The organism is Streptosporangium sp. NPDC005286 (assembly GCF_040607515.1).
Classification (GTDB): Bacteria; Actinomycetota; Actinomycetes; order Streptosporangiales; family Streptosporangiaceae; genus Streptosporangium.
Genome location: NZ_JBEXGU010000059.1, coordinates 1 through 50125 on the forward strand (window position 1 = coordinate 1; position 50125 = coordinate 50125).

The window sequence follows — 50125 nt, forward strand, 5'->3', positions numbered from 1 at the left end:
AGACCAACCCCGATCATGCGGCGGACCGCCTTCCAGGCCGCCGACTTGGCGCCAGGGATCTTCGCCGCGGCCTCGGCGGCCGCTTCGATCGCCTTGCCCCACCCCGCCCAGGTGTCCACCGTCCGCTGGAAACGCCGCCCGACGAAGAACACGATGGTGACCACCACGATAAGGGTCAGGGTCCGGGCGTTCGGGCTGTCCACGTCGCTCTCCTACCGGGGGAAGCAGGATCCTCGTCACTGCCGGGATGTCGGGAACCGTCAGAGCTGTGAGACGGCGAACACGATCATTGCGATCACGATGAGCGCCATGATCCGGCCGTCGGCACTTTCCATCAGATACCTCCAGCGTGGATACCCCCGCCTTCAGGCGGGGGAGGAAACGCGGCACGGTGCCGCGCTTCCGGATGGGTGGTGTAGCCGTAGCCGTCGGCTCGTTGGAGCAGGCGGACGTGGCGGTGGCCGATTCCCTGCACGGTGCCGTGCCGGGTGGTGATGTTGAAGCTTCCGGTGGTGCGGACCGCGACCCGTCCGGTGTGGACTCCGGCCTTCTTGCCGGTCGGGACGGTCGCGCGGACCAGGTCGCCGGTGGCGAACCCCTTGACCTGCTTGATCCGGGGCAGCCGCAGACGGGGGAAGCCGTAGCGGTCGGTGCGGGTACGGCAGTAAGTGCCGCGCCCGGTCGCCTTGACCACCAGGACCGTGGACGGCCAGGCGGTCACGGTGTCGAGCGAGCCGACGTGCAACGCGTCCAACGTGTGCGATTTGGCGGCGCCGGTACGGGAGCGGTTCCACTTCGTACGACCGCCGGAGGCGGCTGCCACAGGTAGGCCGGTGGCCTTCAGTGCCTGCCACAGTGCCCAGCGGGTGGTGTTGACGGCGGCGGCGTCGCGCAGCGGAGCCTTCGCCTGCTTGAGGATCTTCGTCAGGAGGGCGGGCTTGCCCTTGAGGAAATCCTCGATCGGAGTGGCGTTCTTGGCCTGGTTACACCGGATGCAGGCCAGGGCGAGGTTGCTGACGCGCTCGGAGCCGCTCCGGCTGCGGGGGTGGATGTGGTCGAGGTTGAGCGGCACACCGCTCACGCCGCAGTAGGCGCAGGTGCGCCTCCACTTGGCCAGCAGGTATTCGCGGACCTCGTACCCGGCCAGGGTGCCCTGCTGGTATTCCACCCCTTCGAGAGGCTTGCCCGCCGAGAGGGCGTGGGTGTCGAAGGAGACCTTCTCCACGTGGACGGCCGTGACGGGCGCCCACCGGGTCAGCCGCGCCACCTGCGACAGGGTGGTGTCGACGCAGTGTCGCAGGGACGGCGCGAGCCATCCCTTCGGTTTCGTGCGGTTGAGGAACCGGGGGGCGCGGTAGCGCAGGTTCCGGGAACGGCGGCCCCGGCGCAACGCGGCACGGGCGGTGAGCCTGTCGCGGATCCGCCCGCCCCGATGGTCAAGCTGAATGCTGTACAGGCCGGTGCGGCTCCCGCCATGGTCGGCGAACACGGCGAGGCCGGTGTGCTTGGAACCGGGGTCGATACCGACCTGCACGCCGTGGACGGTGGAGTCGGCGGCCACGCGGTCGCGCAGCCGGATGACGAACGGGGTGTGGCGGACCACCACCGCCCTACCGGCCGCCAGCAGACGACGGGCGCGGGCAGGGTGACAGGGGTCGAGCGGGTGGCCGCGGGCGTCCAGGACGAACACGACCGGGTGAACCTCACGGTTCGCTCTCTCGGACACCGCAGTGTCTTCAGGGTGACGCCGCGGCAGACGGGTGCCGTCTGCCGGGGTCTCCCCTCGCCCAGGTTCCACGCCGGTTACCGCGCTGAAGCGGTGTCCGCGTCCCGTTTCGTGCCCACCCTCGGGCGTGTCTGCTGACGCGGATTCCAGAGCAGCCCGCTGAGGAAGCACGGACTGGTGGGTCTGCTGACCTACGTGAAACGTAGTCAATCGAATGCACCTCCTTCAAGACGATCGACTTGGGCTGGTCAACGCGGGGCTATCAGTGCGCGGTGTGGCACCTCAAGCCCTGGCCTTTGGGCCAGGGTCGTTGACCGATGTACCCCTACCTGGAGAGAAGCGGGATTTCGTCACCAAGAGTAAGCTAATGACTACCAAAATTCCAGGCACCCTCTCCGATCTCCTAACTGGAACGATCCAGAGCTCCGGCCGGAGCGGTCGCCTGCCCCGGCGGCAGGTGGTCACGGGGCCTTGGCGCAGGTGGGGTGACAGAGGCGGCGGGCCAGGGCGGACAGGAAGACGTCGATGATCTCTTCTGGGCGCTGGGCGACGTGCAGGGAGCCGTTGGTGACCGAGGTGATCTGGGTGAGGGCGGCACGGTCGAGGTCGGTGCCGAAGGCGAGGACGACGATCTGGACGGGTCGCTCGGGGTTCCACTCACCGCGGAGCCTCTCCACCAGCTTGGCGCCGGAGATGCCCTTGCCGTCGTCCTTGCCCGCCGTGATGACGAGCAGGGTGTTGTTCATGGTCTCGTCGTAGGACTCGGTCAGCGCGCGGAACCCGGCGATGATCGAGTCGTACAGGGCGCTGGGCTCCTTCGGGTCGGCGCGCAGGGTCCGGGTCAGCTCCTCCAGGCGGCTGCGCCGGATGACCTGGCCGCCGTCGGGCTCGGTGATCGGGCCGAGGCGCACCCGCTCGCGCTGGTCCTCACCCTTGGCCGAGGAGAACTCCCACATGCCCATGTGCGTGGAGCCGGGAAAGAGCTGCAGGCCGAGCCTGGCGGCGTCAAGGGCGACGGTCAGCCGGGTCTTCCCCCGCTGCCCGTTGATCGGCCCGGCCATGTGCTTGCCGCTGTCCGCCAGGACCAGGATGTTGGTCGGCGGGGCGAGCCTGCTCCACGCCGCCAGCGCCTCGTCGATCATGCTGGGCAGGATGGTCGGGCGGGTGCGGGGCGCCTCGGTGGGAATCTCGGGACCGGGCGAGTACGGCCCCAGGGAGCCGTCGGGCGAGCGGAAGCCCGCCCTGCGGGCCGCCTCCTGGGTCTCGGGGGAGCGCAGCCAGGCGGCGAAGGCCCTCGACCCGCTCGCCTTCGCCTCGTCGGAGGAGGTGACCACGTACGGGTAGTCGAGGTTGATGGTCCCCTCACGGGGGTGCAGGGCGGTCACCGGGTCGTCCGACGGCCGGCGGTTGTGCTCCCAGACCGACTGCTCGGGAACGATCACCACGGGGCGCTGCCAGAAGGAGCGGTCGTCGACGGCGGCGAGCATGGTCCGGTAGTCGGGCGCCGCCCCCGCCTGCGCCCAGCGGACGAACGCGGTGAGCGCGCGGTCGGCCTCGGCGCCGCTGCCGACCACGTCCCTGGCCGCTGCCACGGTGGCGATTCCGGCACCCGCGAGCGACGGGTCGGGGACGCGGACCACGTCGGGCTCGTTCTCGGTCGGCTGGATCCGGCCACGGGTGGTCGCGGGGAAGACCATCCGCCAGTTCATGTCGGTCTTACCGACCGCGAAACGCCGGGCCAGGGACTTGCGGGTGGCGAAGACCAGGGGCGAGGTCGCCATGACGGTCTCGGTGCCGGCCAGGTTCGCGGCCCCCTGCTTGCGGGCGAGCCGGATCCAGGCCGAGGAGTCGGAGATCCAGCCGTCCGGGCGCTCGCTGAGCACCCCCGCGGTGCCGCCGAGCAGGGTGCGCAGCACCGTGGCGGGCGGCTGCTCGGTCACCTGCACCAGCACGCACCGGCCGTCGACGCCCGCCCTGCTCCGGTTGAACCGCCCCGCCGCCTCCATGACGGTCGGGGCGATGTCGACGGCGGCGGCGACCCCGACCAGCACCGGGTCGCGGGCCGAGCACGAACCCCCCGCCCGGTCGAGCACCAGGACGGCGCTCCCCACCAGGGCGACCGCTATCGCGACCGCCGCCAGCGACAGGCGCAGCAGAACCTGACGCCGACGCCGCTCAGCGCCGACGGCCACACGGTGTCGACCGGAGGAGGGCACACGGAGACCTCTCGCTAGAGGAGAAAGACGATTGTGTCAATGAACCCCTCACGGAGGGCAAGCAAATATAGAACTTGTTATAACTTTGTCGACGCCTCCAGCGGGAGCAGTGGAAGGGCGTTGGGGCGGACGCTCCGGCAGACCCCGTCGCTCACCCTGGCCGCGGCCAGCCGCTCGGCGTCGGGCACGCCGTAGGAGGTGGTCCGCTGCCGGATCGGCCGCCCGGTCGGGGCGACCATGGCCTCGATCTCGCTGATCGTCTTGAAGGAGCCGTTCTCCGACCCGGCCATCCTGCTGATCGTCTCCTCCATCAGCGTGCCGCCGAGGTCGTTGACCCCGCCCATGAGCACCTCGCGGCAGAGCCCGTCCTGGAGCTTCACCCAGGAGCACTGGATGTTGGCGATCGCGCCGTGCAGCAGGACGCGGGCCAGCGCGTGCACCGCCCGGTTCTCCCGCGCCGTCGGCCCCGGGCGGGCGATCCCCGCCAGGTAGATGGGCGCGCTGTGGTGGACGAACGGCAGCAGCACGAACTCGGAGAACCCACCGGTCTCCTCCTGCATGCGGCGGATCAGCCGGATGTGCTGCACCCAGTGCGCGTGGTTGTCGACGTGGCCGTACATCATCGTGGAGGTCGTCGGAATGCCGACCCGGTGCGCGGTGGAGATGACCTCGACCCACTCGGCGGTGGGCAGCTTGCCCTTGGTCAGCACCCAGCGGACGTCGTCGTCGAGGATCTCCGCCGCGGTACCCGGCAGCGAGTCGACGCCCGCCTCCCTGGCGGCGACCAGCCAGTCCTCGATGGACAGGTTGGTGCGGCTGGCCCCGTTGATGACCTCCATCGGCGAGAACGCGTGGACGTGCATCTGGGGCACCCTGGCCTTGACCGCCTTGGCGATGTCGAAGTACGCGGTGCCGGGCAGGTCGGGGTGGATGCCCCCCTGCATGCACACCTCGGTCGCCCCTGCCTGCCATCCTTCCCAGGCGCGGTCGGCGACCTGCTCCAGCGAGAGGGTGTAGGCGTCGGCATCGGTGCGGCGCTGCGCGAAGGCGCAGAAGCGGCAGCCCGTGTAGCAGACGTTCGTGAAGTTGATGTTCCTGTTCACCACGTAGGTGACGTCGTCGCCGACCGCCTCCCTGCGCAGGCCGTCGGCGATCCGGCAGAGCTCGTCCAGCGCGGCGTCGTCGGCGCCGGCGCCCGACGGGTCTCCGGCGAGGTCGAGGAGGACGAGCGCCTGGGCGTCGCTCAGCCCCGCCGGGTCTCGTTCGGCCTGCCGCAGCGCCTCCCGCACATCGCCCCTGACGGCGCCGCCGCTCCCGGCGGTGCCCTCCGCGACGGGCAGGCGCTCCCGCAGAGCCTCCCAGTCTCCGTAGACGTGGTCGAAGTCGTCACGACGGTCGGCGGTACGGCCCTCGGTGTCGACCGCCGTATGCAGGTCGACGCGGCCCAGGGAGACGAAGCCCCCGTCGGGCTCCTGCCAGGGGCGGCCGGTCACGACCGCGTCCTCGCGGGCGAGGCCGGTGCCGGGGTCCGCCAGGGCGGCCACGTGCGCGTTGAGCCTCGGGTCCAGCCAGGGCTCCCCCGCCAGCACGAACTCGGGATAGATGGTCAGCCGCTCGCGCAGCGTGAACCCGGCGGCGGCGGTGCGGGCGGCGAGGTCGTCGATCTGCGGCCAGGGGCGCTCGGGGTTGACATGGTCGGGCGTCAACGGCGAGACGCCGCCCCAGTCGTCGATGCCCGCCCTGATCATCAGCTCGTACTCGGAGTCGACCAGGTTCGGCGGGGCCTGCACCCTCATCTTCGGCCCCAGCAGCAGCCGGGTCACCGCGATGGTGGCGGCCAGTTCCTGCAGGTCCGCGTCGGGCATGCCGCGCATCGCGGTGTCCGGCTTGGCGCGGAAGTTCTGGACGATGATCTCCTGGATGCCGCCGTACTCGCGCGCCACCTTGCGCAGCGCGAACAGCGACTCGGCGCGCTCGGCGACCGTCTCCCCGATGCCGATGAGGATGCCGCTGGTGAACGGCACGTTCGTCCGCCCGGCGTCCTCCAGCACGCGCAGCCGCACGGCGGGGTCCTTGTCGGGTGAGCCGTAGTGCGGCTGCCCCTTCTCCTCGAAGAGCCGCCGCGAGGTCGTCTCCAGCATCATGCCCATGGAGGGCGCGACCGGCTTGAGGCGCTGCAGGTCCCGCCAGGTCATGACGCCCGGGTTCAGGTGCGGCAGCAGCCCGGTCTCCTCAAGCACCCGCACGGCCATCGCGCGGACGTAGGAGAGCGTGTCGTCGTAGCCGTGCGCGTCCAGCCACTCACGGGCCTGGTGCCAGCGGTCCTCCGGCCGGTCCCCCAGGGTGAACAACGCTTCCTTGCATCCCATGGCCGCGCCCTGCGCGGCGATCTCCAGCACCTCGTCCGGGCTCAGGAACAGGCTCTCCAGCTTGTGCGGGGCGGTGGCGAACGTGCAGTATCCGCAGCGGTCCCGGCAGAGCCTCGTCAGGGGGATGAAGACCTTGCGGCTGTAGGTGATGATCCCCTGTCGTCCGACCGCCTCCAGACCCGCGTCCCTGACCCTCCCGGCGTGATCAAGGAGGGTCTCCAGATGTGCGTCCCGGGCGTGCAACAGGGCTGTGGCCTCGGCGATATCAAGAGTTTTGCCATCGCGTGCCCTGGCCAGAGCCCGGCGCATCGCGTTGTCGGTGGGGTTGGGACTCATGACGTCACAGTACGGCGCGACGCCCACCTGCCCGGCGGCGGGTACCGGACCTCGATCCGACACTTCAGATTCACTAAAGACTCACTACAAGCAGGTCTCGATAGACATAAATGCTTGCATATACATAAATTAGACATGTCGGCCGGAACCTTCGCAGCCACGAAGATCCCCTGCCCTCCGCCGAGGCACCCACCTCGGACCCCACCCCCAGGAGCCGAAAATGTTCTGGTTTCTCCTCGCCCTTGTCGCCGTCGCCGTCCTCGCCCCGCTGGTGGGCGCCGACACCCGTGACAGCCTCGACTGGCATCACCGGGAACCCTCCCCCGACGAGGGGGCGCTCAGCACGACCACCGGTCACGCGCGGGCGGCCGCGGCCCGCGAGCGGATGGCCGCGCACCGCCCGACCCCGGCGGCCGGCTGACCCTGCGCCTGGAAAGCCCCACCGGACGCGGCCCGTGCCGGACCGCGACCGATCCACCACGATCTCCCGCACACCGTACGGCGGGGCCGGTCAGATGTCGCTGGAGAAGCGGATCGCGGACTCGGGGAGCACCACACCGGGCCAGACCCGGCTGCCCGCGAGCAGTTCGTTCCCGGGACCGACCACGGCGCCGTCGCCGACGACCACATCCCGCAGGACCGCTCCACAGTCGACACGCGCGCCGATGCCGATCACCGAGTCGACCACGACCGCGCCCGAGTGCACGATGCAGTCGTCTCCGAGCACGCTGCCACCGACCTGCGCCCCCGACTCCACGATCGCGCGGGCACCGATCACGGAACCGCCGGAGACCTTGGCCTCGGGCGAGATCATGGCGCCGGGCAGGGCGAGGAAGTCACCGGTGGGACCTGGCAGCGCGGGCGAGGCGAGCCGGCCGAGGACCAGGTCGCGGGAGCCCTGCACGAAGGCGGCGGGCGTGCCCACGTCGAGCCAGTAGGACGCGTCGGCGTAGCCGAGCACCAGGGCGCCGTCCTCGATCAGGCCGGGGAAGGTCTCGCGCTCGACCGAGACGACCTGCCCCTCCGGGATCGCGTCGATCACCGAGCGGGTGAAGACGTAACATCCGGCGTTGATCCGGTTGGTGACCGGGTTCGGGGTCTTCTCCAGGAAGGCGGTCACCCTCCCGTCGTCGTCGGTCGGCACGCAGCCGAAGCGCGAGGGGTCGTCCACCTCGGTCAGGTGCAGGGTGAGGGCGGCCCCCCGCGCGACATGCGTCGCGATCTGGTCGCCGATGTCGTGACCGGACAGGATGTCGCCGTTCAGCACCAGCACCGGATCGCCGGGGCCGCAGGTCAGCGCCTTGGCGGCATTGCGGATGGCCCCGCCGGTGCCGAGCGGCTCCTCCTCCGTCATGTACTCGAGTTCGAGGCCGAACGCCTCGCCGTTCCCGAACGCCTCGGAGAACATCTCCGCCCGGTAGGAGGTGGCGAACACGATGCGTCGCACGCCGAAGGCCCTGGCGCGGGCGAGCTGGTGGGACAGGAAGGGAACTCCCGCCGTGGGCAACAGGGGTTTCGGGGTGTCCAGTGTCAACGGACGCAGGCGCGTCCCTCGTCCACCGACAAGGAGAATCGCCTCTAGGTCCGGCAAAGGGGTCTCCATCATTCCGCGAGGTTAACTCACTACTCGGCCGCGCGCTGGTAAGAGAGCAGGTGTGCCTCGGCCGAGGCGTCCCAGGTGAACTCCTTGGCACGGGCGATACCCGCCGCGGACAGCACGTCCCTGCGCTCGGGTGAGGAGAGCAGCGTGCGCAGCGCCGCGGCGATGCTCTCGGCGTCCGGCTCGGTGTAGGCGACCGCGTCGCCCCCCACCTCCGGCAGCGAGGTACGGTGCGTGGTGAGCACCGGTGCGCCGCAGGCCATGGCCTCCAGCACCGGCAGCCCGAAGCCCTCACCCCGCGAGGGGAAGGCCGCGATCACCGCCCCACCGAGGAAACCGCACAGGTCGGCGAAGGACAGGAAGCCGGGACGGAGCACCCGCACCGTCGAGGGGACCTGCTCCACCGCGGCGTCCACCTCGACGTCGCGGACGCCCCCGGCGAGCACCAGGGCGGGCGGGTGGGCGATGTCCTCGACGGCGCGCACGAAGCCGCGGATCAGGTTCGGCACGTTCTTGCGGGGCTCCAGCGGGCCGAGGAAGGCCACGTAGGGGGTGCCGTGCAGGCCGAGCCGGTCGGAGGCGTGCTTGACCTCGCGCTCGGACGGCGGATGGAACAGCGCCGGATCGACACCGTGGTAGGCGACGTCGATGCGGGTCGGGTCGGCCGAGAGCAGCCTGATCAGCTCGTCCCTGGTCGCCTTGGAGGGCACGATCACCCGGGTGGCGTGCCGGACCGCCGTGCGGGTCGCCGCGCGGAAGAACGCCGCCTTGACCGCGTCGTGCTGCAGGGGCTCGGTGAAGCAGGTGAGATCGTGCACCGTCGCCACGGTCGGCAGGCCCGAGCTCAGCGGAATCGAGTAGTAGGGGGCGTGAATGACCTGGGCGGCGACCTGCCGGGCGAGGAAGGGCAGCCCCGTCTGCTCCCAGGTCAGGCGGGCGGCCCTGTTGGTGATCCCGTGAGGCCCCGGCACGATCCGCGCGGAGGGCGCCAGTCCGGCATATCGGGCGGCGTCGGCGCGCTGGCAGACGACCACGAGATCAGCGCCCGCCCTGTCCAGCGCGGCGACGAGTCCATCGACGTACCTGATCAGCGCACCGCGATCGGCCGGAACCGCGGCCGCGTCGACGAGCACTCTAGGCGTCAAGAAGGATCGCTCCCCTCATGATTCACGTGGGACGGCCGTCCCCCTCCTCCGTTCACTCTATTGCCAGAGTCTCCGAAATCATGGGGGAAATCACACGGCTTTTCCCGAAGCGTGGTCCTTACTGGAAGCCGTGGCGCGGCGCGCGGCCAGACCCGCGAAACCCGCGCAGACGAGATCGCCAAGAATGATCACGATCCGGGAGCAGAGCGCCGCCGCTATGGCCGACCCCCCGTCCAGGACAGGCGCCAGGACGGCCACCATGGCCACCTCCCGCACGCCCGCCCCCGCTGGGACGACGAACGTCATGATCCCCAGGCACCACGACAGGGCGAACGCGCCGATGGAGAACAGGACCGCGGAGAACCCGGAGGGTCCGAGGTCGTGCACGATCGCCGCCAGGTGCAGCCCGTACGCGATCCAGCCGCCCAATGCCCAGCCCAGCGCGGTGAGCATGCCCCTGCGGGTGAGGGGACGCTCCAGCGGCTCGCGCCTCAGCTTGCGCAGCCCGAACCCGAGGACCGCGTTGACCACCCTCGGCTCGAAGGCCACCGCGAGCACGGGGATCAGCAGAAACGCCCAGGCGTACGGCGCGGCCGCCCCCGGCTGGGCCGCCAGCAGCGTCACCCCCGAGACCACCAGACCGCTGCCGAGCTGCACCGGCAGCGTCAGGAAGAACGCCGCGGCACTGCGCGACCGGGGAACGCCCAGTTCCCGCCCCATCTCCATCTGAGCGATCACCGGCCAGAGCGAGCCGGGGATGTACTTGCCGAGCTGGCCCACGAAGAAGACCCTCGCCCCCGCGCGCAGCGGCAGCGGCGAGCCCAGGTCGGCCAGCAGCGCCCGCCATGTCATCATCCCGCCGCACAGCGCGGCGAGCACCGCCACCAGCGACAACACGAGCGACAGCACGGACAGCCGGGCGAACCCCGCACGGATGTCGTCCCACTGGCTCAGCACCACCCAGGTGCCGAACCCGAGCGCGAGGAGCAGGAAGGCGACGCGGGCCAGCCGTCTCAGGGTGGACGCGCCGGACCGGACGGCTCCTTCGTCCTCGCTCACCGCAGGCTCACAGGGGCCGTACCGGCTCGGGCGGCTGCGGCAGCGACCGCCCGGCCGGGCGGCGCTCACCCCTGGTCGCCACCCACAGGTAGGTGGGCACCACGGGCAGCAGGGCACGCAGCACCGGGCGGGGCAGCCGCGACAGCACGCCACCGGCCACTCGCCCCGCCACACCGCCGAAGAGCTCGTCGCCCGCGAACGCCGCCGGGGTGGCGAGCACGGGGAAGGTGTAGTCCCACACCCGCAGGCCGCGCACCATCTTGCGCAGGCCGCGCCGGGTGCGATAACGCTCGTAGTAGCTGTCGGCCCGGCCGAAGAGCCGCACGTAGCGGTCGGCCGGCGCGGGCGGCAGGTACGACAGGAACGGCAGCTTGTAGTGCGGCTCCATCACGCCGAGCCGGTTGCCCAGGCCGAGATAGAGGACACCGTCCGCGGAGAGCACCCGGCGCATCTCGGCCATGATCGCGTCCGGGTCGACCACGTGCTCGTAGATGTGGTTGAAGACCAGTACGTCGATCGAACCGTCGGGGAAGGGCAGCGCGGTGCCGTCGGCGCAGACGAACTCGACCCGCTCGCCGAACCGCTGGGCCGCCTTGCGCAGGCCCGGCACGTCGATGTCGACGCCGAACGTCCGGCTCGCGCCCGCCGCGGCCAGCTCGTCGGCGATGAACCCCGCCGAGCAGCCGATGTCGGCGACGGTCAGACCGGCGAGGACGTCCTCTTCCCTGCCGAGAAAGTGCCCGAGCACCGCGACGATCTTCGCGGCCTTCCTGCGGCGCTTCTCCTCGTCCAGCATCGCCGCCTGGAACTCGGAGTACTCAAGCTGCGCGACCCGCTCGGTGCTCATCACTCGCTTACCGCTCCTCTTCCCCTTCGCGCGATGCCGGTTCGCGTGATGCCGGGACTTCCCCTCCGGATGGCGCCGGACCGCGCACGACGCCCGCGGGCGCTCCACCACGCCGCCCAAGAGTACCGGTGACCGGTGACCCTACCGCCGAGTAAGGAGAGCGTCGTACCCTTGGCGGATGCTCAGCCGACTGCGGTCAAGCCGCCTGCTCCGGGTGCTGCTCGCGCTGGTCGCGGTGGGTTTCCTCGGCTACGGCCTGGCCAGGAACCGCGACGAGACCGTGGCCGCGATCTCGCAGCTCTCCTGGTGGTCGCTCGCCGGGTCCTACCTGTCGGTGATGGCCGGGATCGGTCTCATGGTGCTGGCCTGGCGGGCGCTGCTGGCCGGAATGGGCTCCCCGCTGCCCCTCGGGATCACCGCGAGGATCTTCTTCATCGGCCAGCTCGGCAAGTACGTACCGGGCAGCGTCTGGGCGTACGCCGCGATGATCGAGCTCGGCCGCGACCACCGCGTCCCGCCCCGGCGCATGTTCGGTTCCATCACCCTGTCGGTGCTGGTCTCCCTCGGCTGTGCCCTCGTCGTGGCGGCGGTGACCCTGCGCGAGACCATGACCCAGGCGTGGTACCTGCTGGCGCTGATCCCCGTCATCGCCGTCTGCCTGCACCCCGGAGTGCTCACCTTCGGCCTCAACCTGGCCATGCGGATCGCCCGCCAGGAACCGCTCGGACAGGGCCGGCTGCTCAGCGGCCGTGCCGTGCTCACCGCGGTGGCCCTCACCGTGGCCGGCTGGCTGACCTACGGCCCCCACCTGCTGCTCCCCATGGCGGACCTGGGCGCCTCCGGCGATTCCCTATACCTGGTGGCGACCGGCGCGTACGCGCTGGCCTGGGCGACGGGCATCCTCACCGTGGTCGTCCCCGCCGGGATCGGCGTCCGCGAGGGGGCGATGGTGCTCGCCCTGGCTCCGGTGCTCGACTCCCCCAGGGCGCTGGTGGCCGCGGTGGTGTCCAGGGTGATGTTCACCCTCGCCGACGTGAGCTGGGCCGGGATCGGCTTCCTGTGGGGCAGGGCCTTTGGCCCCGCCGGGGAGCCCGGCCGGCAGGCAGGCCCCGAGCCCGTGGCGACACGGGAGGGCACCGCCTGAGACCCGGCCCGGCTCAGCGCGAGACCAGTGCCTCGATGTAGGAGGTCCAGTACGGCTCGGGGTCGACCGCCTTGACCCCGGCGCGGAGCCGCTCGGGCTCGCCGGGGCGGTAGAACGCGGCCAGCGCGGCGCGCAGCTCCTCCACCGAACCCGGCTCGACCAGCAGCCCGTCCACCCCGTCGGTGACGTGGTCGCCGAGCGTGCCCGCCCGGCTGGCGATCACCGGCACCCCGTGCTCGTGGCCGAACCACACCTGCTGGCTGGCCGTCCCGCTCCGGTAGGGCAGCACCAGCGCGTCCACGTCCGCGAACAGCTCGGGCACGTCCGCCGCCGGCACGTAGCCCGGCCGCAGCTCCACCCGTCCGGTCAGCCCGAGCTCGGCGACCAGCGCCCTCGTCGCCTCCTCCTGGCCACCCCAGAACTCCCCGGCCACCCGCAGCGACACGCCCTCGGGCAGCGCTCGGACGAGCAGGTCAAGCCCCTTGTACGGCCGGACGAGGCCGAAGAACAGCAGCCGGTCGTGCACGCCCTCCGCGGGGCCGCGCCCCGCGTTTCCCGATGGCAGATGCGGGGCCATCTCGGCCACCCGCACGGGCGCGGCGGTCAGCTCGCGGGCCTGCGCGGCCTGCCGCTCGGAGTGCACGAGCACCGCGTCCACCCTGCGCAGCAGCGCCTTCATCAGCGGTGTGTCGTACGGCTTGCGCTCGTGCGGCAGGACGTTGTGGCAGAGTGCCACGACCCGGGTCCTGCGCCCCAGGCCGGAAAGGATGCCCAGGTAGGGCGGGACCTGCACCGGGCTGAGGACGGCGAGGACGACCAGGTCGACGCTCCGCAGCCGTCGTCCGGCGCGGATCCAGCCGTCCGGTCGGCGCCAGTCGAGGTCGCGCCGGACGTGCGGGAACGGCTCGCCGTCGGGGATGTCGACGGTCTGCTGTCCCGGATACAGGAAGGAGGGGTACTGCGCCCGCCACGACTCGATCACCACGTCGTGCCCGGCCGCTCTCAGCCGGTGGGCCAGCTCCGTGGTGTGCGCGGCGCCGCCGCCCTTGTAGGGGTACGTCGGCCCGACGACGGCGATCCGCATCTACTCGCTCCTGGAACGCACGATGAGGTCGGCCAGCAGCGCCAGCGAGCCGATGAGCAGGCCGGAGATGAAGATCACAATGGTGTTACTGGTCAGGTAGAACCCGTAGCGGACGATGTCGACGACGCCCTTGACCAGGCCGATGCCGACCAGCCAGAGCGCGGGCGGCATGAGGACCTTGAGCGGGTTGAAGTACATGACCATCCGCAGCACCTGCAGGATGTAGCGGTAGGCGTCGGAGACGAAGCTGAACTTCGACTTGCCGGCCCGCTTGCTGTAGCCGATCGGCAGGTAGTAGACGTCGTGCTGGTTCGACAGGAACGACAGCGTGATCGTGGTGACGCAGGAGAAGCCGGGCGGCAGCAGCCGCAGGTAGGGCTTGGCGACCGACTTGCGGAACGCCCGCAGCCCGCTGTTGAGGTCGGGGATCTTCTGCCCGGCCAGCCGCTCGGCCACCTTGCGGATGAACCACTTGGCCGGGACCCGGAGGAACTTGTGGGAGCCCTCCTCGCTGGTCCGCGCCCCCACGACCTGGTCGATCGTCGCGTCCTTCTCCAGGATCTGGACGAGCTCGGGGATGCGCTCGTTCGGGTAGGTCATGTCGGCGTCGGTCCACACGACGATCTCGCCGCGCGCCTCCTGGGTGCCGATCCTGCGCACCGTGCCGGAGCCACCGTTGCGGTGGAAGGCCCTGATCCGCATGTTCGGAAACCTCGGCGCGGCCTCTTCGAGCCTGGCCAGGGTCTCGTCCGTGGAGAAGTCGTCGACCGCCACGAGCTCGTAGGTGTATCCGCTGTGGTCCATCGCCTCGCAGATGCGCTCGACCTCGGCGATGACGTGGTCCTGCTCGTTGTAACAGGGCAGGACGATGGTCACGTACGGTGTTGCGTCCACAGCTGATCCACTCTCAGGCTCTCGGGCATGCTCTCCGACGGGCGAGGATACTCTGCCCAGCCACGAGCCGAGCGCACATCACGTTCTCAGGACAGCTCCCCTGAGCATTCCTGGGTGATTCCCAGCCAGGAACAGCCTTCGTCCACACGCCTGGCGGGTCCGACGCCCGCCATCCCCTCGACCGCGTCGATGACCGCAGGCACACCCGCCGGATCCGCGACCTTGACGTGGTAACTCTCGGGAAGAGGAGCGTCGCTGGACTTCTGCCCCCACCTGTACGCGAACACCCGGCGGGCGTGGGCGACGTTCTCGAAGTAGACACTCTCGCTCTCCCGCAGGGCGACGAGCCTGGCCCCGACGGCCTTCCGCTCCCGCGCCGTGGCCGGTCCCCGCCCCTTACAGGCAAAGATCGTCCCCTTGCGCCCGCACAACGAGATAGTGACGTCAGCCCTGCCCTGCCAGAAGAACTCTCCGAAGGTCAGGACGTTGGCGACGCCCGGCACCTTGCCCATGGCGGATCCGAACGGCGCCAGGTCGCGCCATCGATGGAGCCTGCCATTGAACGACTCCGGCATGTCCTCCAGCTGGATGGCGGAGAGCAGAACCTTGTTGTCGGCGTTCTGCTCCCTGAAGTTCGCGTACGCCTCCTCCCGGGACTCGAACTCCACCTCCGCCACCTCGGGCATCGCCCGCAGCCTCGCCTCAAGCGCGCGTCGCTGCTTCGCCGTGATCGCCCGCTTGCGGCACTGCTTGAAGGGGTCCCAGTCCTTGCACAGGAAGACGGAGAACGTACCGCCCTCGGGCCAGTCGTCCGGCGGTGGGGACACCTTCTTGTTCCCGGGCCACGGTCCGTCAGGAGACGCGGCTCCCCTGGCGGTGCCCTCCAGGAGGGGCGAGCCGACGCTCCCCACCGCCCCGAGCACCACGGCGGCGACCACCGCACCGGTCAGCAGGGCACGACGAACCCCGGCCCACCTCCGGGCACGAGACCCCCACCCCGGACTCCCGAGGGACGGCTCCTCGGCCTCGAAGGCCGCCATGTCGGCGGGCACAGGGCCGAGGCCCCGCGCACCGCGGGTCCCGGCGTCTCCGTCATCCGAGCCGGCCGTCAGATCCGTCACGTTCAATGCGCCACCCAGCCTTAAACGGATATTTCCACCAATATCACGACACGGATCCTTGCACTCTGATCATCAATGATCAGGCCACCCGTCAGCAAACCAATGCACATACCGACTGGACCGAACATCCGATCAGGAGAGGTGGGGGTCCATCGGACAGGACCCAGCTCCGTCAGTCGACAGGTACCTATTCGACGCGGCCGACGCCCGACATGCCCTTGACCGCGTCGACGACCGCCTGCGCGACAGCCGGATCCGCAAGCTTGACGTGGTAATTCTCCGAGATGAGGACAATACGGAGAGTGCTGGAGGTGAGCTTGCCCATCAGGAAATGCTCGAAGACCCGGCGAGCATGGGCGGCGTCCTCAAAGTAGACACGCTCGACCCCTTCAAGCTCGGTGAGCCTGGTCTCGATGGCCTTCTTCTCTTCCTCCGTGGCCGCGCCTCGGCCCGCGCAGGGATCGGAAGCCTCTTCCGTCTCCTCGGTTTCTGAGTTCTCGGCTTCACACAACCCGATGGAGAGGTCCGCCTTATCCTCCCAGAAGTTATGGCCGAGGACATATCCGTAGGAGACACCCTGCGCGTTCTCCACGATGGTTGCGAACAGCTGGAAGTCGGCCCGGCGGTGGAGTCTGCCGTTGAACGATGTCGGCAGGTCCTCAGGCTGAATGGCAGAGGTCAGAACCCAGTTGTCGGCATTCTCGTCCACGAAGTTCGCCCACGCCGTCTCCTGAGATCTGAATGTCACCTCTGCGACCTCAGGCGTCGCACGCAGCCTCTCCTCAAGTACCCGCTTCTGCTCTGGAGTGATCGCCCGCTTGTGGCACCTCCCGGAGGGGTCGTCGTCCTTGCAGAGAGAGATGGTGAACGTCGCCCCCTCGGGCCAGGGGCCGTCCGGTGGTGGGAGCACCCGGACGGAGTTCTCGTACCCATCCATGCTTCCAGCAGCCCCGAGCACCAGGGCGACGACCGCCACACCGGCCAGCAGGGCACGACCGACTCCGGCCCGTTTCCAGGCGCGAGCCCTCCGCTCCGGATCCCCGAAGGACAGCTCTTCGACGTCGGATCCATCGTTCCGGTCATCCGAGCCGATCACCGGATCCGTCGCATTCAACGCGTCACCCACCGCAATAATCCGGTATTTAGCCCAATATCCTGGCACAGGAACCTGGGCTTTGATCACTAGCAATAAAGCGGGTTCGCTCGGACTATCTGGGCACCTACGTCGGCGGGTGCTCCAGCGGACGGGAAACGGCGGCTGCCCGGATGTCACCCGGGTCCGAGATGAGGATGCTCGCTGTGCCTCGGATCGTCATGACCCCGGGTGGGCATCGGGACGGGCACGAGTTCTCAGGTTCTCGGATCATCACGAGGAACCGTCATCCAGACGTCGGCGGCCAGGGACCAGGTGCCGTTGGGGGGGTCGACGAGGGAGCGCTCGTCCTGGCGGGTGCGGAGGTTCATGATGTGGACGGGGGTGCCGTACCCGGAGACCTGGCGGGCCTCGGCGGCCAGCAGGACCGGGACGCGACCGGCCGCGCGGATCCGGGTGACCAGCCGTCTGACGTCGCTCGTCCGAGGAACGTCGGTGCGGTAGAGAGTGACCCGGGCGGCGGGCAGGCCGCAGCTGCTCCGGACGAGCTGGGTGAAGCGGGCGGCGGTGACGCGCTCGACGACGAGCACCGAGGCGCGCGCGGGCAGGGCCGCGCACAGCGCCTCGACCGCGGCGCGCTCGCCGCGCTCGATCGGGTTGAAGGCGGTCCCCGCCGAGACGAACGCCACGGGGACGAGGAGGAGGACCGCGCCGGCGGTGGCGAGACCCCTTCGGACAGGCGGGCGGTACCCGGACCCGCGCGCCCGGTCCCGCACCCAGCCGAGGCCCCAGACGGCCAGCAGGATCAGGCCGGGGATGACGACGGGGACCAGCCGCCGGGCGGCCCACGGCTGGTCGGGAGTGATCCCGGGGCGGTAGAGCGTGGTGACCGTGGTCCAGGCGATGACGGCCAGTGGCAGCAGCCACTCCGGAGCCGTCCCCCGCACCAGCCTGCGCGCGAGCAGCGCCGCGGCGAGGGTGGCCAGGAGCGCCGCGGGAAGCCCGACGTACCAGATCACCCAGTACGCCGAGTTCTCGTAGTAGAGCCGGGAGCCGTCGATCGGCAGGCCGTTGACCCGCTGGACCCCGACGATGAAGTCGGCGGTCAGCCGGTCCTCGGTGGTGGCCGGTGGCCGGATCACGGTCTGCAGCCAGGGCCGGGCCGCGAAGGCCGCCCCGACCAGCACGACCAGGCCGCCGGCGATCTCGGGCAGCCTCGGCATCCGGGCGGCACGCCGCAGCGGCGCCGCGAGCCGGGGGGCGAGCGCCGCCATCGCGACGGTGAGCACCACGACCGCGCCGCAGATGGCCAGCAGCGGGATGAGCGAGCCCGACAGGTATTTCAGGTAGGGGCGGGAGAGCAGGTAGGCGGCGGCGAAGCCCAGCCCGGCCCCCACCGCCAGCCCGCCGAGCAGCGGCACGCCCAGCCGTCCTCCGTCGCGGTTCCCGGCCCGGCGGACGGCGATGAGCAGCCCGGCGTAGGCGAGCACGGGAAGCACGTCGCGCAGCCCGTCGATCCTGACCATGACGGCCAGCCCGAACACCAGCCCCGCCAGGGCGGCCCCGGTCCACGCGGCGCGGATCGCCGCCGGGCCGGTGCCTGAGGAATCGGGCGGCTGATGGCCGGCACCGGAGGCGCCGGAACCGCCCGGCGGCTCGGGTGGCGGGGAGGCGGTGACACCGGGGCGGAGCCTGGCCTCGGCGTCGTACAGCAGGGCGAGGCCGCCGAAGAGCAGGATCAGGGACGGGATCTCGCTGAAGGTGGTCCGCGAGGTGTAGAGAATCGGCAGGCTGATGGCGAAGACCAGGGCGGCGAGAGGCGCCCAGCGGGCCCCGACGAGCCGGGCGACGACCCCTGCGAGCACCAGCACCGCCGCCGCCCCCAGCACCGGCGGCACCAGCAGCAGCCCGGCGACGTCGCCGAGCCAGGCGCCCACCGCGTGGAGCATCGGCGCCCCCGGCATGAACTGCGGCACGACCGCGCCGCCGAAGCCGTAGAAGCCCACGCTGTCGAAGTGGAGCGCCGGGTCGAGGCCGCCGAAGGCCTGCTCCTGGAAGGGCACGGGCAGCGAGCCGTGCCTGGCCAGCCAGATGCCGTACTGCGCGTAGGTGGCGGGGTCGCGTCGGACGATCAGCTGCTCGCTGCGGAACAGGCCGTTGAAGACTCCCGAGGCCAGTGCGACCGCGATCACCCCGGTGACCTGCCACGCTGTCGCCGGGATGGTCTCCGGCAGGCGCCGCAGACCGTACCGGCAGAGCAGCGCGGCGGCCAGCAGGCCCAGCGGGACCGCGGCGAGCGGCCGGAACCAGCCGAGCAGCAGCAGCGGCAGCCCGGCCAGCAGCCAGCCCGCCAGGACGAGCGCGGGCACGACCGAGACCACGGCGAGCACCTTGCCCGCCGAGGGGCCCGCCGAGGGCCTGCGCGTACGATCCAGCCAGCCGGTGGTCATGACACGACCCGAGCGTACTGGCAACCGAGGCCCGCGCCGGGCACGGGCGCGCGGGACGGCGGTGCCGTGCCGCCCGGCGTCCCACCTGGCGCGGAAGCCGGTAGCGTACGCGCAGCGCGTCAGAAGGGGGAAGAGTGGTCGGGTGGGCGGGGCTGCGGCATCACCGGTCCCTGGGGACGGTGACCACGCGTGTCAGCCGGATTCGGCGACCCGCGATCTCGCGCGGCGGCCCCGGCGGGGCCGCGACCGGAACCCGGCCGGGATTCGTGACCACCGCATGAGCGACGGCGGCTCCCCCGCCCCTCGCGGGTTCCCGAAACGTCGCCGGCTCCCCGGCAGGCGGCGGTTCCCAGACCGCCGCCGGTTCTCCGAGCACCGCTGGTTCCTGCTCGTGCTGGGTGTGGGGGCCGCGCTGCGGGTGATCGCCATGCTCGGCTACCGGCCCGCGCTCTGGTTCCCCGACTCCTACACCTACGTCGTCACCGCGTTGAAGCCTCGGCCCGACCTGGTCCGCCCGGCCGGATACCCGATGTTCCTGCGACTGCTCGAACCTTTCCACGACTTCGCCTTCGTCGCGCTGGCCCAGCACCTGCTGGGGCTGGGTGCCGGCGTGCTGGTCTACCTCACCGCGCGGCGGCTGGGAGCGCCCACCTGGGCCGCGACGCTCGCGTCCGTCCCCTCCCTGCTGGACGCCTACCAGATCGAGCTGGAACATCTGCTGGTCTCCGACACCCTGTTCACGGTCCTGGTCCTCTCGGCGGTCTGCCTGGCCGTGCGCCGATCCGTCGGATGGCGTACCGCGTGCGGGATCGGGCTGTTGCTCGCGGCGGCCACGCTGACCAGAACCGTCGGGCTGCCGCTGGTCGCGCTCTTCGCGGGCTGGCTGATCTTCAAGCAGCGGGGCCGGGTGGCCACGGCGGGGGTGATGATCGCCGCCGCCACGGTGCCGATCCTCGGGTACGGGGCCTGGTTCTACGCGACGTACCAGCGGATCGGCATCGTGGGCGCGAACGGGGTCTTCCTCTACGCCAAGACGATGACCTTCGCCGACTGCGACGTGATGCGCCCGCCACCGGACCTGGCGGTGCTCTGCGACCCCCGCCCGCCCGCCCTGCGCCCGCCCGCGCAGGAGTACGTCTGGGCGCAGGACTCACCGCTGGTCAAGCTGCCCGGCATCACCTTCAGCCGCGGGAACGACGCGCTGGCCGGGCGGTTCGCGTCGCTGGCGATCCGGAGCCAGCCGCTGGACTACCTGGGCTCGGTCGCCTCGGAGCTGGCCCGCTCGTTCACGGTGGACCGCCCGGTCTACCCGGATCAGGAGATCTACGACTACTACCTGTTCCCCGCGTCGCCGCCCGCACCGCCCGGACGCTACCCGGCGACCGTGGGCGCCCAGGCCGCGGAGCGCTACCAGCGTGGTCCGATCACCACCCGGATCGTCGAACCGTACGCGGGCTGGATCCGCTCCTACCAGGGCGTCGCCGGACTGCCCGGCGCGGCGGTGCTGGTGATCCTGCTGCTGCCGCCCGCGGCGGCGTGCGTCCGGCGGTTCCGCCCGGACACCACGGCGTGGGTGCTGCCCTGGTCGGTGGCGGTGGTGTTGCTCGCGATGCCGCCCGCGGTGGCGGAGTTCGACTACCGGTACGTCCTGCCGGCCGTACCCGCCGCCTGCCTCGCGGCGGCACTGGCCGTGCGTAAACCTAATTTCAGTAACATTCCACTAAATGTCCGCATTTGAGTATGCTGGCCGCCGGATCATCACGGCGCTGGCAGGGGGCGGTCTTGGCCAAGTTCGCATCATCACGTCTCCTGGCGCGCCCCTCGTGATCTACTCTCTGGGCGCGATGAGCGAGCTGCGCGAGAACCGGACGATGCCGCCAAGCAGGGGAATCGGATGAGCGACCACCGGCAGGCTTCCGTGAGAGACCAGCGGACGGCACCCGCCTCCCACGGCCGCAGAGGGGCCCGGCGCGCGGGCGGGGAGGGTCCTCCCCCTGAGCGGCTTCCGGCAGCACCTCCACCGCAGCCGAAGGAGGGTCCGCCGAAGGGCAGGGGCCGCAAGCGGAAGCGGCTCGGCATCGGCGCCTGGTCCGGCATCGCGGCGACCGGCCTGCTGGTGCTCAGCACCCTGGGCGGCTACAAGGTCTACCGGGACACGCTCGGCGAGGTCGAGACGCTCAGCCTCGAAGGCAAGCTGGGCAACAACCGGCCGGCCGCTGTCAAAGGCGCGCTCAACGTGCTGATCGTGGGCTCCGACACCCGTGAGGGCGACAACCTGAAGTACGGCCAGAAGATGGCCCACGACGGCAAGCGCACCGACACGATCATCCTCATGCACATCGCGCCCGACCGCGACAAGGCGACGTTCGTCAGCTTCCCCCGCGACTCGGTGGTCGCCATGCCCGCCTGTACGTCGGAAACAGGCGCGCCGGTGGCGGCCCGCACCGAGATGATCAATGCCGCCTACAACGAGGGCGGCATCACCTGCACGATCTCCACCATCGAGTCGCTCACCGACATCCGGATCGACCACTTCGTCGAGGTCGACTTCACCGGTTTCAAGAACATCGTGAACGCCCTCGGCGGTGTCCGGATCTGCCTGACCAAGCCGGTCGACGACAAGAAGTCCAAGCTCACCCTCCCGGCCGGCTGGCACCTGCTGGCGGGTGAGAAGGCACTGGGCTACGTCCGGCTGCGCAACTACGGCGACGGCAGCGACATCGGCCGGATCAAGCGCCAGCAGGTCTTCCTCAGCCAGGTGGTGAAGAAGGCCACCAGCAGCGAGCTGCTGACCGACCCCTTCAAACTGCAGAACTTCATCAAGGTCGCGGCCGGTTCCGTCCGGATGGACGAGGACCTGGCGAAGGACACCGGCACCCTGCTGGAGATCGGGCAGAGCGCCCAGAAGCTGACCGCGAGCGGCGTCAAGCTGATCACCGTCCCGTGGGGCCCGCACCCGGACGACAAGAACCGGGTCGCCTGGGTGCAGCCGTACGCGGACCAGCTCTTCGCCGCGATCAAGAACGACACCGAGGTCACCCCGCCCCCCGACACCAAGGTCAAGACCGTCAACCGCGAGCAGGTCAGGCTCCAGGTGTTCAACGGCACGGACACGCCGAACCGGGCCAGGGAGGTCGCCGCCGAGCTGGCGGAACAGGGCTTCGTGGTCACCCACGTCGGCAACGCCCGCCCGGCGACCGGCAACGTGCCCACCACCACGGTGCGCTACGCCAAGAAGGACACCGAGGACGGCCCCGCCTACGGCGACGCGGTGGCCGCCAGGCTCTCCGGCGACAAGCGCACCCCGGTCGCGGGCAAGGTCAAGCCGGTCACCACCGACAAGTACACGCCGCCCACGGCCTCCAAACCCACCCCCGACGCCAAGGCCCCGACCGGACCGGTCATCCAGCTGATCATCGGTGCCGACTGGCCGGGGGTCCGGGTCCTTCCCAAGATCCCGGACGCCCTCACGGACAAGGTCGTCGACAGCAAGACCGACCCCTGCACCTGACATCCTCGCCCGGCACACGGCCGGGCGAGGGCGTCCGGGCGGAGCACCGTGCCCGGACGCCACGGCCGGATCTCGTGACCGGATCTCGTGGCCGGGCATCGTGGCCGGGCCGAGCGGCGAGGCCACGGCGTCCGGACATCCAACACCGGGCAACGGAGCGCCACCGCCCGGGAAAACGGCGAGCACCCGCCGTTCCCGGATTTTGGACAGTCACGATTACCCGAGAACCTCCGTAATCAGAGTGCGCCTGTGCGACAGCGGGCTCACAGTCGGTTTAGGGTGGTCGGGGCGGCGAGGCAAACGATCACCCGGCCCGCCCCGGGCGCCCCCGCCAGTCTGCCCGACTACTCCCCGGTCTCCGACAGATAGCTGAGCCTTCCCCTCGTGAGCGACATCCGATCCTTCCAGGTGCCGGCCCCCCAGGACGACGGCGGTTCCGACGGCGGACAGGGCCGGAAGCCCGCCCCGTGGCCGACGCCCGGCCAGGCGCAGCCGCCCGGCGGGCACCAGCCCACGTGGCCGGAGCCGCCGGGCGGTGGCCCGGCCGCCGGCCGTCCGTCCCGGCACGAAACCCGGAACGCCCGGGAGGAGGAGAGCCCCGGCGAGGTCACCGAGTGGGGCGGTTACCCGGCATATCGGGAGCCCTACCCCGGCGACCCGCTCGACCTGTCCAAGCCCCTGGAGCCCGAACCGGTGCCCCAGGAGTCCACCTGGGCCCGCGAGACGCCCCAGCCGTGGACTCAGGACGGCCCGTCCTGGACGCAGGAGAGCACCACCTGGGCTCAGGAGAGCACCGGGTGGGCCCAGGAGAGCGCGGTGTGGGCCCAGGAGCCGTCCTGGGTGAGGGAAGCCCCCTCCCCACAGGGCGCCCCCCAGGTGCCCCTCCCCCGGCCTGACTGGGCCCCGCCGCCCGTGTCGCAGCCGCAGACGGGCACGCACCCCTACGTCGCCCCCCAGCCCCAGGCACCCGGCCAGGCGCCCGGCCCGGGATCGCCCCAGGCTCCCGGGCAGCCCGCGAGTCCCGGGATGTTCCCGGGCGCCGGGCACCCGCAGACCGCCACGCCCCCCCGGCAGGCGCCGCCCGCGGGCAGCGAGCGCCCCTTCTCCTACTGGGAGAACAACCACCGGGAGAGCGAATCCTCGTTCTGGAACCAGGGCCCGCAGGCCGAGCAGGAGCTGCGGGCGGAGCGGGAGCGCGAGTCGCAGGTCGAGGAGGAGCCCGCGGCTCCCCCTGCCAAGAAGAAGCGCGAGCCGTATCTCGACAATGTGAAGTTCGTCCTGATCGCCCTGGTGGTGATGGGCCACTCGCTGGTTCCCACCCTGAAGGCGGACTCGGCGAGCGCGGCGTACCTGTTCATCTACATGTTCCACATGCCGGCGTTCGTGCTGATCAGCGGCTACCTGGGCCGCAACTTCTGGCACTCCAACGCGAAGATCAACAAGCTGGTCGACACACTGCTGATCCCGTACGTGGTCGTGGAGATCGGCTACGCGGTGCTCCGCTACGGGCTTGGCCAGAAGTGGACGCTGACGATAATTGATCCGGCCTGGCTGAACTGGTACCTGGTGGCCCTGGTCCTCTGGCGGATCTCCACACCCATCTGGACCCGGATGCGGCAACCGCTGCTGGTCGCGGTGGTCATCTACATGGCGGCGGGCTTCTCCGAGATCTCCGGTGACTTCAGCATCGACCGCTTCTTCGGCCTGCTGCCGTTCTACGTGCTCGGCCTGCTGCTCAAGCCCGAGCACTTCGACCTGCTCAAGCCCACCTGGGTCAAGATCACCTCCGCGGTCGTCCTGGTCGGGGCCGCCGGGGTGGCGATCCTCATCGCGCCGCACGTCCCGCGCGCCCCGATCTACTTCCGCTACAGCTTCAAGGCCATGGACATGTCCTGGTGGATGGGCTTCGGCGTGCGCGCCGCCGTGCTGGTCGCGGCGCTGATCATGACGGCCGCGGTGCTCGCGCTGGTGCCCCGCCGCGAGACCTGGTTCTCCGACCTCGGCACCCGCACCCTGTACGCCTACCTGCTCCACGGCGTCGTGGTGGTCATCGCCAAGGACCAGGGCTGGCTGAGCTTCCCCTGGCTGTACGGCCCGCTGGGCGTGGCGGCGATCGCGTCGAGTTCACTGGCCCTGGCCATCGTGCTCTGCCTGCCGGAGACCCGCAAACTCTTCAAGTGGCTGCTCGAACCCAGGCTGGTATGGCTCTACCGGCGACCGTCCTCGGCCCCCGCCGCCAAGGCCGCGCCCACCACCGAGGCCGCGCCCGCCGCCAAGGAGAGTTCAGCGGCAGTTCCCCGGTAATTAACTCAACACATCCGGTGCTGACGGAACAGCCACCCAGCATCGGCATATGCGGGTATGCGTCGCGACAATCGTTCATCATCCAGAAGACGCCCGGATCGCGCATCGGCAGATCCGGGCGCTTCTCGACGCCGGGCACGACATCACCTACGTCGCCCCCTTCACCGACTGCAACGTCACTCCGGATCCGCGGATCCGGGCGATCGACGTGCCCCGGGCGATCGGCAACCACCGCAGGCGCGCGCTGAAAGCCGCCAGGGGAGCTCTCAGCCGCGGGGTCGAGGGCGCCGACCTGCTGATCGTGTACGACCCGGAGCTGCTCTCCCGCCTGCCCAGGCGCCGCCCCACCACCGTCTGGGACGTACGCGGTGAGGCCGGCGCCACACCCGGGCACTGGGCCCTGCCCTCGCTGGTACGCCGGATCGAGGCCCGAGCGGAACACCGGCTGCGCCTGATCCTGGCCGACGACTCCTACCGGGACCGCTTCTCCCTGCCCCACCCGGTCGTCCCCAACACCGCCTGCGTACCCGAGAACCCGCCTGCGCGGCCCGGCCGCGACCGGGTGGTCCACATCGGTCACCTCTCCGAGGCCGGAGGCGTGGCCGAGCTGATCGAGACGGCCAGGCGGCTGCTCCCCCACGGGATCAGGCTCGACCTGATCGGCGCCGCCGACGCCGGGGTCAGGCCGCTGCTCCGGGACGCGCAGCGGGAGGGCCTGCTCGACTGGTACGGCTATGTGCCCAACCGGCACGCGCTGCGGATGGCCGAGGGGGCGATCGCCGGGCTGTCGCTCCCGCACGACGCGCCCGGTCACCGGCCCGTACCGGCCAAGATCATCGACTACATGTCCCGGGGCGTCCCCGTGGTCACCACGCCGCTGCCCGCCGTCGCCGCCCTGGTCGAGCGGACCGGCTGCGGGGTCGTCGTACCCTTCGGCGACGTCGGGGCGGCGGTGCGCGCGGTGCTGACGCTGCGGGACGATCCCACCGGGGCCGCGGAGATGAGCGGGCGCGGCCACGCCGAGGCCCTGGCCCACCACAACTGGCCGGACCACGCGGGCGCGTTCGTCGGGCGGTTGGAGGAATGGGCGGGCAGACCGGTGACGTCCGGCCTGGAGATTGGTCTACTGGAGGCATGGCACGCCATCTGATTCAGGGGCGCGAGATCGCCATGCCGGTCCGCGTCCGAGACGCCATGGTCTGCAGCGCCTCCTACCTGGTCCGGGCGGACGCCGCACGGGCCGTGATCGCCTACTCCCACCTCGACGTCGCCGAGGTGCTGCCCCGCAAGGCCCTGTGCACGCTGATGTTCGCCGACTACCGCGACGGCGACCTGGGCCCCTACCACGAGTTCGGCATCGCCTTCCTGGCCAGGCCACCCGGCGCGGACCACGCCCCCGGCGGCGGGCTGCGCGCGAACCTGTCCGAGCTACGCAGGACCGGCGCCGGGGCGTTCGTCCACTGGCTCCCGGTCGACCAGGGCTTCACCCTGGAGGCGGGCCGCACGATCTGGGGTTTTCCCAAGGAACTGGCCGACATCGACCTGCGCACGTCCTCCCCCTACAAGCGGTGCATCCTGCGTAAGGACGGCCGCCTGGTGCTGGACCTGCTGATCAAACCCGGCGTCCCGGTGCCGGGCACCGGCATGATGACCGCCCTCGACGCCTACAGCCACTCAGATGGCGTCACCCGCCGCATCCCGTGGTCGATGTCCCCCCGCGGCATCCGCACCCGCCCCGGCGGCGCCCTGATCCGCCTGGGCAACCACCCGATCGCCAAGGAACTGAGCGAACTCGGCCTGCCCAAACGAGCCCTGGCCACGACCACGGTCTCCCACATGGCCATGACCTTCAACGAGGCCAAGGAGCCTTAGCGGGGGCCGGCCGGTCACCGCGATCGCGGCGGCCCGCCGCGACCACGAGAGCCCGTGGTTCGACTACCGCACCCATGCCGGAGGCCGGAGCGGGCGCCTGGCGGAGCCGTACCGCCTTTGGCCGCCGGTCACCGAATATGCCCCGGGCCGCTATCGCTGACCTGGGACAGAGCCTCCCTGGTCAGCATCAACGCCCGACGAACGGGCAGGCGGCGTTCACACCCGTCTGCGGGGCGGGACCGGGACGCGGGCGAGGTCGTGGGCGATGACGACGTCGCCACGGAACACGGCGGCCGCCTGGTCGGCGAAGCGGTGCTCGTCCTCGGCGCGGTACCGCTCGGAGAAATGGGTGAGGACCAGCCGCCGGACGCCGGCCTCGGAGGCGACCTTGGCGGCCTGGCCGGCGGTGAGATGGCCGTAGTCACGGGCCAGCGCGGCGTCCTCGTCCAGGAAGGTCGACTCGATGACCAGCAGATCCGCCCCGTCGGCCAACTCGAAGACCGGGTCGCAGAGGCGGGTGTCCATGATGAAGGCGAACCGTTGCCCGGGACGATGCACGCTGCACTCACCCAGGGTCACCACCGTGCCGTCCGGAGCGGTGACCTGGCCGTCCTCCCGCAGCCGACGGATGGCGAGACCGTGCACGCCCCGGGCGGCGAGTTCGTCAGGCAGCATGGTGATGCCGTCGGGCTCGACCAGGCGATAGCCGTACGCCTCCACCGGATGGTCGAGCCGGCGGGCCGTCAGGGTGAACGGCGCGTCGGCGGTGTCGAGTTCCACCACGGAGCCGCCGAGCGGCTGCTCACGGATCCGGATGGTGTCGTGGAAGATCGTCGCATGCCGCAGCCGCTCCCAGTAGAGCGCACCGCTGGCGGGGAAGGCCGCGTTCGCCTCGGCCACCCCGTCACGTGACATCCGCTGGACGATTCCCGGCACTCCGAGGCAGTGGTCGCCGTGGAAGTGGGTCAGGCAGATCCAGTTGACGTCGTGCACGCTGAACCCGGCGTGAATCATCTGCCGCTGCGTCCCCTCTCCCGGGTCGAACAGCAGGCCGTGTCCGTCCCAGTGCAGCAGATAGCCGTTGTGATTACGGGTACGGGTGGGAACCGCACTGGCGGAACCGAGCACAACAATCTCACGTGCGGACATACGTCAATGATCACTTAACCGGGGGCGGCGAGCGACCGGATAACGGGGAGTCCCGTACCCCGGCCCCACCGGCGGGTCTCGACGGCCCCGGTACGGAGTCAGCCGTCGAGTTCCAGCAGGGGCAGCTCGGCTCTGGTCGGGAGGCCCTGCCAGTCGCTGGGGCCGGACGAGGCGAAGGCGGCGAGCAGGAACCCGCGGCGCAGCCGGTCGGTCGGGTGCAATCCCTCCAGCGCCGCGCTGAGATAGCCCGAGACGAAGGCGTCCCCCGAGCCGTTGGGATCGACCACCGGCGCGGAGATGCCGGCGGCGTCGTGGCGGACGCCGTCGACCCGGACGCTCGCCCCCCGGGCGCCGCGTATCACGATGACCTCGCGGTCTCCGGTGAGCGCGGGCTTGACCAGGTCGAGCTCGCTCTGCCGGACGAACAGCACGTCCGCCGAGCAGGCCAGCACGCTGAGGATCTCCTCGGCCTCCCGCAGGTCGGGCCAGAGCTGGTCGTGGTAGTCGATCGCCACCGAGACGGGGACCCTCGCGGTCCGCGCGGCCCGTACCGCGGCGTGCATGGCGTCGCGCGCGCTCAGCGCGGCGGTGATCCCGCTGACGTGCAGGACGCGCGAGGCCGCGACCCGGTCGACGGGAACGTTCCCCTGGGCGAGCCTGGCGCCCGTGCGGTAGTAGGTGACCCTGGCGGCCTGACCGAGCCTCGACTCCTTCAGGAGCATCCCGGTCGGCGATCCCTCGTCCACCCGGACGTCGGAGACGTCCACCCCCTCGCCGCGCAGCACGGTGAGGATCCTGGACCCCAGCTCGTCACCGCCGACCTTGCCCAGCCAGCTCACCCGGTGGCCGAGCCTGGACAGCCCGATCGCGACGTTGAACTCGGCGCCGGCGACGTCCAGCCTGGCCTCGTGCTCGTGGCGGATCCGGCCGCTGGTGACCACGCCGAAGGCCTCGCCGAGAGTGTAGACGTCCATGCCGGAGCGGGACTCAGACGATCGGTGGGCGGCCGAGGCGCAGCATGCGCCAGGCGGTCTTCCAGCCCATCGGGCGACGCTCCCCCGCGGGTTCTCTGAGCCCCTCGCCGAAGCCCTTGAACCAGGCGCGCAGGGCGGGCCCCGAGCGCTCGCGGACCAGGGTCAGCACGCTCCAGTTGAGCAGGTAGAGCGTCGCGAGCACCCAGGGAAGGTTGCGGCGGGCCAGCCAGACCCGGTTGCGGGCGTTGAGCCGGTAGAAGTCCGTGTGCCTGGTCGGGGGGACCTGTGGGTGGTACATGACCGTCTTGGCGTCGTACTCGATGCGGTAGCCCTCACCGAGGAGCCGCCAGGCCAGGTCGGTCTCCTCATGGGCGTAGAAGAAGCGCTCGGGAAGCCCGCCGACCTGGAGGAACGCCGACCGGCGGATGGCGCACGCGCCGCCCAGGAAGGTGGTGACCGGGGAGGACCGCTCGGGGTCGCCCGCCCGCAGGCGGGGAACGTGGCGGCGCTGGCCGATGCCGCCGTCGGGGTCCTTCACCCGGAAGGAGACGACCGCGAGGTCGTGCTCGGTGGAGAAGCGCTCCCGCAGGTGGGAGACGAGCCCCTGGTCGGCGTACCAGCCGTCGTCGTCGAGGAAGAGGACGACGTCGCCCGTGCACTCCTCGACGCCACGGTTGCGGCCCGCGGGAATGCCCGCGTTGTGGCTCAGCCGCACGCTTCTGATCGAGGCCGAGGACCCCTCGGGCACGGTGGCCGACAGCTCGGGAACATCGGTGCCGTTGCCGACGATGACCACCTCGACGTCGCCGTCGACCTGGTTCAGCGCGGACTCGACCGCCCGGTCCAGCTCTGGGATCCGGTTACCCATGGTGAGGATGACGCACGAGATCTTCAACGGGTCATCGCCTTGACGCGTCGAAAGCACGTACGGAGCATACGTTCATGATCACCGAGTCTGCTGGATCGGGCAATTATGGCAGGGTCAATGCTTCCTTGTTTACCGGGAAACAAGCGTATCGGAACCGTCGGCGAACACCTGCCAAACAGTAAGGTGTTCGCACCTACGACGCGCCCGGACGCCATCCGGTTCCTCATGAAAGCCGCCTGGACGCCAGAATGCTGATCAGATGCAGGATCATCTGCAGCACCGCGACGACCACGCAGGCCACCACGAGCACCCTCGTCGCGGCCAGCCCTCCGTTGATCGCGTCCCAGATCGCCGCGACCACGACGAGGAGGGACAGCTCGACCGCCTGCACGATCCGGTGGAACCTCAGCGCCGCCGCGGCCTTACGCGCCAGGCCCAGCCCGCGCGACTGGAAGTGCTCGGCCGAGGCCTCACTCGCCGCGACCAGCCCGGAGCGGGCGCGGGCCACGTCGACCAGGTCGGTCTCCGCCTTGATCAGGATGGCGCCGAGCGCGGCGGCGAAGCCCGTCACGGTGTACCAGTCGGGCAGGATCTCCGACGCCCGGAACCCCAGCCCGATGAGCAGGGCGGCCTCGGCGAAGTAGTGGCCGACCCGGTCGAGGTAGACGCCGGTGATGGAGGTGCGCCGGGTCCAGCGGGCCAACTCGCCGTCGGAGCAGTCGAGCAGCAGGTAGAGCTGGACCAGCAGTGCCGCCAGCACCGCCGCCCAGAGGCCGGGCAGCGCGAGCACCACTCCGGCCAGCAACCCGGTGAGGATCATCAGCCAGGTGGTCTGGTTGGGCGTGATCGGCGTCTTGGCGAGGAACCAGGTGACGTAGATCGACAGTTTGCGCATGTAGAGCACGCCGGCCCAGTGCTCGCCGCTGTTGCGTTCCATGGTCGAGTGCGGCTGGGCCACCGCACGGAGCTCAGCGACCGACGGCCCGGACATAATCCTCCACCCGATCACGAATCTCCGGCTCCGACAGGCGCAGGTGCTCAAGGATCGTGTAGCGACCGGGGCGGGTGGCCGGCGCCAGTATGACCGCCTCGGTGAACTGGGCCGCGGACAGTCCCACGTCGGTGGGGCTGACCGGCAGCTCATGCCCGCGCAGGCAGTCGACGACCTGGTTGAGCCTCCGTGAGTCCTCGCGGAGGAAGAAGCAGAACGCGGCACCTATCCCGGCGAGCTCGCCGTGGTTGGAGGTGCCGGGAAAAAGCTGATCCACGGCATGCAGGATCTCATGGTCTCCGCCACTCGAAGGACGGGAAGACCCGGCGACCACCATCGACATGCCCGACAGGATGAGCGCCTCGGCCAGCACGGTCAGGAACGCGTCGGCCTCGATCGAGTCGGCCCTGCCGATCACCGCCTCCGCCGCGGTGCGGGCCATCGCGCAGGCCAGGCCGTCGATCGGCTCGCCGCGCTCGCTCGCGCCGAGCTGCCAGTCCTCGATCGCCGAGAGGTTGCTGACCACGTCACCGACCCCGGAACGGACCAGCGAGGCGGGCGCGTCGTGGACGAAATCGAGATCCACCATGATGGCCAGCGGCATGGGCACGCCGAAGGAGCCCTTGCCGCCGTCGTGCGTCAGCGAGGCCACCGGCGAGCAGATCCCGTCGTGCGACAGGTTGGTGGCCACCGCCACCATCGGGATCCCGGCCAGCGACGCGGCGTACTTGGTCACGTCGATGGTCTTGCCACCGCCGATGCCCACGACCGCCTCGTACGCGCCCTTGCGCAGCTCGGCGCCGAGCGAGACCGCCTCGTCCACCGAGCCGTCCGGGACCCGGAAGAACCTGGCCTCGTCGAGCGAGGAAGCGATCACCGAGGTGATCCTGTCTCCCTGGCCCGGCCCCACCGCCACCGCCACCCGCCCGGAGGTCGCCACCCGGCTGTCCGCCAGCAACGATCCGAGCTGGGCGATCGCGCCCCGCCGCACCTCCATGGACAAGGGCGCCGGGAGCATCCTGGCTAGTATCGGCACGCGATCTCCCGCGCCTTGGCGAGGTCGTCGTGGTTGTCTACCTCGACCCACGGGACGTCGCCGATCGGGGCGACCGCGATCTTCTCGCCTCGGGCCACGAGCTCCTGGTAACCGTCCTCGTAGTAGAGCTGCGGGTCGCGCTCGAAGGTGGCCTGGAGGGCGTCGGCGAGGCGCTCACCGATGCCGGGACGGATGAGCGTGGCGCCGATGTACTCACCGGCGGCCTCGGCCGGATCCATCAGCTTGGTGATCAGCCGCAGGTGACGGCCGCCGTCGAGGGTGACCTTCATCTCCTCGTCGGCGAGCTTCTTGACGTCGTCGACCGCGAGCAGGATGTCGGTGGTCGCGGGCGCGGAGAGCAGCGTCTCCTCCACCGAGACGGGGTGCACCGTGTCACCGTTGACCAGGAGCACACCCTGGTCGAAGTAGTCGCGCGCGCACCACAGGGAGTAGGCGTTGTTCCACTCCTCGGCCTTGTCGTTGTGCACGAGGGTGAGCTTCACGCCGTGCCGCCGCTCCAGCTCGGCCTTGCGCTCGTGTACGGCCTGCGCCTGGTAACCGACGATGACCACGACATCGCGGAGATCGGCCGCCGCGAGGTTACGCAGCGAGATGTCCATGATCGTGGTGTCGCCGTCGACCGGCACGAGCGCCTTGGGCAGCGTGTCCGTGTACGGCCGCAGACGCCGTCCGGCCCCGGCGGCCAGCACCATTCCCAGCAACGCGCACTCCTCATTCGGGTGAGAGCCTCCCGGCGGGCACTCCTAGGCCCCAAAGGTTAGTTGCCTTCAGGCCCTGATCGTGTAATTGAGGGTTTGCCGGGTGTTCTCAATCGTGTGCGCCGAGGTCGGCCGCGTCCATCCCGAACCTCGGGGCGGCCAGCCAGCAGGTGATGCTCTCCCAGCTGAAAAGGCACCACAGGTACAGCGAGAGCAGCACGAACACCAGCGCGACCTGCCCGGCGAGGCCGCCGAGGGCGACCAGCAGCATCCTGCCGTCCCAGCCGAGGCCGGATGTGGCCAGCCAGGCCGGCGGGTAGACCCGCTGCCGGAGACGGTAGACGACGTCGTAGTGGTGGAAGGCCATCGCGCCGAGCAGCATGAGGATCAGCCACGGCGGCACGTCGTGCGCGAAGCCCACCGAGGCCACGAAGCCGTACTCGGTGAGACGCAGGATCGGCGGCACCAGCCAGTCGAGCCGGCCGTCGTGCGGGTGGGAGCTGCCCGGACCGGCGAGCAGCAGCGCCACCGCGGGGGCGAAGACCGCCAGCCCGTCGGTGCCGGCCACGCCGACCAGCAGCAGCACCCCGGTCACGAACATCCCGACGATGGCGGGCGGCAGCGGCGGCAGCTGCCCGGCGACCAGTGCGCCCATGGCCCTCGACGGCACCCCGTCGTCCCGGTAGGCGACCACGGCACTACGCGGCACCGGCGCCATCTGCACAGAAACCATGATCACATCCGTTTTCCCAGTCGCCCCGTGGAAAGCCCGACCGTTCCTGCCCGCCCCGCGACGGACACCGCCTGCCCCGTGACAGGCCCGGCCGATCCCGTGACCGGCCGGCTCGACGGCGGGAACCGCCGCCCCGGCGGAGCCCCCGTCCACGCCGGAGTCTCCCGTCTCGTGGCGGGCCCACCCCGCCCTGCCGCGCGCCCACCGTCTCCAGTCACCGGCTCAACGACCTGCCCATCCGGCCCGCGAGAGTGTAGGTCGCGGCGATCCCGCCCCAGACCAGCAGCGCGACGAAGGTCACCCGGGCGTTGAAGAGGGCGGCGGTCACCGCGATCAGGGCCATCCGCTCCCCGATGGGCAGCACGATGATCTTCTTGAACCAGCGGGTGGGGGACGCCTTCTCCATGGTCCGCGAGAGCCGCACGATCGCGTTGCCCGTACCCGGCCCGTCGCCGTCCCCGGCCGCTCTCCCGGTGTCCTGCTCGGCCCCGCCGTCCGCGGCCCGCACGGCACCGGTACCCACCGGTGCGGCTTGCCGCTCCGGCTCGCGGAGCGGCACCGGCCGTCTGTCGTCATCGGCCGGGTCACCCGGTGAGCCCGGCGTCCTGGCCCAGGCCGCGCCCACCCGGGCGGCGTCGGCACGCGCCCCCGCGTACGAGAAATCGATCATGTGCCGGAGCAGCTGCAGGATCATCGCGGCCACCGCGAGCCCCCAGATGCCGTCGGGTCCGCCGCCGGTGGCCTCCAGCCCGGCCGCGTACCCGAAGGCGAGGCCCACGTAGACGATGTACTCCTTGACCCGGTCGAAGGTGGCGTCCAGCCAGGCCCCGAACGGCGAGAAGGCACGGGTGTAGCGGGCGAGCTGGCCGTCGACGCAGTCGAGCACGAACGACAGGTAGAGCAGGACCGCCCCGGCGATCAGGGCCTGCCGGGTGCCCGTGGAGAACCAGACCGCGGCGAGCGCGGCCAGGCCGACGGACATGCCGGTGATCGCGTTCGGCGTCAGACCGAGCCTGGCGGCGAGCTTCACCAGGTGCCTGGACCAGGAGCTCACCCCGTACGTGGCGAAGAAGCCGTCGTTGGTCTTGACCGCGCCGTCCAGCCGGGCCTCGGCCTCGTCGACCTCCGCCAGCCTCGGCACCGCCGAGTCCACGTCCGCCTGCTCGGCCATCCGGTCGCCGTGCAGCCGGCCGAGCCCGGCCGCGCGCACCGGGACACCGGCGCGGACCAGACCGACCAGGAGCAGCTGCGGGGCCTCGCCGCCGTCCATCGGGCCGAAGCCGCCCGCCTCGGCGAGCTCGGCGAGCGTCTCGGCGGCCTCGGCGAGGCGCGTCAGGTCGGACACTCCTACCTGGAGCGCGCCCCTGAAGGTGCCGTCCGCCTCGCCTACCTCGTGGAAGGAGGTGCCCGCGGCCACCACGTTCCCGCCGTCGATCCTGACCGGCGGGCGTGACGGCCCCGGCGCGGCCCTCTCGCCCTCGCTCACCAGCGCGCGGGTGTCACGGGCCGGATGCTCGGTGAGCATGGCCAGCGCCTCGGTGTGCGCCACCAGGTCACCGGCGACCAGCAGCACGGGGCCGATGGACGAGCGAGCCACCTTCGCGACCCTGCGCAGGTCGTCGGCGAGCCCCCGCGACCCCTCGGCGCCGATCATGTGGGTGCCGCCGGGCGCGTGGATGATGTCGCTGGAGCGGGTCACCACGTGCACCTCCCGCACCGAGAGTGTGGCAAGCTGTCCGGTCAGCCTGTCGAGCAGCGTTCCGGCGGGACAGCGCAGGGCGGACGCCTCGGTGGTGGCGAGCACGACCGCGGCCGTCTGGGAGGCGGCGTGAGAGTCAGGCAATCCGGGCTCCTTCGTATCCGACGGGATCACCGTACGAATCGGGGAGTGCGCACTCAGGGTAGCTAGATCTTGACGGGATAGCACGGGAGCACGCCGGACGATCGGGTACGCACCCATTACCCTCGCCATATCCGAACTGTCAAAGGAATCTGATCTTGGCCGAACGTGAACCGCGCCCTCGAACCGTCGGAGTGGTCCTGGCAGGCGGCGTCGGCCGGCGCGTCGGCCTCGGCACCCCCAAGCAGCTGCTGGAGATAGCGGGCCGGACGATCCTGGAACACACCCTCGCCCTGTTCGAGGAGGCGCCGGAGATCGACGAGGTCATCGTGCTGATGGCGCCCGGCTTCACCGGGGAGGTGGAGCGGATCGTCGAGCGGAACGGCTTCGCGAAGGTCACCCAGGTCCTGGAGGGCGGCCAGAGCCGCCCGGAGACCACCTGGCGGGCGCTGCGGGCCCTGGGGCCACGGGAGTGCGACGTGCTGCTGCACGACGCCGTACGCCCGCTGGCGGACAGGAGGATCATCACCGACTGCGTCGAGGCGCTGAGGACCTGCTCGGCCGTCGAGGTGGCGATCCCGAGCTCCGACACGATCGTGGTGACCTCGCAGGGGCCGGACGGGGAGATCGTCCGTGACGTCCCCGACCGTGCCACCCTGCGCCGCGTCCAGACCCCGCAGTGCTTCCGGCTCTCGGTGATCCGCGAGGCGTACCAGCGGGCCTTCGCCGACCCCGGCTTCGGCGACCGGCCGCCCACCGACGACTGCGGCGTGGTGCTGCGCTACCTGCCCGAGGTGCCGATCCACGTGGTGACCGGCAGCGAGCGGAACATGAAGGTCACCCACCCGGTGGACCTCCTCATCGCCGACACGCTCCTGCGGCTCGCCGCGAGCGACGTTCCCTCCGCCTCGGCCTCCGCCCTGCGCGAGGCGATGGAGGGCAGGACCCTGGTGGTCTTCGGCGCGGGCGCCGAGGTGGCGGAGCTGGCCGGAGAGCACGGCGCCCGCGTGTTCCGCTTCCCCGGGCCGTCCGACCTCTCCGGGGCGCTCGAAGGGGTGCGTGTCGAGGACCCCGGCGCCGTGGCCGACGCGCTCGCCCACGCCGCCAAGGAGACGAGCGGGATCGACTACGTGGTCAACGCCCCGGGGACCGCGCCCTCGGGCCGGCTCGACGCGGTGGACGACACCGCGATCGCCGAGAGCGTGAACGTGCACCACCTGGGCCCGGTCAACATCGCCAGGGCCGCCCTCCCCCATCTCCGCGAGACCCGGGGCCACCTGCTGTTCCACGCCCCCGCCCGGGTCGAGGGCGCCGATGACAGCCTGCGCTCCGCCGCGGGTGCCGCGGTGGCCGGTCTGACCCGGGCGCTGGCGGGGGAATGGGCCTTCTACGGGGTACGGGTCAACTGCGTCGTTCCCGGGCGGGGCGACGCCCCGCGCACCGTCGCCCGCACCTCGCTGGACGTGCTCGCCTCCGGCGTCACCGGTCAGGTGGTCGATGCCCGCCCCTGACCGGTTCCCGCCCCGGTGAAAGGGGTCAGCCCGGCTTGCCGAGCCTCCTCGGGCTGGTCAGAAAACCCCAACCCCACGACATGTGCATGGTGACGTAGACCAGCGGCAGCCGGATGAGTGCCTGGGTCGGCAGGCCGCTGCCGGTGACCACGGAGCCGGCCAGGATCGCCGCCAGGTAGCCGCCGGGGATCAGCAGGCCCGGCCAGAGGAAGGGGGAGAGCACCAGGCCGGCGAGGATGGCCAGCACGGCCAGCGGCGGCGCCAGGTAGCGCAGGTTGATCGTGCCCTCGTGGGTGCGGGCGACCACCCTGCGCCAACGTCCGTAGTGGAAGTACTGCTTGGCGAGGGCCTTGAGGTTGGGCCTCGGCCGGTAGGAGACGCGCATCCGGGGCTGGAACCAGACCAGGCCGCCCGTCTCGCGGATGCGGTGGTTCATCTCCCAGTCCTGGGCCCGCTGGAAGTGCTCGTCGTAGCCGCCGACCCGTTCCAGAGCCTCCCGGCGGAACACGCCGAGGTAGACCGTGTCGGCCGGGCCCGCGGTGCCGCCGGTGTGGAATCTGGCGCCGCCGACACCGATCTTGGAGGTCATCGCGCGGGCCACGGCCTGCTCGAACGGCGTGACGCCCTCGGCGGCCATGATGCCGCCCACGTTGTCCGCGCCGGTCTCCTCAAGGGTCTCGACCGCGACCCGGAGGTAGTCGTCGGGGAGCATCGCGTGGCCGTCCACCCTGGCGATGATCTTGTTGCTTGACGCGGCGATGGCGGCGTTGAGCGCGTTGGGAGTCCGGCCCGTGGGGTTGGGGACCACGATCACGCGGGGGTCGTCGGCGGCGATCTCGTCGGCGACTTCCTGGGTGCGGTCGCGGGAGGGGCCGATCGCGAGGACGACCTCGATCGGTCCTTCGTACCGCTGCGACAGCACCTGACGCACCGCCTCCCGCAGATGGCGCTCCTCGTTCAGCACCGGGATGACGATGGAGATCGGAGGCCAGACACGTGTCTCGGAAGACGACGCCGGCGCGGGCGAGTCGGGGAACTGCTTCATGGCGTCGCTCACGCTACTGTACGAACGGGTACCTCATCGACCCAGCAGGAGCCTAGGGGGCCATGCATGCGTGACCCGCATGAGGATTCGGGTGTGCACGTGGGCGGCGACGCCTACGGCAGCGTCCGATTGAACCCGAGACGTGACCGCAGGTCAGCCAGGGGTGCCCGCACCAGGCGACGCGGTCTCGTCATCGCGGGAACGCTCTCGTGCCTGGTCCTGGGCAGCTCCGGAGTGACGTGGGCGCTGACGAACTACGCGACGACAAAGATCAAGTCGGTCGACGCGGGGCTGCTGGAGTCGCGGCCGAGCAGCGGCGCGATGAACATCCTGGTGGTCGGCGTCGACAGGCGCGACGACCTCACCCGCAAGCAGCAGAACCAGCTCAAGCTGGGCCGCGAGAGCGGCGAGCGCACCGACACCATGATGGTGATCCACCTGTCGGAGGACCACCGCAGGGTCACCGTGGTCAGCCTCCCCCGCGACACCTGGACGACGATCCCCGGCAAGGGCCAGCACAAGATCAACGCGGCCTACCAGTTCGGCGGCCCGAAGCTCGCGACCCGCACGGTGCAGGCGGCCACCGGCCTGACCCTCCACCACTACGTCGAGGTCAACGTGCTCGGCTTCATCAACGTGGTCGACGCGCTCGGCGGCATCTCGGTCTGCACACCGGTCCCGATCAACGACCCGAAGACCGCGCTCAACCTGGAGCCGGGCACCTACTCCTTCGACGGCGTCAAGGCCCTCTCCTACGCCCGAACCCGCGCCACCGCCCGCTCCGACCTGGACCGCATCGACCGCCAGCAGCAGGTGATCTCCGCGCTGCTGAACCAGGCACTCAGCGGCGACACGCTCACCAACCCGATCAGGCTGGCCTCGTTCGTCGACACCGCCCTCGACACGGTCCGGGTGGACGACGCGCTCCGCAAGGACCTGCTCGGCCTGGCCAACCAGCTCAAGGACGTCTCCACGGACGACGTGGCCTTCGCCACGGTCCCGCTCGCCGAGGTCGACTACCGGACGCCGACCGGCGAGTCCGCCGTGCTCTGGGACAAGAACGCGGCCAAGGAGCTGTTCCGCCGGATCGCCGCCGACGAGACGCTCGTCAAGCCGACCAAACCCGCCGAGTCCACGCCCACCCCGAGCGCCTCGGCCTCCCCCTCGGCTCCCGCGCTGACCGTACCGCCCGCGCGGATCTCCCTCAGGGTTCTCAACGGCACCACGATCAAGGGGCTGGGCGCGCAGACCAGGGCCGAGCTGCAGAAGGTCGGATTCCTGGTGCCCGAGACGGCCGGCAACACCCCGCAGAAGGGCTTCGAAAGGACGGTCGTCCGGTACGGTCCGGGCCGCGAGGACTCGGCGCGCACCGTCGCCGCCGCGCTACCCGGCGCGGAGTCGCGCCGGGTGGAGAGCCTCGGTGACGCGATCGAGGTGGTCGTCGGCCTGAAACACGCGCCGCCGAAGAAGGTCACCGTGAAGGAGACGGCCGCACCGGCGACTCCGACCGCCTCCCCCTTGGCGACCCCAACGGCGAGGACGGCCACGGAGAACATCTGCAAAAAGTGATTTATGCGCATAACAATCTTCGGCTGGGGCAGTCAGCGGGGCACGGAGGTGATGACCGTGATCTCGACATTTGATGTTCAGACGTGGCGCAGCGGTCCCTGCGCGGTCGTGCGGGCGACAGGCGAGCTTGACCTGGCCGTCGCTCCCCGGCTGCGCGCGGAGATCGACCGCGTCCTGGACGGTGCCGGCGTCCCGGGTCTGGTGGTCGACCTGACCAGGGTGCCGTTCTGCGACTCGGTGGGACTGGGCGTCCTGGTGGGCACCCTCACCCGGCTCAGGGAGGCCCACTGCCGCCTCATCCTGGTGGTGGGTCCCGGCATGATCACCCATCTGCTGACGATCACCAATCTCGACCGGCACTTCGAGGTACGCGGCAGCCTGCGCGAGGCGCTGGACGCACTGACCCCGAGCCACTCGACGAACTGAATCACCCCAGCTCAGAGCAGCTTTCCCGGCCGGCTCACCCTCCTCTTCCGCAACTCTCGCAGCACCCTCCCAACCCTTTTCGAGCCCTCCGGCCGAAGGTCGACGCGCGCCACCGGCAAACTGTTTCCTCGAATAGCTGGCACATATACGGGTAGGCATCTACACTTCGCTTCGAAGCTACACGATCACGGAAAGCGATGGTTCGCACCGTTAGGGAGTATCGTGGCTTCAGATCGTCCATCCTTTTTCGCGCCGGGCAAGACGCGATCGGGAGGACGAGCTGAGGCCGGACGTCAGAGTGACACTCCCCGGCCGGATACGTACATTCACGTGAGCCTGCAGGGAAGTGGGCGATGAACGCACTTCAACTCACGAGCGAACACGCGAGCGGCTTCGTGGTCATCACGGTGGCCGGCGAGCTCGACCTGGCCACCAGGCAGGAACTGTCCGACTGCGTGCAGGAAACCATCGACGCCTGCCACGAAACGGTCATCATCGACCTCTCCGGGGTCACCTTCATCGACGCCTGCGGCCTGAGCTCGCTGATCGGTATCAAGCGGTACGCACGCGAGCACGACGCCCCGCTACTCCTGGCCGGAGCGCCACCCGTGGTCCTCAGGCTGCTGAAGCTCACCCACCTTGAGGCCTCCTTCACGGTGATCTCGCGCTCGGAGACGATGGGCCCCCCGCCGGGCTGCCCCCAGCACGCGCCGTCCGTCCAGGCGAGCACCCCCCTCGCCGACCGGTAGGCAGCCCGCCACGCCGGCGGAGGCGGCCACCACGGCCGTCTCACGCCCTCTACCGGCCTCCAGGATCAGGCCGACTCCCTGATCACCAGGGTCGGTTCGAAGATCCGTGAGGTCACCGGGTGGTCCGGCTGCTCGATGTGGGCCAGCAGCAGCCGTCCCATCTCGGCGGCCATGTCCTCGACGGGATGGCGGACCGTGGTGAGCGGCGGGCGGCAGACCAGTGCCGCGCTGCTGTCGTCGAAGCCCACCATGGCCACGTCGTCGGGCACCCGGCGCCCGTGGTGGCGCAGCACCAGCAGGGCGCCCTGGGCCATCAGGTCGTTGGCCGCGAAGACTCCGTCGATGTCGGGGTGCTCGGCGAGCAGCCGCTCCATCGCCGCCTCGCCGCTGGCAAGCGTGAAGTTGCCCTCCACGCAGGGAATGTAGGGGTGGCCGTGGACGGCCATCGCCTCCTGGAAGCCCGCCAGGCGGTCCTGGCTGGCCGGGACGTCGAGCGGGCCGGAGATGGTCGCCAGCCGGCGGCAGCCTCGGGCGACGAGATGGTCGGCGGCCAGCTTGCCCCCGGCCCGGTGCGCGACGTCGACGTAGCTGATCGGGATCGGCCTGGCCGGTCTGGCGAAGAGCACGGTGGGCAGCGCGGCCTCGGCGAGCAGCCTGGGCAGCGTGTCCTCGGCGCTGATGGAGACCAGGATGGCCCCGTCGGCGTTGCCCTGGCGCAGGTAGGCGATGACCTGGTCGCGGCTCTCCGGGGTGTCGGCGAACATCAGGATCGGGTAGATGCCCAGCGGGCGCAGGAAACCGACGACCCCCCCGGCCACCCGCCCGAAGAACGGGTCGGCGAAGACATGGCCGGGGAACGGGTTCTCCTCGTCGCCGCCGGCCCCGGAGACGATCAGGGCGATCGCCCCCGTCCGCCGGGTGACCAGCGAGCGCGCCGCCTGGTTGGGCACGTAGCCGGTAAGGGCGATCGCCTGCCTGACCTTCTCCTGGATCGCGAGATCGACATTGCGAATTCCGTTGATCACGCGCGAGACCGTGGCCCGGGAGACCCCCGCCGCCCGTGCCACATCCTCCAGGGTGGGGGGTGCCGACACCCGCGGCAGGCCTTCGCCCATAACCTCTCCTTAAGCGTGAAGACCCCCGGCCTCAGCTGTGGGGAGTACGTCAGAAGGCTTTTATAGCACAGCGAGAGAGCGCTCTCCCGAGGGCTTTCGCGGGCTCGGCGCCTGCTCACCGGCGAGCACCTCGACGCTCAACGGCAGGTCGGCGGCCGAGCGTCCGGCGAGCACCGTGAAGGCGCCCTCCTCGGCCCGCCAGGCGTGGTGCTCGGCCGACCAGTGCTGGAAGGCCCGCGCCGGGATGTCCACCGTGACGTCGACGACCTCGCCGGGCCCCGCGTCGGCCAGGACGTAGCCGGCCAGCCAGCGCACGGGACGGGCCACGCCCGTCTCCGGCCGGGACAGGTAGACCTGGACGACCTCGCGCCCGGCGCGCTCGCCGGTGTTGCGCAGCCGTACCCGGACCGGCAGCGAGCCGTCGGGGGCGGCCTCCCAGGGCAGCGTGAGGCTGTCGTAGGACCAGGACGTGTAGCCGAGCCCGTGCCCGAACCAGTACGCGGGCGGCTCGGGCTGCCGCAGCCAGCCGCGGTAGCCGATGTCCAGGCCCTCGGCGTAGGCGAGCGTCCCGCCGTCGGGGGCCGTGGAGACGAGTGCCCGCTCCGCCCAGGTCGTGGGCAGCCGGCCGCCGGGCTCGGCGCGGCCGAACAGCACGTCGGCCAGGCCGTGCCCGTACTCCTGGCCGGGGAACCAGCTCAGCAGCAGCGCCGCCACCTCCTCGCGCCACGGCAGGACCATGGGGCCGCCGGAGTTGACGACCACGACGGTGGCCGGGTTGGCCGCGGCCACCGCGCGGACCAGCTCGTCCTGGCGTCCCGGCAGGTCAAGGTGGGTACGGTCGACGCCCTCGTTCTCGATCTCCTCGGTGGAGCCGACCACGACGACGACGGCGTCGCAGGTCCCGGCGAGCTCGACCGCGGCCGCCAGCTCCACCTCGTCGGCTCGCCGGGGCGGGTCGGCGGCCAGCACCGAGGCGATCCCGCTGCCGGGGTCGAGCCGCCGCCGGGAGACGAGCTCCACCGCCCTGCCCACGGCCATCGGGACCCTGACCCGCCGGTACGGCGGGGACAGGTGCACGGTGGCGGGGTCGTCGGTGTCGCGTTCCACCTCCTCGTCCACCAGGACGCGGCCGTCCACCTCCAGCAGCACGTGCCCCCATCCGGCCACCGCCAGCTCCCAGGCGCCGTCCGTCGCCGGGCTCAGCAGCGCGCGGATCTCGACGGTGGCCGCGGCGTCGATCCGCGCCGGTTCCAGGACGCGGCCGGTCAGCCGGTGCTCGGCGTGGATCTCCGCGCCCCCGGCGTCCAGCAGCCTGACCAGGACGCCGGGTTCACCGGTCAGCGGGTTGCGGGCGTTCTCCGTGCCCAGCGGGGTGGGCCGGTCGTCGAGGTGCGGGCCGGGCGAATGGAGCACCTCCGCGGTGCCGGACAGCGCCTCGCGGATGCCGTCGAGGGGCGACACGACGGACATCGGGTACACGCCCGCGCTGCCGCCGCCCTGGATCCTGGCGACGGCTGCCTTCGGCCCGAGCACCGCGACCCTGCGCAGCCGCGAGGGGTCCAGCGGGAGCAGCGACCCCTCGTTGCGCAGCAGCACCGTGCTCGCGGCGACGGCCCGGCGCAGCAGCGCGCGGGCGGGGCCGTGGTCTTCCCGTTCCGCGGGCTCCGGCGGGACGGCGGAGCCGAGGTCCAGCGCGCCGACCCGGGAGGCCAGCCTGAGCAGGCGCCGTACCTTGTCGTCGATCGCGGCCTCGGGTACCTCGCCCGCGCGCACCGCGGCGACCAGTGCCTCTCCCCAGGGGCCCTGCGGCCCCGGCATCGCGAGGTCCTGCGCGGCGCGGGCCGAGGGAGCGGTGGAGCGGACGCCTCCCCAGTCCGACACGACCACCCCGTCAAACCCCCACGTCGTCTTGAGCGGGTCTGTGAGCAGCGGGCTCTCCGACATCGTGGTCCCGTTCACCCCGTTGTAGGCGGACATGACGGCCCAGACGCCCGCCTGCACCGCGGCCTCGAACGGCGCCAGGTACAGCTCGTGCAGGACCTGCTCGTCGACGCGGGCGTCGAGGGTGAGCCGCTCGGTCTCGGAGTCGTTGGCGACGTAGTGCTTGGCGGTGGCCGCCACCCCGCCGGACTGGACTCCCCGGACACAGGCGGCGCCGATCCTGCCGGTCAGCAGGGGGTCCTCGGAGTAGCACTCGAAGTGGCGCCCGCCGAGCGGCGAGCGGTGCAGGTTGAGCGTCGGGGCGAGCAGGACGTCCACGCCCTTGCGCCGCGCCTCGGCGGCGAGCAGCCCACCCAGCAGCTCCACCAGATCCTCGTCCCAGGTCGCGGCCAGTGCGGTGGCCGACGGCAGGGTCAGCGAGGTGCTCCGCTCGTCCCAGCCCTCCCCGCGCACACCGACCGGGCCGTCGGAGGTGACCATGGCCCGCAGTCCGATGCCCGGCTCGGCGTGGGTGGACCACACGGTCGCCCCGGTGAGCAGCCGCACCTTACGCTCCAGGTCCAGCTTCTCCACCAGCCGGTCGAACTCGTCGATGCTCACGTGGTTTCCCTTCACCGTTGGAGATCACTGTTGTAGATCACTCTTGGAGAGCGCTCTCCAGTACGTCATGACGTCAGCGCGCTGTCAATGTCCAAAAACGGCGGCGCGACGGCGCCCCTGGGGATCCGGTCAGCGGATGCCGTCGAGCAGATCGTTCTGGGTGGCGCGGGCCCGCTCGACGGCTGCGGCCAGAGCCCTCGTCCCCTCGTCGGCACCGGCGGTCTGCTCGGAGCGGGCTACCGCGGCCGACTGGTCGAGGTGCTCGCGCAGGCGGTCGGCGAAGAGCCGGTCGAAGGCCGGACCGGCGGCCTTCCTCAGCGCCGCCAGATCGGCGGCGGTGACCATACCCGGCATGTCATGCCCTTCGTGCACGTTCGTCGCGGGCAGGCCGGTACGGCCCAGCATCTCCCTGAGGCGTTCGAGCTCGGCCAGATGGGCCTTCCTGATCCGGGCGGCCAGCCGCCGTACCGCCGGGTCGTGCCCGCGTTCGGCGCCGAGGTCGAGCAGGGGCAGCGTCCGCTCGTCCATCGGGATCATCAACTGGAGCCACGCGGTGTCCGTGGTGTTGAAACCGGCCGCCGGCGTGGCGGCGGGGGCGGTGGGGGCGGTGGGGACGACCGGTGCCGGGGATTCATGGTGGTGGCCCGGCGCGGCCGCCGGGGAGTGGGCACCGCAGCCGGCGACCGGGCCGGACACGAGGAACAGGGTGAGAATCGCGCCGGCACGTCTCATATGGACCTTCTCGTGTCAGGGGCGGGTGCCAGGCCCCGGCCGCCGGGGCCGGGACCTGGCATCCGCGGTCAGGGGAGCTCGAAGTTCTCCGTGAGGGCGGCGCCGCGGTGCGGCTTGTACAGGTCGTAGCCACGCGGGTTGCACTGGAGACCACCATTGATGCAGTGGGTCACCAGGGCGTCAAGGATGGCGGGGCTGTCCCAGGCGTTGAAGAAGTCGTAGTGCCAGGTGTAACCGCGGCCGCTGGCCAGCCGCGCCTGCGACAGGTCACCGCTCGCGGGGAAGGCGATCTTGAACTCCAGCATCGGCACCGCCACCGGGTGGCTGGCCGGGCAGTAACCGTCGACGGGATAGGACATGTGGCTCTTGTGGTTGGGGCTGTCGAGGTTGACGCCGTCCCAGCAGCTCGGCGACTGGTAGCGGACGTTCACCTGGCTGCCCGCCACGCAGGAGGTCGGGATGTCCCAGCTGTGGGAGATGTCGCCGCACTCGAAGCCCTCGACGGTGCCGGGAGAGTCGCGGAACTCCGCCAGCGTCGCGGTCGGGCTGCCGACGACGAAGCGCAGGCCCTGCGGGAAGGGCTGCACCTGCCAGTAGTCAAGGATGCCGGACTTGTAGTAGATGACCTGGTTGCCGGTCGGCCGGATCAGCTGGTCGCCCTTGTAGAAGCTCGGGAACCAGTAGGCCGACCTGTCGTGCGGGTTGGTGCACGAGGTGCCGCCGCCGAGGAGCGAGGAGGTCGTGCTGCTCGCGTTGGTCGTGTTGTTGCCGACGAAGGTGTGCATGTGCGAGGCGCCGGGCAGGCCGGGGTAGACGATCGGGTCGTCCGGCCGGTCCGCCGTCCAGGAGCAGTTGGCCTGGAACTCGTGGTGGGTCACCTCGTCGGTGAACGTCGGCTTCGGCCTCGGGGTGGTCCCGGCGCCGCCGGTGCCGTACACCTTGAACTCCCAGAGGGAGTAGCCGTAGCCGGTGCCCCGGGCGGTGCCGTACATCCGCACGTAGCGGCCGGAGCCGGAGACAGCGAGGGTCTGGGTGCCGCCGGTGCCGGTGGTGGTGGAGTAGATGTCGGTCCACGGCGCCGCGCCGTTGCCGGAGACCTGGATCTTGAACGCCTTGCCGTAGGCGCCCTCCCAGTTGAGAACCACCTGGGAGACGGTCGCGGTGGCACCGAGGTCCACCTGGAGCCACTGCGGGTCGGCGGCGGCGCTGGACCACCGGGTCCCGTTGTTGCCGTCGAAGGCGGCCCCGGCACCGTACCCGCCTCCCTCGGTGGAGGAGGCGGTCGCGGGCCGGCCCTGCGAGAGCAGGGCGTCCGCCGCGGTGGCCGGGGTGATGATCGCCAGACCGGCCGCGACCAGCGCGGTGAGCGTGGCGACGACCAGTCCCAGGCGGAGCCTGACTGGGCTTCGGGATGGGTGCATTGCCTCTCCTTCTGTGGGGGGTGGCCGTCGAAAACGGCGGCACGGAGAGCGCTCTCCTATGAGGTTGATCCATTTTGTTATGAATTGTCAAGACGAGATCGCACTCAACCCGAAACCCGTCGTTCATGTTCGTGACACACGGAGTGCGGCACCAGCGGCTTCTACGGGGGCCTCTCGGCCGGGGGCAGGTTTCCAGAGCGTGAGCAGCGCGTTTCGGACTCGCGCGAAGAAGGGCCTTGACACCGCTCGATCTCCGGTAGCACCCTCGGTTACGGAGAGCGCTCTCCCCCCTGCCGCGTTGATGGCAGGCATCCCCTTTTCGAGGAGAGATCGTGCATCCAGCTCGTGGTTCGGGCCGATTCCGGTTAGGTCTGGTCATCGCCGCCCTCGCGGCCCTGGTCGTCTCCGGTCTGGCATTCGTCAGTCCCGCGGCGGCGGCCGACACCCTGCTGTCACAGGGCAGGACGGCGACCGCCTCGTCGTCCGAGGGCGCCGCCTACGGCGCGGCGGCAGCGGTCGACGGCAACCTGACGGGCACCCGGTGGGCCAGCGCGTTCAGCGATCCGCAGTGGCTCCAGGTGGACCTCGGCGCCACCGCGACGATCAGCCGTACCGTGCTGACCTGGGAGGGCGCCTACGGCAAGGCGTTCAAGATCCAGATCTCCGACAACGGCACGACGTGGACGGACGTCTACTCGACCACCACCGGCACCGGCGGCACCCAGACCCTCGACGTGACCGGCACCGGCCGCTACGTACGGATGTACGGCACCGCCCGGGGCACCGGCTACGGCTACTCCCTCTGGGAGTTCCAGGTCTACGGCAGCATGGGCGGCACCCAGGGGCCGAACTGCTCCACCGCGAACGCCGCCCAGGGCAGGCCCGCCTCGGCCTCGTCGTCCGAGGGCGCCGCCTACGGCGCGGCGGCAGCGGTCGACGGCAACCTGACGGACACCCGGTGGGCCAGCGCCGCCAGTGACCCGCAGTGGCTCCAGGTCGACCTCGGCTCCTCCCAGCCGATCTGCCAGACCGTGCTGACCTGGGAGAGCGCCTACGGCAAGGCGTTCAAGATCCAGATCTCCGACAACGGCACCACGTGGACGGACGTCTACTCGACCACCACCGGCACCGGCGGCACCCAGACCCTCGACGTGACCGGCACCGGCCGCTACGTACGGATGTACGGCACCGCCCGGGGCACCGGCTACGGCTACTCCCTCTGGGAGATGCAGGTGCGCACAGGCACCGGCGGCAACCCCCAGGAGCCCGAGGAGCCCGGCACCTGGACCGAGGTGTGGAAGGACGACTTCAACGGGGCGGCCGGCACCTCCCCCTCGGCCGCCGACTGGATCCTGCGCACCGGCACCTCCTACCCCGGCGGCGCCGCGAACTGGGGCACCGGCGAGGTCGAGACAATGAGCGCCTCGACGGCCAACGTCTTCCTCGACGGCACCGGCAACCTGAACATCAAGGCGATCAAGGACGGCGCGGGCAACTGGACCTCGGGCCGGATCGAGACCCAGCGCACCGACTTCGAGCCCAAGCCCGGCGAGATGCTCAGGTTCAGCGCCCGGCTCAAGCAGCCCGACGTCGCGAACGCCCTCGGCTACTGGCCGGGCTTCCGGGCGACCGGCGCCGCCTACCGCGGCAACCACAACAACTGGCCCTCCGTCGGCGAGACCGACATCATGACCGGCGTCAACGGCCGCGACCAGCTGGCCAACACCCTGCACTGCGGCACCGCCCCCGACGGGGTGTGCAACGAGTACAACGGCCGCACCAGCGGTTTCGCCACCTGCGACGGCTGCCAGAGCGGGTACCACGAGTACGCCCAGGTCATCGACCGCACCAAGACCGACGAGGAGATCCGCTTCTATCTCGACGGCAGGCAGACCTGGATCGTGCGCCAGAGCCAGGTCGGCGTCGCCGCCTGGAAGGCCGCCCTGCACCACGGCTTCTACCTCCGCCTCGATCTGGCCATCGGCGGCTCGCTGCCCAACGCGCTCGCGGGCGTCACGACACCGACCGCCGCCACCACCTCGGGCGGCGTGCTGAGCGTGGACAAGGTCTCGGTCTCCAGGCAGACCGGCACCACTCCCGCCGCCATGACCGACCCGGCGACCCCGGCCGGCCCGAGCACGGTCAGGGTGACCGGCTCCCAGGGCAACTGGCAGCTCCAGGTGAACGGTTCGCCGTATGTGATCAAGGGCCTGACCTACGGCCCGCCGCAGGCCGCGGCCGACGGCTACATGCGCGACCTTGCGGCCATGGGCGTCAACACGATCCGTACCTGGGGCGTCGACGACACCCACACCCCGGCACTGCTGGATCGGGCCGCCCAGCAGGGCATCAAGGTCATCGTCGGGCACTGGCTCAACCAGGGCGCCGACTACGTCAACGACACCGCGTACAAGACCAGCGTGAAGAACGAGATCGTCGCCCGGGTCAACGCCCTCAAGGGCCGCCAGGGCGTGCTCATGTGGGACGTCGGCAACGAGGTCATCCTCACCATGCAGGACCACGGCCTGCCGGCCGACGTGGTCGAGCAGCGACGGGTGGCGTACGCGAAGTTCGTCAACGAGGTGGCGGAGGCGATCCACGCCGCCGACCCCAACCACCCGGTCACCTCCACCGACGCCTACACCCACGCCTGGACCTACTACAAGGCCCACTCCCCCGCCCTGGACCTGCTCGCGGTCAACTCCTACGGCGCCATCCACACGGTCAGGCAGGACTGGATCAGCGGCGGGTACACCAAGCCGTACATCGTCACCGAGGCGGGACCGGACGGCGAGTGGGAGGTCCCGAACGACGTCAACGGCGTGCCCAACGAGCCGACCGACCTGCAGAAGCGGGACCAGTACACCGCCAGCTGGAACGCGATCAAGGGCCACACCGGCGTCGCACTCGGTGCCACCGAGTTCCACTACGGCCTGGAGAACGACTTCGGCGGGGTGTGGCTCAACACCACCACCGGCGGCTGGCGTCGGCACGGCTACCACGCGCTCAAGGCGACCTACACCGGGCAGCCCTCGGCGAACACGCCCCCGGAGATCACCTCGATGACCGTCGGCTCGCAGACCGCCGTCCAGGCCGGCAAGCCCTTCACCGTCGAGGTCGCCGCCTCCGACCCGAACAACGACCTGATCCGCTACAACCTGATGTTCAGCAACAAGCACATCAACGGCAACCGCGGCTTCGACAACGTCAGGTTCACCCAGACCGGCCCCGGCAGGTTCTCGGTGACCGCACCGGAGCAGATGGGCGTGTGGAAGGTGTACGTGTACGCCTTCGACGGGCACGGCAACGCCGGCATCGAGCAGCGCTCCTTCCGCGTGGTCCCGCCCACGGTCGCCGGAACCAACGTGGCGCTCGGCAAGCCGACCACCGCCTCCACCTACCAGGCGACCGGTGACGGCGGCCCGTTCACCCCAGGCCGGGCGACCGACGGCAACTTCTCGACCCGCTGGGCCAGCGAGTGGGCCGACCCGCAGTGGATCCAGGTGGACCTCGGCGCGACCACCGCCATCAAGCACATCCAGCTCGGCTGGGAGGGCGCGTACGGCAAGGCGTACCAGATCCAGACCTCGACCAACGGCTCGACCTGGAGCAACGCCTACTCGACCACGACCGGCGACGGCGGGTTCGACTCCATCGACCTCACCGCGTCCGCCAGGTACGTCCGGGTGAACCTCACCCAGCGCGGCACCGCGTACGGCTACTCCCTCTGGGAGTTCGGCGTCTACAGCTAGTTCCTCGCTGGATCCTGCACAGCGTCCGGCCCTGGACAGGGCCGCGTGTGCGAGTAGTGACATACCGCCCAGGTCTTTTACTGGGCGGTATATGAACCCCACCACGCGCAACCCCCGCGGGAGGCCATCACAATACCCACTTGTACGGAATAGGCTGGGGGTGGGGTAGATTGTTTTTATATG

Annotated in this window: 38 protein-coding genes; 12 read left to right on the top strand and 26 right to left on the bottom strand. The window is 70.8% G+C overall.

Annotated features, from left to right (window positions below; translation table 11 throughout):
- The 4 genes from ABZU75_RS21965 to ABZU75_RS21980 all read right to left on the bottom strand — a co-directional run.
- The coding region (locus ABZU75_RS21965) for a hypothetical protein (protein WP_355557100.1) at positions 1 to 203 on the bottom strand (203 nt) is incomplete at its 3' end.
- Positions 204 to 334: 131 nt separating this feature from the next.
- Positions 335 to 1726 (bottom strand): RNA-guided endonuclease IscB, encoded by a 1392-nt coding sequence (gene iscB / locus ABZU75_RS21970; protein WP_355557103.1) that lies wholly within the window; start codon positions 1724 to 1726, stop codon positions 335 to 337.
- A gap of 461 nt (positions 1727 to 2187) precedes the next feature.
- Positions 2188 to 3918 (bottom strand): substrate-binding and VWA domain-containing protein, encoded by a 1731-nt coding sequence (locus ABZU75_RS21975; protein ID WP_355557105.1) that lies wholly within the window; start codon positions 3916 to 3918, stop codon positions 2188 to 2190.
- A 101-nt stretch (positions 3919 to 4019) separates the two neighbouring features.
- Positions 4020 to 6647, bottom strand: a complete 2628-nt coding sequence (locus tag ABZU75_RS21980; protein WP_355557108.1) for a bifunctional FO biosynthesis protein CofGH — start codon at positions 6645 to 6647, stop codon at positions 4020 to 4022.
- Positions 6648 to 6867: 220 nt separating this feature from the next.
- On the opposite strand from ABZU75_RS21980, the gene ABZU75_RS21985 reads away from it, so the two are divergent.
- Positions 6868 to 7068: a hypothetical protein gene (locus ABZU75_RS21985; protein WP_350920761.1), complete on the top strand. Its 201-nt coding sequence runs from the start codon at positions 6868 to 6870 to the stop codon at positions 7066 to 7068.
- A gap of 90 nt (positions 7069 to 7158) precedes the next feature.
- Here the strand turns inward: ABZU75_RS21985 and ABZU75_RS21990 are convergent, their stop codons facing one another.
- The 4 genes from ABZU75_RS21990 to ABZU75_RS22005 all read right to left on the bottom strand — a co-directional run bounded on the left by ABZU75_RS21990 (position 7159) and on the right by ABZU75_RS22005 (position 11298).
- Entirely contained in the window at positions 7159 to 8253 is a 1095-nt protein-coding gene (locus ABZU75_RS21990; RefSeq protein ID WP_355557112.1) for an NDP-sugar synthase, read from the bottom strand.
- 17 nt (positions 8254 to 8270) lie between these two features.
- A complete protein-coding gene (locus ABZU75_RS21995; RefSeq protein WP_355557115.1) occupies positions 8271 to 9392 on the bottom strand; it encodes a glycosyltransferase family 1 protein in 1122 nt (373 codons plus the stop codon).
- A 90-nt stretch (positions 9393 to 9482) separates the two neighbouring features.
- Positions 9483 to 10451 carry a lysylphosphatidylglycerol synthase transmembrane domain-containing protein gene (locus ABZU75_RS22000; protein ID WP_355557118.1) on the bottom strand — a complete coding sequence of 323 codons (969 nt, stop codon included), beginning with the start codon at positions 10449 to 10451 and terminating at the stop codon, positions 9483 to 9485.
- A 7-nt stretch (positions 10452 to 10458) separates the two neighbouring features.
- Positions 10459 to 11298, bottom strand: a complete 840-nt coding sequence (locus ABZU75_RS22005) for a class I SAM-dependent methyltransferase (protein ID WP_355557121.1) — start codon at positions 11296 to 11298, stop codon at positions 10459 to 10461.
- Between the two features lie 178 nt (positions 11299 to 11476).
- On the opposite strand from ABZU75_RS22005, the gene ABZU75_RS22010 reads away from it, so the two are divergent.
- The gene (locus ABZU75_RS22010; protein ID WP_355557124.1) at positions 11477 to 12442 is read left to right on the top strand and encodes a lysylphosphatidylglycerol synthase domain-containing protein; all 966 of its coding nucleotides are present in this window, start codon (positions 11477 to 11479) and stop codon (positions 12440 to 12442) included.
- A 13-nt stretch (positions 12443 to 12455) separates the two neighbouring features.
- Here ABZU75_RS22010 and ABZU75_RS22015 read toward each other — a convergent pair whose 3' ends face one another.
- The 5 genes from ABZU75_RS22015 to ABZU75_RS22035 form a co-directional block, all read right to left on the bottom strand.
- Entirely contained in the window at positions 12456 to 13526 is a 1071-nt protein-coding gene (locus tag ABZU75_RS22015; RefSeq protein ID WP_355557127.1) for a glycosyltransferase family 4 protein, read from the bottom strand.
- Complete coding sequence (locus tag ABZU75_RS22020; RefSeq protein ID WP_350920740.1) at positions 13527 to 14420, bottom strand: glycosyltransferase family 2 protein; 894 nt, start codon at positions 14418 to 14420, stop codon at positions 13527 to 13529.
- Between the two features lie 86 nt (positions 14421 to 14506).
- Entirely contained in the window at positions 14507 to 15541 is a 1035-nt protein-coding gene (locus ABZU75_RS22025) for a permease-like cell division protein FtsX (protein ID WP_355557131.1), read from the bottom strand.
- A gap of 187 nt (positions 15542 to 15728) precedes the next feature.
- Positions 15729 to 16667, bottom strand: coding sequence for a permease-like cell division protein FtsX (locus tag ABZU75_RS22030; RefSeq protein ID WP_355557134.1), 939 nt, complete (start codon positions 16665 to 16667; stop codon positions 15729 to 15731).
- Between the two features lie 224 nt (positions 16668 to 16891).
- Positions 16892 to 19084, bottom strand: a complete 2193-nt coding sequence (locus ABZU75_RS22035; RefSeq protein WP_355557137.1) for a hypothetical protein — start codon at positions 19082 to 19084, stop codon at positions 16892 to 16894.
- Between the two features lie 277 nt (positions 19085 to 19361).
- Between ABZU75_RS22035 and ABZU75_RS22040 the strand changes: the two genes are divergently transcribed.
- The 5 genes from ABZU75_RS22040 (at position 19362) to ABZU75_RS22060 (ending at position 26771) form a co-directional block, all read left to right on the top strand.
- A complete protein-coding gene (locus tag ABZU75_RS22040; protein WP_355557141.1) occupies positions 19362 to 20822 on the top strand; it encodes a hypothetical protein in 1461 nt (486 codons plus the stop codon).
- Between the two features lie 180 nt (positions 20823 to 21002).
- Complete coding sequence (locus ABZU75_RS22045) at positions 21003 to 22595, top strand: LCP family protein (RefSeq protein WP_355557143.1); 1593 nt, start codon at positions 21003 to 21005, stop codon at positions 22593 to 22595.
- Between the two features lie 384 nt (positions 22596 to 22979).
- Positions 22980 to 24899 carry an acyltransferase family protein gene (locus tag ABZU75_RS22050; RefSeq protein WP_355557146.1) on the top strand — a complete coding sequence of 640 codons (1920 nt, stop codon included), beginning with the start codon at positions 22980 to 22982 and terminating at the stop codon, positions 24897 to 24899.
- Positions 24900 to 24948: 49 nt separating this feature from the next.
- Positions 24949 to 26049: a glycosyltransferase gene (locus tag ABZU75_RS22055; protein WP_355557149.1), complete on the top strand. Its 1101-nt coding sequence runs from the start codon at positions 24949 to 24951 to the stop codon at positions 26047 to 26049.
- On the top strand, positions 26034 to 26771 hold the full coding sequence (locus ABZU75_RS22060) for an acetoacetate decarboxylase family protein (RefSeq protein ID WP_355557152.1): 738 nt from the start codon (positions 26034 to 26036) through the stop codon (positions 26769 to 26771). Before ABZU75_RS22055 ends, ABZU75_RS22060 begins: the two co-directional genes overlap by 16 nt.
- Before the next feature lie 216 nt (positions 26772 to 26987).
- On the opposite strand, the gene ABZU75_RS22065 is transcribed toward ABZU75_RS22060, so the two are convergent.
- From ABZU75_RS22065 to ABZU75_RS22100, 8 genes are all read right to left on the bottom strand, one after another.
- A complete protein-coding gene (locus ABZU75_RS22065; protein ID WP_355557155.1) occupies positions 26988 to 27920 on the bottom strand; it encodes a ribonuclease Z in 933 nt (310 codons plus the stop codon).
- A gap of 98 nt (positions 27921 to 28018) precedes the next feature.
- Positions 28019 to 28894: a sugar kinase gene (locus ABZU75_RS22070; RefSeq protein WP_350920713.1), complete on the bottom strand. Its 876-nt coding sequence runs from the start codon at positions 28892 to 28894 to the stop codon at positions 28019 to 28021.
- Between the two features lie 13 nt (positions 28895 to 28907).
- A complete protein-coding gene (locus ABZU75_RS22075; protein ID WP_350921116.1) occupies positions 28908 to 29789 on the bottom strand; it encodes a glycosyltransferase in 882 nt (293 codons plus the stop codon).
- Positions 29790 to 29985: 196 nt separating this feature from the next.
- Positions 29986 to 30753, bottom strand: coding sequence for a CDP-alcohol phosphatidyltransferase family protein (locus ABZU75_RS22080; protein ID WP_030907483.1), 768 nt, complete (start codon positions 30751 to 30753; stop codon positions 29986 to 29988).
- Positions 30731 to 31771: an iron-containing alcohol dehydrogenase family protein gene (locus ABZU75_RS22085; protein ID WP_355557189.1), complete on the bottom strand. Its 1041-nt coding sequence runs from the start codon at positions 31769 to 31771 to the stop codon at positions 30731 to 30733. Before ABZU75_RS22085 ends, ABZU75_RS22080 begins: the two co-directional genes overlap by 23 nt.
- Before the next feature lie 5 nt (positions 31772 to 31776).
- On the bottom strand, positions 31777 to 32511 hold the full coding sequence (locus ABZU75_RS22090) for a phosphocholine cytidylyltransferase family protein (RefSeq protein ID WP_030907488.1): 735 nt from the start codon (positions 32509 to 32511) through the stop codon (positions 31777 to 31779).
- 106 nt (positions 32512 to 32617) lie between these two features.
- Positions 32618 to 33241 carry a DUF5941 domain-containing protein gene (locus ABZU75_RS22095; protein WP_355557160.1) on the bottom strand — a complete coding sequence of 208 codons (624 nt, stop codon included), beginning with the start codon at positions 33239 to 33241 and terminating at the stop codon, positions 32618 to 32620.
- 214 nt (positions 33242 to 33455) lie between these two features.
- Positions 33456 to 35084, bottom strand: coding sequence for a CDP-alcohol phosphatidyltransferase family protein (locus tag ABZU75_RS22100; protein ID WP_355557163.1), 1629 nt, complete (start codon positions 35082 to 35084; stop codon positions 33456 to 33458).
- A 155-nt stretch (positions 35085 to 35239) separates the two neighbouring features.
- Here ABZU75_RS22100 and ABZU75_RS22105 point away from each other — a divergent pair, with 155 nt between their 5' ends.
- Positions 35240 to 36592 (top strand): bifunctional cytidylyltransferase/SDR family oxidoreductase, encoded by a 1353-nt coding sequence (locus tag ABZU75_RS22105; protein WP_355557166.1) that lies wholly within the window; start codon positions 35240 to 35242, stop codon positions 36590 to 36592.
- A 25-nt stretch (positions 36593 to 36617) separates the two neighbouring features.
- Here the strand turns inward: ABZU75_RS22105 and ABZU75_RS22110 are convergent, their stop codons facing one another.
- A complete protein-coding gene (locus ABZU75_RS22110) occupies positions 36618 to 37637 on the bottom strand; it encodes a glycosyltransferase family 2 protein (RefSeq protein WP_355557191.1) in 1020 nt (339 codons plus the stop codon).
- A gap of 66 nt (positions 37638 to 37703) precedes the next feature.
- Between ABZU75_RS22110 and ABZU75_RS22115 the strand changes: the two genes are divergently transcribed.
- The 3 genes from ABZU75_RS22115 to ABZU75_RS22125 all read left to right on the top strand — a co-directional run bounded on the left by ABZU75_RS22115 (position 37704) and on the right by ABZU75_RS22125 (position 40381).
- Entirely contained in the window at positions 37704 to 39206 is a 1503-nt protein-coding gene (locus tag ABZU75_RS22115; protein WP_355557169.1) for an LCP family protein, read from the top strand.
- A 57-nt stretch (positions 39207 to 39263) separates the two neighbouring features.
- Positions 39264 to 39632 (top strand): STAS domain-containing protein, encoded by a 369-nt coding sequence (locus ABZU75_RS22120; RefSeq protein WP_355557171.1) that lies wholly within the window; start codon positions 39264 to 39266, stop codon positions 39630 to 39632.
- A gap of 353 nt (positions 39633 to 39985) precedes the next feature.
- Positions 39986 to 40381 carry an STAS domain-containing protein gene (locus ABZU75_RS22125; RefSeq protein WP_355557174.1) on the top strand — a complete coding sequence of 132 codons (396 nt, stop codon included), beginning with the start codon at positions 39986 to 39988 and terminating at the stop codon, positions 40379 to 40381.
- Positions 40382 to 40446: 65 nt separating this feature from the next.
- On the opposite strand, the gene ABZU75_RS22130 is transcribed toward ABZU75_RS22125, so the two are convergent.
- The 4 genes from ABZU75_RS22130 to ABZU75_RS22145 form a co-directional block, all read right to left on the bottom strand.
- Positions 40447 to 41496 (bottom strand): LacI family DNA-binding transcriptional regulator, encoded by a 1050-nt coding sequence (locus tag ABZU75_RS22130; RefSeq protein ID WP_350951655.1) that lies wholly within the window; start codon positions 41494 to 41496, stop codon positions 40447 to 40449.
- A 60-nt stretch (positions 41497 to 41556) separates the two neighbouring features.
- Positions 41557 to 44037, bottom strand: a complete 2481-nt coding sequence (locus ABZU75_RS22135; RefSeq protein ID WP_355557178.1) for a glycoside hydrolase family 3 C-terminal domain-containing protein — start codon at positions 44035 to 44037, stop codon at positions 41557 to 41559.
- Positions 44038 to 44166: 129 nt separating this feature from the next.
- Positions 44167 to 44769 (bottom strand): DUF305 domain-containing protein, encoded by a 603-nt coding sequence (locus ABZU75_RS22140; RefSeq protein WP_355557181.1) that lies wholly within the window; start codon positions 44767 to 44769, stop codon positions 44167 to 44169.
- Between the two features lie 68 nt (positions 44770 to 44837).
- Entirely contained in the window at positions 44838 to 46190 is a 1353-nt protein-coding gene (locus tag ABZU75_RS22145; RefSeq protein WP_355557184.1) for a DUF1996 domain-containing protein, read from the bottom strand.
- Positions 46191 to 46522: 332 nt separating this feature from the next.
- Between ABZU75_RS22145 and ABZU75_RS22150 the strand changes: the two genes are divergently transcribed.
- Positions 46523 to 49942, top strand: coding sequence for a discoidin domain-containing protein (locus ABZU75_RS22150; RefSeq protein ID WP_355557186.1), 3420 nt, complete (start codon positions 46523 to 46525; stop codon positions 49940 to 49942).
- Positions 49943 to 50125: the final 183 nt, after the last annotated feature.

Excerpts from the sequence above, each read along its gene's own strand:
- ABZU75_RS21980 (WP_355557108.1), bottom strand. The coding sequence starts at position 6,647 with ATGAGTCCCAACCCCACCGACAACGCGATGCGCCGGGCTCTGGCCAGG.
- ABZU75_RS21985 (WP_350920761.1), top strand. The coding sequence starts at position 6,868 with ATGTTCTGGTTTCTCCTCGCCCTTGTCGCCGTCGCCGTCCTCGCCCCG.
- ABZU75_RS21990 (WP_355557112.1), bottom strand. The coding sequence starts at position 8,253 with ATGATGGAGACCCCTTTGCCGGACCTAGAGGCGATTCTCCTTGTCGGT.
- ABZU75_RS22005 (WP_355557121.1), bottom strand. The coding sequence starts at position 11,298 with ATGAGCACCGAGCGGGTCGCGCAGCTTGAGTACTCCGAGTTCCAGGCG.
- ABZU75_RS22010 (WP_355557124.1), top strand. The coding sequence starts at position 11,477 with ATGCTCAGCCGACTGCGGTCAAGCCGCCTGCTCCGGGTGCTGCTCGCG.
- ABZU75_RS22015 (WP_355557127.1), bottom strand. The coding sequence starts at position 13,526 with ATGCGGATCGCCGTCGTCGGGCCGACGTACCCCTACAAGGGCGGCGGC.
- ABZU75_RS22035 (WP_355557137.1), bottom strand. The coding sequence starts at position 19,084 with ATGACCACCGGCTGGCTGGATCGTACGCGCAGGCCCTCGGCGGGCCCC.
- ABZU75_RS22040 (WP_355557141.1), top strand. The coding sequence starts at position 19,362 with ATGAGCGACGGCGGCTCCCCCGCCCCTCGCGGGTTCCCGAAACGTCGC.
- ABZU75_RS22055 (WP_355557149.1), top strand. The coding sequence starts at position 24,949 with ATGCGGGTATGCGTCGCGACAATCGTTCATCATCCAGAAGACGCCCGG.
- ABZU75_RS22060 (WP_355557152.1), top strand. The coding sequence starts at position 26,034 with ATGGCACGCCATCTGATTCAGGGGCGCGAGATCGCCATGCCGGTCCGC.
- ABZU75_RS22065 (WP_355557155.1), bottom strand. The coding sequence starts at position 27,920 with ATGTCCGCACGTGAGATTGTTGTGCTCGGTTCCGCCAGTGCGGTTCCC.
- ABZU75_RS22070 (WP_350920713.1), bottom strand. The coding sequence starts at position 28,894 with ATGGACGTCTACACTCTCGGCGAGGCCTTCGGCGTGGTCACCAGCGGC.
- ABZU75_RS22080 (WP_030907483.1), bottom strand. The coding sequence starts at position 30,753 with ATGTCCGGGCCGTCGGTCGCTGAGCTCCGTGCGGTGGCCCAGCCGCAC.
- ABZU75_RS22085 (WP_355557189.1), bottom strand. The coding sequence starts at position 31,771 with ATGCTCCCGGCGCCCTTGTCCATGGAGGTGCGGCGGGGCGCGATCGCC.
- ABZU75_RS22095 (WP_355557160.1), bottom strand. The coding sequence starts at position 33,241 with ATGGTTTCTGTGCAGATGGCGCCGGTGCCGCGTAGTGCCGTGGTCGCC.
- ABZU75_RS22110 (WP_355557191.1), bottom strand. The coding sequence starts at position 37,637 with ATGAAGCAGTTCCCCGACTCGCCCGCGCCGGCGTCGTCTTCCGAGACA.
- ABZU75_RS22115 (WP_355557169.1), top strand. The coding sequence starts at position 37,704 with ATGCGTGACCCGCATGAGGATTCGGGTGTGCACGTGGGCGGCGACGCC.
- ABZU75_RS22125 (WP_355557174.1), top strand. The coding sequence starts at position 39,986 with ATGAACGCACTTCAACTCACGAGCGAACACGCGAGCGGCTTCGTGGTC.
- ABZU75_RS22130 (WP_350951655.1), bottom strand. The coding sequence starts at position 41,496 with ATGGGCGAAGGCCTGCCGCGGGTGTCGGCACCCCCCACCCTGGAGGAT.
- ABZU75_RS22140 (WP_355557181.1), bottom strand. The coding sequence starts at position 44,769 with ATGAGACGTGCCGGCGCGATTCTCACCCTGTTCCTCGTGTCCGGCCCG.
- ABZU75_RS22145 (WP_355557184.1), bottom strand. The coding sequence starts at position 46,190 with ATGCACCCATCCCGAAGCCCAGTCAGGCTCCGCCTGGGACTGGTCGTC.